The following is a 57507-nucleotide window of genomic DNA, read 5'->3' as shown; positions in this document are numbered from 1 at the left end:
GGGGGCCGGGCCGACGGCTGCGACGCGCGACTCCCTCCGTCGCAAGGTCATCTCCATCGATTGCGATGTCATCGATTTGTCGACTTCCGGCGGGCGATTTCCCCCACAGAAGTGAAGGTTGCTGCCAACCAGGGCACGCAGCCCCCCGGCACCCGCGTAGCTTTGACGCCAACTTCAGCCCCCGCGGGACGCTCGGGGGCCCGACACGTCGGAGCAGTCTTGGCACGGAAGATCGGCAGCCGGTACACCGCCCACCAGATCCTGGGACGCGGCAGTGCCGGCACGGTATGGCTGGGCGAGGGTCCCGAAGGGGCCGTGGCCATCAAGCTGTTGCGTGAGGATCTCGCCTCCGACCAGGAGCTCGTCGGCCGCTTCGTACAGGAGCGGGCGGCGCTGCTGAGCCTGGACCACCCGCACGTCGTCGGCGTCCGCGATCTCGTCGTCGACGGCAACGACCTGGCCCTGGTCATGGACCTCGTACGGGGCACCGACCTGCGCACCCGGCTGGAGCGCGAGCGCCGGCTGGCCCCGGAGGCGGCCGTCGCCATCGCCGCCGACGTCGCCGACGCGCTCGCCGCCGCGCACGCGGCCAGGATCGTGCACCGCGACGTCAAGCCGGAGAACGTCCTCCTCGACATGCAGGGCGCCCTCGGCCCCGGTGGCGCGCACCCCGCGCTGCTCACCGACTTCGGCATCGCCCGCCTCGTCGACTCGCCCCGCACGACCCGCACCACCAAGGTCATCGGCACCCCCGACTACCTCGCCCCGGAGATCATCGAGGGCCTCCCGCCGCGTGCCTCCGTGGACGTCTACGCGCTGGCCACCGTCCTGTACGAGCTCCTCGCCGGCTTCACGCCCTTCGGCGGCGGCCACCCGGGGGCGGTGCTGCGCCGCCATGTCACCGAGAGCGTCGCGCCGCTGCCCGGCATCCCCGACGAGCTCTGGCAGCTGCTCCTGCAGTGCCTGGCCAAGGCCCCCGCCTCCCGGCTGCGCGCGCCCGAACTGGCCGCGCGGCTGCGCGAGATGCTGCCCGGACTGGCCGGCATCCCGCCCCTGGACATCGACGAGCCGGACGGCGACCACCCGGAGGACGAGCCCGACGGGACGTCCCCCGGGGCCCGCGAGGAAACGCTTTACCCGCCGGTGGCGCCGGGCGATGCCACCCCGCCGCGCGGCGCGGTGCCGCTCGTCCAGGGCGCCGCGCCCGACTCCAACCGGGAGACGCACACGAGCATGCGCGTCCCGGGTCCCGACGAACTCGCGGGCGGCGCGCACGGCACCGCGCGGGCCCCACGGGTCACCGGCGAGCGCCGCGCGGGCTCGGCCCGCCACGCGTCGCCGGCGGCGGTGCGCCGCCGCCGCATCAAGCTCGGCGCGGCGGCCGCCGCGGTGGCGTTGGCCGCGGGCGTCGCCGGAGTACTGGCCTCCGGCGACGACGACGGGGGCGACGCGAAGCCGGGGGTTCACCAGTCGGAGCCGGACGGGCCCTGACGATCCGCGCGTCCGATGGGCTTGGGCTGCGGTTGGGGGGCACGTAAGCGATCAGGCGCGCCTTGTGAGCAGGATCACAAGAAGCCGGACGGGAAACGGTCGCCCCCACCACCCACGCCCGCCGCAGGCGCGACGGCGGGAAACCCCCGCGGCGGGACGGTCGAAAACGGGGCGAGCACAGTTGTCTGCGGCAGCCGTTAGGCTGGGTGCGTGGCAGTCGTCGATGTTTCCGAAGAGCTGAAGTCCCTCTCCTCGACCATGGGGTCGATCGAGGCCGTCCTGGACCTCGACAAGATGAGGGCCGATATCGCCGTGCTCGAGGAGCAGGCCGCGGCGCCGTCCCTGTGGGACGACCCGGAGAGCGCGCAGAAGATCACCAGCCAGCTGTCGTTCCTGCAGGGCCAGCTGCGCCGGGCCGAGGAGCTGCGCGGCCGGGTCGACGACCTCGAGGTGCTCTTCGAGCTCGCCGAGGCCGAGGACGACGAGGACGCCCGCGTGGAGGCCGAGGCCGAGCTGGAGTCCGTCCGCAAGGCGGTGGACGAGCTGGAGGTCCGCACCCTGCTGTCCGGCGAGTACGACTCCCGTGAGGCGGTCGTCAACATCCGCGCCGAGGCCGGCGGGGTGGACGCCGCCGACTTCGCCGAGAAGCTCCAGCGGATGTATCTGCGCTGGGCCGAGCGCCACGGCTACAAGACCGAGCTGTACGAGACGTCGTACGCGGAAGAGGCCGGCATCAAGTCGACCACCTTCTCCGTCCAGGTGCCGTACGCCTACGGCACGTTGTCCGTGGAGCAGGGCACGCACCGTCTGGTGCGTATCTCGCCGTTCGACAACCAGGGCCGCCGCCAGACCTCGTTCGCGGGTGTCGAGGTGCTGCCCGTGGTCGAGAAGACCGACCACATCGAGATCGACGAGTCCGAGCTGCGGGTGGACGTCTACCGGTCGTCCGGGCCCGGTGGCCAGGGCGTGAACACCACGGACTCGGCGGTCCGGCTGACGCACATCCCCACCGGCATCGTCGTCTCCTGTCAGAACGAGCGCTCGCAGATCCAGAACAAGGCGTCCGCGATGAACGTCCTCCAGGCCAAGCTGCTCGAACGCCGCCGCCAGGAGGAGCAGGCCAAGATGGACGCGCTCAAGGGCGACGGCGGCAACTCCTGGGGCAACCAGATGCGTTCGTACGTCCTGCACCCTTACCAGATGGTCAAGGACCTGCGGACCGAGTTCGAGGTCGGCAACCCGACGGCCGTGCTGGACGGCGACATCGACGGCTTCCTGGAGGCCGGGATCCGCTGGCGCAAGCAGCAGGAGAAGTAGCCAAGCGGGGAAGCGGGCGGCTTCTGACGCGCCCTCTGCGGGCCTTCCGGCGCCCCTTTTTGACCCCGGAACGCCTCCGGAAAGCCCCCGGAAACACCCGCAAACACCAGGAAACAACTGCCACTCCTCGGAGGGCAGTTGTTTTTGATGTGGCGGTTAGGTCACAGTCGTACGTCCATGTAACGCCCATCCCACGGCAATTCGGGCATCGAGCCTTTATTCGACCTTGACGATGTTGGGAGAACTGGGAAGGCTTGGCGCGGCATGCGTATGTCTGGGGCGCGTGTATGAACGGGGAGATTGAGTGGCCTGCCTGCTGTGCGGCGTCGTGACTCGGGTACCCCCATCGGCCGTCGCCCCGTACAGCGATGCACCATTGACAGTTCAGCTACTGGGGGTAGCAGGCACATGACGAAGAAGACGCGGCTGCGCGTAGCGCGCATTGCGGCCGGTGCGGTGATCGCGGCCGGTGCGTCGCTCACCGCGGCCGGCGCCGCTTCCGCGGCCAGCCCGGGTGACACCGGCGGCAGCGACGGCGGCATCATCGGCGGGATCATCGGCGGGATCATCGGCGGCGGCGACTCCGGTGGTGACACCGGCGGCGACAGCGGTGGCGACACCGGTGGTGACACCGGCGGCGACAACGGTGGCGAGATCGGCGGCGGCGAGATCGGCGGCGGCGAGGACGGCGGTGACAGCGGCAGCGTGATCGGCGGTGACTCCGGCTCCACCGGCGACAGCGGCTCCACCGGCGACTCGGGCTCCACTGGCGACAGCGGCTCCACCGGCGACAGCGGCAGCACCGGCGACTCCGGCTCGACCGGCGACTCCGGCAGCACCGGCGACTCGGGCTCCACCGGCGACTCCGGCTCCACCGGTGACTCCGGCTCCACCGGTAACTCCGGTTCCACCGGCAACTCCGGCGGTAACGGCAACTCCGGCTCGACCGGTAACTCCGGCTCCACCGGCGACTCCGGCAGCACCACCGGTGACGGCACGGGCACCGACAACGAGAACACCCAGCCCGCCGAGCAGCCGGGCCAGGGCAAGGAGCAGATCACCGACACTCCTGGCCAGGCCAAGCAGCAGGCCAAGGGTGGCGAGCTGGCCGAGACCGGTTCCTCCGGTACGACCGTCCTGCTCATCGGCGCGGCGACCATGATCGCGGGCGGTGTGGGCTTCCGTATGCTGCCCCGCCTGATCAACAAGAACGGTGGCGGCGCGGCAGCGGCCTGACGCTGACGCGGCACACAGTCGCCCAGCCACGTAGCCGGACGGCTACGCGGCGCAACGAAGGGCCCGGGACGCGCTCGCGTCCCGGGCCCTTCGGGTGTCTGAGGGGCGACGGCCCCACCCATGCCCCAGAGTGCCGACAGCCCCCTCAACGGGCCTCAGTCACCGCTTCACGGGCGTCCTGCCGGTATCCCTAGCCGCCCTGGACGGCCTGGCTGAGCAGCACACCGACCGCGATCAGCAGGACCAGCAGTGCCACCAGCATCGCGGGGTTGAGCTGGGCGAACATCCCGCCCGCCTGATGCCGAAGATGCTCCCTGCTCGCCCGGCACACAGGGCAGCGGCCCTCGCTCACAGGGGCCGCGCAGTTGGCGCACACCAATCGGTCGTACGTCATGCGACCTCCTTCTCCACTGCGCCAACGCACCGGAAGGCGCATTGGTTCCCCCTACCACTGTGCCAGGTCCCCGACGGAACGGCGCGCCCCGTGGAATTCCCGCTGAATCCCGGCCGCATCCGGGCCGAATCCTCGCGAAATTGTGCGCCTTTTGTCCCGTAGATGCCGTGAAGAACGGCACCAACCCATGACGGTGACTGCACCGGAACGCGAGGTTCGCGTAGGGTCACGCTCACCGACGGGAAGCCGTGACCCGGCAACCGTGCCCCTATCCAGGTCGACCGTGGTGCATCAGTGATCCGATTCGACAACGTCTCCAAGACCTACCCGAAGCAGAACCGCCCCGCGCTCAGGGACGTCTCCCTGGAGATCGAGCGCGGCGAGTTCGTCTTCCTGGTGGGCTCCTCGGGCTCCGGTAAGTCCACCTTCCTGCGGCTGCTCCTGCGCGAGGAGCGGGCCAGCCATGGCCATGTGCACGTACTGGGGAAGGACCTCGCGAAGCTGTCCAACTGGAAGGTGCCGCAGATGCGGCGCCAGGTCGGCACGGTCTTCCAGGACTTCCGGCTGCTCCCCAACAAGACGGTGGGGCAGAACGTCGCCTTCGCGCTCGAGGTCATCGGCAAGCCGCGCGGACAGATCCGCAAGACGGTTCCCGAGGTCCTCGAACTCGTCGGCCTCGGTGGCAAAGAGGACCGTATGCCCGGTGAGCTCTCCGGTGGTGAACAGCAGCGCGTCGCCATCGCGCGGGCCTTCGTGAACCGCCCGATGCTGCTCATCGCGGACGAGCCCACCGGAAACCTCGACCCGCAGACCTCCGTCGGCATCATGAAGCTGCTGGACCGGATCAACAGGACCGGTACGACGGTGGTCATGGCCACCCACGACCAGCAGATCGTCGACCAGATGCGCAAGCGGGTCATGGAACTCGAAAAGGGCCGGCTCGTACGCGACCAGTCGCGCGGCGTGTACGGCTACCAGCACTGAAAGGACGCCATGCGCGCCCAGTTCGTCCTGTCGGAGATCGGCGTCGGTCTCCGCCGTAACCTCACGATGACCTTCGCCGTCATCGTCTCCGTCGCCCTCTCGCTCGGCCTGTTCGGCGCGTCGCTGCTGATGCGCGACCAGGTCAGCACGATGAAGGGCTACTGGTACGACAAGGTCAACGTCTCGATCTTCTTCTGCAACAAGAACGATGCCGCGGCCGGCACCAACTGCGCCAAGGGCGCCGCCACCCAGCAGCAGAAGGACGACATCAAGGCCGAGCTGAACCGGCTGCCGATCGTGCAGAAGCCGGTCCAGTACGAGTCCAGCGACCAGGCGTACAAGCACTACAAGGAGCAGTTCGGCGACACGCCCGTCGCCGGGCTGGTGACGCCCGACCAGCTCCCGGAGTCGTTCCGCGTCAAGCTGAAGGACCCGACGAAGTACTCGGTCATCAAGTCGGCGTTCTCCGAGCGGCCCGGTGTGCAGGAGGTACAGGACCAACGGGACACCGTTGAGCCGCTGTTCAACCTGCTCAACGGCATGAATATCGCCGCACTGTGTGTGATGGGGCTGATGCTGGTCGTTGCGCTGATGCTGATCGTCAACACCGTGCGGGTGTCGGCGTTCAGCCGGAGGCGGGAGACGGGGATCATGCGGCTGGTGGGAGCGTCCAGCTTCTACATCCAGATGCCGTTCATCCTGGAGGCCGCCATCGCCGGCCTGCTCGGCGCCGCGTTCGCCTGCGTGCTGATCGTCGGCGGCAAGTACATCCTGGTCAACAACTGGCTGGCGGAGAAGATCCAGGTCATCAACTTCATCGGCTGGGACTCGGTGGCCGCGGTACTGCCCCTGGTGCTGCTCATCGGGCTGCTGATGCCCGCTCTGGCCGCGTTTTTCGCACTGCGCAAGTACCTCAAGGTGTGAGCTTTGCCAAGGGCGCCGTACGGTCAACTCACCGTGCGGCGCCCTTTTGTCGCCTAGACTCACCGGCATGTCGGGCCCGTGTTCGTACGACCGGCCTCGCCGCATTCGCCGCGGGGCGGCCCTGACGTTGGTATTTGCGAGCATGCTCGCCACCGGCGCGGCAACCGGGATCTGGAGCGACGGCGCCGAGGGCGCCGAGTCGCGGCCCGCCGGCAGCCCGATAGCTGCCGGACACGCCCCCGCCGCCCGTACCGCGGACCGCGAGGCCGTCGAACGGGCCGCCTCCCAGGCCATCGAGGACGGCAAGTCCGGGTCGAAGGCCGCCGCCGACGTCGTCAGCCGCAGCGGCGACCGCTGGTCAACGGTCTACACGGCCGGCGAGTTCGAGGACTTCCAGCAGCAGTTGGACGGCGCGTACGTCGGCGTCGGCCTCTGGGTACGGCAGGCGGACGGTGGCCGGATCGCGGTGTCCCGCGTCCAGCCCGGCAGCCCCGCCGCCCGCGCCGGGATCGCCGTCGGCGACCGGCTCCGCGCCATCGACGGCCGGGCCTCCCAGGGCCGGCCGGTCACCGAGATCGTCGGCCGGCTGCGCGGCGTCCCCCAGGGAGCGCGCGGCCCCGCCGCCGGCGCCGGCACCCCCGTCGAGCTGGACCTCCAGCGCGGCGACCGGCGCTGGACCACGACCCTGCACCGCACCCGCCTCAGCACCCAGAACGTCACCGTCGACCGCGTGGGCGGCCGCCACGGACTGACCCGCATCAAGATCACCGCGTTCGCCAAGGGCACCGGAGCGGAGGTCCGCCGGGCGGTCCGCGACGCCTCCCCGCACGGCGGACTCCTGCTCGACCTGCGGGGCAACACCGGCGGCCTGGTCACCGAGGCCGTCGCCACCGCCTCCGCCTTCCTGGACGGCGGCCTGGTCGCCACCTACGACGTCGACGGCAGCCAACGCGCCCTGTACGCCGAGGGCCACGGCGACACCCGGATCCCGCTGGTGGTGCTGGTCGACGGCGGCACGATGAGCGCCGGCGAACTGCTGGCCGGCGCCCTCCAGGACCGCGGCCGGGCGATCGTCGTCGGCTCACCGACCTTCGGCAAGGGCTCGGTGCAGATGCCCACCGAGCTGCCCGACGGCTCGGTCGCCGAGCTGACCGTCGGCCACTACCGCACACCGTCGGGCCGGGCCGTCGACGGCCATGGCATCACCCCCGACCTGATCGTCGACGGCGGGGCGGAGAAACGGGCCCGCACGGTATTGAGTGGCCTCGGCACGGGTGCTTAGTGCGAAAATGGCGGCACTATGAGCAAGCAGACCAAGGACAAGGACAAGAACCCCGGGCGCAAGCTCGTCGCGCAGCACAAGAAGGCGCGGCACGACTACCACATTCTGGACACCTATGAATGTGGCCTGGTGCTGACCGGCACCGAGGTGAAGTCGCTGCGGCAGGGGCGGGCGTCGCTGGTGGACGGATTCATCCAGATCGACCGCGGCGAGGCATGGCTGCACAACGTGCACATCCCGGAATACGCACAGGGAACCTGGACCAACCACAGCGCGCGCCGCAAGCGGAAGCTGCTGATGCACCGCGCGGAGATCGACAAGCTGGAGTCCAAGAGCCAGGAGTCCGGCCACACCATCGTGCCGCTGGCCCTCTACTTCAAGGACGGCCGGGCCAAGGTCGAGATCGCGCTGGCCAGGGGAAAGAAGGAGTACGACAAGCGGCAGACGCTGCGTGAGCAGCAGGACCGTCGTGAGACGGACCGGGCGATTTCGGCGGCACGGCGGCGGCAGCGGGCCTGAGAGTCCCCTGCCGGGGCCGCCGGGGAATATGCTGGCGACGTCGTCCGTTGTTCACGTACGATGGCAGCGCACCCCAGGAGGGTGCATGTGGCACCTTTATCGGTGCTTGATAAAAAAACATGGGGATGATCGGTTTCGACAGCGGATGTCGAAGCAGGGGAAGCGAGTCGAGGAAGCGGCAATGATCTCGTTAACCATATGTCGCAACCAATAATCGCCAACACCAAGCGCGATTCCTTCGCCCTCGCTGCCTAAGTAGCGACTTGCGAAGTGTCAGCCCGGGGCTGTTCCCGACCCGGATCCTGGCATCAGCTAGGGAACTAAACTTCTAGACCCGGTCACGGGGTCCAGAAGGAAATCAAACAGTGGCTGGGCCCGTCGGAGACTTGTTCGCGTGATCTCCGGGGCCGAGAAAATCGCAGCGAACTGCACTCGGAGAAGCCCTGATTCTGCACCGTTGGACGCGGGTTCGATTCCCGCCATCTCCACAATTCCCATGTGAGGCCCAGGCCCCGTGTGTCCGAGAGGACACCGGGGCCTGAGTCGTTTATCGCTCCGCAACGAAACGGCCGGCATTGCTCGGCAACGAAACGACCAGGGCGAGAGCGGCCGCCACGGCGGGCACGACATACGCCGGGCCCGGCCCCGCCAGGTGATCCACCGCCCAGCCACCCACCGCCGAGCCCGCCGCGATGCCCGCCAGGAGAGCGGTGACGGCCAGTGTCATGCCCTCGTTCAACTGAGCCGCCGGAGTACGGGATTGGACCAGGCCCATACCGGTGACCATCGTCGGGGCGGTCACCATCCCCGCCAGCAGCAGCGCGACGGCCAGGGTCGGCAGGCTCCCCGTCGCGGCGGCCGCCAGGGGCAGCAGCATCAGGACGGCCATGGCGGCCAGGCAGCCCAGGAACCTCCTGCCCGCCGCGCCCGCAGGCCGCAGCAGACCATAGAGCAGGCCCGCCGCGCAGGAACCGGCCGCCTGGAGCGCGAGCATGCCGCCGGCCACGCCCCGTACACCATGATCGTCCGCGAACGCGATCGTCACGACTTCGAGCGAACCGAAGATCGCGCCGGTGGAGAGGAAGGTGACGAGGAGGGGCGGCAGCCCCGGGAGGCGGAGCGGCGAACGAGGACGGACGGCCGTCTTGGGCGCGACGGGCGGCTCGGTGGAGCGCTGCGCCGCGAAGAGCAGCACCCCGGCCAGCAGCAGCGCCGCCGCCACCGCCGTACCCGCCTCCGGGAAGAGGGCGGTGCACAGCAGCGTCGCCAGCACCGGACCGAGCATGAAGCACAGCTCGTCCGCCGCCTGCTCGAAGGAGTTCGCGGTGTGCCGGGCGGCCGGATCGTCACGGAACAGATGCGCCCAGCGCGCCCGGGACATCCCGCCCGTGTTGGGCGTGGTGGCCGTGGCGGCGTACGAGGCGAACAGGGTCCAGGCGGGCGCGTCATAACGCACGCAGAGGAGGAGGGAGAGCGAGCCGAGGGCGGCGAGAGCGGTGGCCGGGACGGCGATACGGGCCTGCCCATAGCGGTCGACCAGACGGGCCGTCCACGGTCCGACCAGCGCCGTCGCCGCCAGCCCGGTCGCCACGACCGCACCGGCCAGCGCATACGAGCCACGCGACCCCGCGATCATCAGGACCGCGCTGACGCTGAGCATGCCCATGGGAAGCCGGGCCAGCAGGTTGGCGACGGTGAACGCCCGGGTCCCCGGCACGGCGAAAATCCGACGGTACGGGGCGGCGAGGGCACGCACCCGCCCACGGCCACGACGGACGCGCCGGCGCGGCCGTACGGGAGGGGCGGCGGCAGGGCGGGCGGTGACAGGGCGGGCGGTGACGGGTCGGGCGGCCAGGAAGAGGATCATGCCCTCTACGGTCGCGGCAGCACCCACCGCACGTCCAACACCTGATCAGCGCCAATTCACGCACCTGCGTTGTCAATTCGGCAAGCAGTCCCGCGCGCCGTTCAGTGCCAGGATGAGCCCGTGCCGTACGACATAGACCCCCGGCTGCTGCGCGCCTTCACCGCCGTCGCCGACGAACTCCACTTCACCCGCGCCGCCGCCCGCCTGTACACCGCCCAGCAGGCACTGAGCCGCGACATCCGACGCCTGGAACGGGAGCTGGGAGCCGACCTGTTCGTCCGCACCACACGCCAGGTCGCCCTCACCGCGGAAGGCGAACGCCTGCTCCCCTACGCACAGCGGGTGTTGGCGGCACACGACGAGCTGGCGGCCGCCTTCCGCGCGGACCCCGAGCGACCGCTGCTGGTCGACGTCGGCGTGCCGATCGGCACCGCGCACCGAGTGCTGGAGGACGCCCGCCGCCGGCTACCGGACAGCTGCGAACTGGTCGCCCGCTTCCACAGCGGCCTGACCGGCGCGGCCGGCGAACTCCTGGCCGGACGCCTGGACGTCTCCTTCGGACGCTTCGCCGCACTGCCGCACACCGTACGGGCCGAACTCGACCACCAGCCCGTCCGACTGGAGCCCATGACCGTACTGCTCGACGAGAACCACCGGCTGGCCGCCCGCACCACCGTCCCGCTCGCCGAACTCGCCGGCGAAACGCTCTACGCCGGCGCCGGAAACCCCCAGACCGCCGAATGGACGGACCTGGCCGCCCGCCTCTTCGAAGGCCGGGGCATCGCGATGGCCGCACCGTTCCCGGAAATCGACGGCTCCCGCGAATTCACCCGCGTGGTACGCAAACAGGGATGGGCGGTACTGGCCAGCGTCGAATTCATCGACGTACCGGGAATGGTGCTACGGCCCCTCGTCGACCCCGTACCGCTCTCCCCGATCGCCATGGTGTGGCGACGCGGGCTACGCCACCCCGGACTCGACGCGCTGCGCGCCGCCGCACGTGAACTCGGCGAAAAAGACGCCTGGTTGGCGAAACCCGAATCCGACTGGTGGCTGCCGGAAACGGACGCCACGGCAATGGGCCTGCGCTGATTTCGGGCCCTCAGGCAACCCCGAGCCCGCGAAACCCTTCCTTAACGGCAGGGAATCTTACGCGGAACGAACAGGGGGAGTCGTGCGTCGACGATCACTACTCGCGGCGACGGCCGCGCTCACTTTGACCGTCACCCTAGGCCTGGGACTCATCGGCTGCGGCTCACCACGCATGGCCGCCCTGCACGCCGACTGCACGACGAAGAACCTGCGCTGGAAACTCACCCTGCTGAAGAAGAAGCCGCACAGCGCACAGCGTGATGCGCGGCTGTCCAGCATCAACAAGGGCCCGGGAGCGTGTGTCTTCCGCGGCTTCCCGGTCTTCGCGGTCCACGTCGGCAAGGGCCCCATGTCCGACGGCAAGGGGCGCGGCCAGACCATGCCCATAGACCTGCGGCGCGGCGGCACGGTGACGACCGCACTGCGCTACAAGGACTCCGACCGGGCCACACAGCCCGAGGGCTGCCTCGTCAGCAACGACACGGCGGTGGTCGGCGCGCCGCGCGACACGGGATACGGACGGCCGATAACCGCTCGGGACGAGGCGGGCAGGCGGGCCCAGATGAACATCTGCGAGGACGTCGTCTGGATGAGCCCGCCCAAGGAAGTTGCCGAGTAGCCCCGGTTACGCGCCCGTTGCGGCTGCGGCGGCAGCTGCGTCCGCCGCGAACGCGGTGAACTCCGCCCAGGCGGCGGGGGAGAGGTCCAGGTGCGGCCCGTCCGGGTCCTTGGAGTCACGGACATGGACGGTGGTGGGGTGGGCGGAGACTTCGATGCAGGCGCCGCCTTCGCCGCTGCTGTAGCTCGACTTCCGCCAGTCGTAGGCGACTTCGATGCAGGCGCCGCCTTCGTCGCTGCTGTAGCTGGACTTGAACCATTTCAGGTTGGTCATTGCTCTCCTAGCAGCCGCTCCAGCAGGCCCTTGGTTTCCTCTGCGTTGAGGGCCTGCATCCTCAGCATTCCATACTTCTGAGTGAGGATGCTGACGTAGTCGGGGTCGGCGTGAAGCTCGCTGCTGCGGTGGATCTCGGTGTAGGCGAGGTGCTCATGGTCCGGGGTCTCCAGGAGTACGAATGGTCCCGCGAGCCCTGCGTGAGCCTCGCAGCTGAGCGGCAGGACCTGGATCGAGACACCGGGGAGGTCGGCGCATTCACGAAGGTGTCGGAGCTGATCGCGCATGACACGGACGCCGCCGAGGCGAGCGAGCAGCATCGCCTCGGAGATTACGAAGCTGGCATTAACCGGCCGCTGCTTGTGCAGGATCTGCTGGCGTTCCAGACGGGCCGCGACCCGCTGCTCGATCTCGTCTTCGTTGAGGGGCGGAATGCTGCAACGGAACGTGGCGCGCGCGTAGTCCTCGGTCTGGAGCAGGCTGGGGATGACGCCGTTCTCGAACCAGCAGAGCGAAATGGCCTCCTGCTCGCGGTTCATAAAGTCCTCGGCCCAAACCGGAAACTTCTCCCGCTTCGGCAGCCTCTCCACTCCCACCGCCAGCGCCCCACCCGTACGTAGCACCTCGTCGATCTTCTCCGCCAGGTGCGGCAGCAGCGGCCGCCGCCCCTGCTCGATCGACCCGATCGTCTGCTCGGACGCGCCCGCGCGTTTCCCCAGTTCACCTTGCGTGAGTCCGGCATTGACGCGGAACAGCGCCATGATCGCGCCGAGGACTTCAGTGTTCGCGGACTGCCTGTTCATTGGTTTCATGCCCTACCCACTCCCCCTGTGACGGCCATCGTGACCGTCCGTGCACTCGTACTCTCTCTGGGTACGGGTCGCACCCTCACCGCACACCACACCGCCCCGTGAGAGCAAGGTTTCGCGGCGGTCACTTCCCGCCACGGGCCGGAAACGCGCCGTCCCTAACTTCGAAGCGAGGGTGCTGCCGCACGGGCAGCCGGGGCTGCTGATCGGGAGGCGCGATGTCCGGGCGTGAGGGAGGCCGATGGATCCAGGAGTGGGATCCGGAGGACGAGGGGTTCTGGCAGGAAAAAGGCGAGAAGATCGCGCGGCGGAATCTGATCTTCTCGGTGCTTTCCGAGCACATCGGGTTCTCCGTGTGGAGCCTGTGGTCGGTGATGGTGCTGTTCATGGGGCCGGAGTACGGGTTCGACCCGGCCGACAAGTTCTTCCTGGTCGCGGTGCCGACCCTGGTCGGCGGTGTGCTGCGGGTGCCGTACACCTTCGCGGTGGCGAAGTTCGGCGGGCGTAACTGGACGATCATCAGCGCGCTGATGCTGCTGGTGCCCACCATCGCAGCCTGGGTGGTGATCGAGCCGGGCACGTCGTACAGCACGTTCATCCTGGTCGCGGCGCTCGCCGGGGTCGGCGGCGGTAACTTCGCCTCCTCGATGACCAACATCAACGCCTTCTACCCGCTGCGGAAGAAGGGGTGGGCGCTGGGCCTGAACGCCGGTGGCGGCAACATCGGCGTACCGGTCATCCAGCTGGTCGGACTGCTGGTCATCGGCACGGCGGGTGCCACGCAGCCGCACATCGTGCTGGGGGTCTACATCCCGCTGGCGGTCGTCTCGGCGGTGCTCTGTGCGCTGTTCATGGACAACCTCGCGCCGGTGAAGAACGACACCGGCGCGGCCAAGGACGCGGCCCGTGACGCGCACACCTGGATCATGGCGGTGCTGTACATCGGCACCTTCGGGTCCTTCATCGGCTACAGCTTCGCGTTCGGGCTGGTGCTGCAGAACCAGTTCGCGCAGACGCCGCTGCAGGCCGCGTCGCTCACCTTCATCGGGCCGCTGCTCGGCTCGCTGATCCGGCCGGTCGGCGGCAAGCTCGCGGACCGCTTCGGCGGGGCGCGGATCTCCCTGTGGAACTACGTGGCGATGGGCGCTGCCACGCTCGTCGTGATCTACGCCTCGGCGCAGAAGTCGCTGCCGATCTTCCTGGTCGGCTTCATCTCGCTGTTCGTGCTGACCGGTCTGGGCAACGGCTCCACGTTCAAGATGATCCCCGGCATCTTCCAGGCCAAGGCGCAGCGCATGGGCCTGTCCGGTGAAGAGGCCGCGTCCTACGGGCGCCGGCTCTCGGGTGCGTCCATGGGGCTGATCGGCGCGGTCGGTGCGCTCGGCGGCCTGGGCATCAACCTCGCCTTCCGGCAGTCGTTCATGACGACGGGTTCCGGGACCCCGGCGTTTGTCTCCTTCCTGGCCTACTACGCCCTGTGCGTGGGTGTGACCTGGGCCGTATACCTGCGGCGGGCGGGGCGCGCACCGGTCGCGGCCGAGGCGGATGCGGCCGGGGCGGGCGAGGAGTCGCGGCGGCCGGTGTTCGCCGAGGTGTGACGCGGGCCTCGGCGCAGCGAGCCTACGTAACAGTCGGGAAATGTTGAGGGACCGTGCCTGTCATGTGCTGTTGACAGGCTCGGTCCCAGGCTCGGTCCTCCTCATACGACCGGATGGTTCGACATGCGACCGGACGGTTGGACTCGACGGTTCGATTCGACAACAGAGCGTGGGAATGAATCACTCTCCGTAATTGTTGCCGTAATTAGGAAGTCGAGGAGGAGGCGGCGAGCAGGCAGTGAGCAGCAGGCAGTGAGCGAGGCGCGCGAACAGTGGGCCGAGGTCCTGTCCGGGCCTCTCAGGGCCTGTCCTGCCGGACTCACCAGAGCCCGACAGGACCTCGTCCGGACTCATCGGAGCCCGGTCGTGCCTCGTCCGGACTCACCAGAGTCCGGCCGGGCCTCGTACCGCCAGAGCCGCGGCGGGACGAGGAGCACCATGCACCACACCACTCTGGGCGGAGCGGGACGATCATGATCGATCAGCAGCAGATTCACGGGGAGCCGATCCACGACGCGCAAGGCCACGGCGAGCAAGCCCACGGGGGGCAGGGCCGCGCTGCGCAGGACCACGGGTCGCAGGGGCACGAGGAGCAGCCCCAGCCGGCCGCGCCCACGCCCGCGTCGGCGCCGGCCGTGCGCCCGCTCGACGGGTTCACCGTCGGCGTGACCGCGGCCCGCCGTGCCGAGGAGCTGGGCACGCTGCTGGAGCGGCGCGGCGGCCAGGTGCTGCACGCGCCCGCGCTGCGCATCGTGCCGCTCCCGGACGATGCCGAGCTGCTTGAGGTGACCAGATCGCTGATCGAGGACGCGCCGGACGTCGTCGTGGCGACCACCGCCATCGGGTTCCGCGGCTGGATCGAGGCCGCCGAGGGGTGGGGGTTCGGCGAGGAGCTGCTGGCCCGGCTGTCCGGGGTGGAGCTGCTGGCGCGCGGCCCGAAGGTGCGCGGTGCGATCCGGGCGGCCGGGCTGACCGAGAAGTGGTCGCCGGCGTCCGAGTCGATGGCGGAGGTACTGGACCGGCTGCTGGAGGAAGGCGTGTCCGGGCGCCGGGTCGCCGTACAGCTGCACGGGGAGCCGCTGCCCGGGTTCGTCGAGGCGCTGCGTGCCGGTGGCGCGGAGGTCGTCGGCGTGCCCGTCTACCGGTGGATGCCGCCGGAGGACATAGGGCCGGTGGACCGGCTGCTCGACGCGGTGCTGAGCCGCGGGGTGGACGCGGTGACCTTCACCAGCGCGCCGGCGGCCGCGTCATGGCTGCGGCGCGCGGAGGAGCGCGGCATCCGGGACGAGGTGCTGGAGGCGCTGCGGCAGGACGTACTGCCGGTGTGCGTCGGGCCGGTCACGGCGCTGCCGCTCCAGGGGTACGACGTCCCGACGCTCCAGCCGGAGCGCTTCCGGCTCGGGCCGCTGGTGCAGCTGCTGTGCCGGGAACTCCCGGGCCGGGTGCGGTCGTTGCCGGTCGCCGGGCGGCGGCTGGAGATCCGTGGGCATGCGGTCGTGGTGGACGGTGAGCTGCGGCCGGTGCCGCCGGCCGGGATGGCGCTGCTGCGCGCGCTGGCCCGCCGGCCCGGCTGGGTGGTGTCGCGCGCGGACCTGCTGCGGGCGCTGCCGGGGGCGGGGCGGGACGAGCATGCGGTGGAGACGGCGATGGCCCGGCTGCGGGTGGCGCTGGGCGCGCCGAAGCTGATCCAGACGGTCGTCAAGCGGGGATACCGGCTGTCGCTGGACGCGCATGCGGACACGAACAAGTACAGCGGGGTGTGAGGCGGGGGCGGGTACGCACCGGGGGGCGCGTACCGCGGGGGGTGAGGGCGTAGCCAACGGGGGAGGACGTAGGGCGCCGGGGGCGAGGACGTAGGGCGCCGGTGGGAGGGGATGCGGCTCAGGTCGGGTTGTTGACGCGGATCTTGGACTGGCCGTGCGGGCGCTTTTCCCAGTCGTCCATGAAGCGGGCCTCCAGGCCGTACTTACGGGCCAGGTTCAGCAGGGTCTCGGTGCGGTAGTAGAAGTCCTCGCGCAGCACCTGGTGTTCGGCGCCCTCGGTGCGGTCGAAGGTGAAGTCGAAGAAGCCGCCGGGCGCCAGGATTCGGCCGACGTGCGCGAGGCATTCCTCGATGACGTGGATCGGCGAGTGCGAGAAGACGCTGTGCGCGTGGACGACGTCGAAGTGGCCGGCCGGGAGGAAGTCCAGCTTGAGGTCCTGAGTGATCGTCAGGTGCGGGAGCTTGTCCTGGAGTTCGTACGTCGTCAGGGTCCGCTTCGCCGATATCAGGATATCTGGCGAAATGTCGATGCCGTAGTAGTTGCCGCTGTCGAGGTGGGCGATGAAGCGCCAGCCCGCCCGGAGGTTACCGCAGCCGATGTCGAGCATCCGGTGGCCGGGCTTGAGGCCGTGCTCCGTCAGGTAGGCGAACTGCATCTCGCCCAGCGCCAGCCAGCGTTCATGGCTGCGGCTGCCGACCGCGGCTTCCGGGTTGCGGCCGGTGTCGGAGGCCATCACCGCGCGGTAGTAGTCCACATGGTCCGGGTGCTTGAGGCGCAGCCAGGTGTCCCGTGCGGTGCGCTTCACGTACGGGGTGATGCGTGCCGGATTGCGGACCGCGTAGCCGATTTTGTGGGTGAGGCTGGCGCGGTTCTTGAGCAGCGATACGGGCGAGAGACGCGACGGCGAGAGGCGCGCCGGCGATATGCGGGACGGCGATATTCGGGACGGCGATGTGCGTGACATGGCGGACCTTCGGCTGGGAGGGCTTGTGCACAGTGCGCACGGCAGGGGTCGTGCGCACTGTGCACGAGGCGCGGATCATGGCTATGCATGCACTGTATACATGCTGCGTCTACTCCGGGTGTCTACCTCGGTTTTCTCCGGCGGGTACCGGCCACGGAGGGTTCCGGGCGGCTCATGCGCGGGGCACTCTGGGGGCACACGCGTTTGTTCGCTAAGGAGTGACGGGCACATGGCGGCGCCTCACGACCTGCGGTTCGACTGCGGGCGGATCTGCCTGGATCTGGTGGCCACGACCGACGGCACGCCCGCCGAACGGCTCACCCGACCCGAGGACCTGACGGCCTGGCTGGTCGGCGCGGGGGTGGTGCCGCACGGCGCCCCGCTGGACGGCGTCGACGGCGGCTGGGTCACCCGCTTCCGCGCGCTGCGCGGCCTGTTGCGCCGTGTGGTGCACGACGAACTCCGGGGCCGGGCGGCCGACGCCGACCTGACGCTGCTCAACGCTACCGCCGAGGCCGGTGACCCGCCCGCCGTGCGGGCCGTACGGGCGACGGACGGCGCCCTGACCTGCGAGTTCACCGGCCTGCCGGACTGTGCGGGGCTGCTGGCCGCGGTGGCGCGGGACGCCGTCGCGCTGCTCACCGACGCGGAGGCGCGCGGGCAGCTGCGGCAGTGCGAGGGCGAGAGCTGCTCGCGGGTCTATCTGGACACCTCCCGCGGCCGGCGCCGCCGTTGGTGCTCCAGCGAGGTGTGCGGCAACCGGGAGCGGGTGGCGCGGCACCGGCGGCGGACGATGGAGCGGGGCGAGGGCGGGGCCGCCGCGACCGGTTCCCCTTCCCCGGCTTCCTCCGCCCCGTCCGCCTCCGCCCCGGCTTCTCCTGCCCCGTCCTCCTCCGCCCCCGCTTCCTCCCTCACCGCTCCCTCCGCCCCCGCTTCCCCGCCCGCCGCGAAATTCTTCGCCGGACCCTGAACGCGCCGCCCGTCCCGCCCGTATTCCTCATCGCACGGACCCGCGGCGGTTTCCCCCCGACTGCCCCCCAAGACAGTCGCCGCCGCGGGTCCGTACAAGTCCGATTCATGGCATGATCCCGGGCGCGCACCGGTGATCCGCGCTATCGACCCGGGAGTTGGAGTGCGCAAGGATGCCGGGGTGGCAGACAGGACGACACCTGACGAGGAGCTCATGCGAGCCCTCTACGACGACCACGCGGGACCGCTACTCGCCTTCGTCCTGCGGCTGGTGGCGGGCGACCGGCACCGTGCGGAGGACGTGGTGCAGGAGACGCTGGTGCGGGCCTGGCGTAACGCCGACCAGTTGCAGCGCGCGACCGGCTCGATCCGGCCATGGCTGGTGACCGTCGCCCGACGGATCGTCATCGACGGTCACCGCAGCCGCAAGGCCCGGCCCCAAGAGGTCGATCCGACACCCCTGGAGACGATGCCCGCCGCCGATGTCATCGATCGGGCGCTGCGCCTGATGACGATCTCGGAGGCGCTGGGTGATCTGAGCCAGGCCCACCGAGAGGCCCTCGTCGAGACGTACTTCAAGGAGCGTACGGTCAGCGAGGCGGCGGAGGTGCTGCGCGTACCGGCCGGGACCGTGCGGTCCAGGGTCTTCTACGCGCTGCGTTCCCTGAGGCTCTCCCTTGAAGAACGAGGAGTGACGGAGTGATCCCGCCCACGCAGCCGGACCGGCACAGTGACGTCGGCGCGTACGCGCTGGGCGTCCTGGACGCCGTCGACGCCGAACGGTTCGAGGCGCATCTCGCCGGGTGCGACCGGTGCGCAGCCGAACTCGAAGAGCTGATGGGGCTGGCGCCGCTGCTCGCCGAGTTCAAGGAGTCCGCCCCGACGCCGCAGACCCTCACCGCGGTCCCCGGGCCCGGTCTGCTGGACGGGCTGCTGGGCGAGGTCGCCGCGACCCGCCGCGCCCGTGGCCGGCGCCGGCTGTATCTGGTGGCCGCGGCGGCCGTACTGATCATCGGCGGGCCGCTCGCCGCGGTCGCCCTGACGACGGACCGTGCCGGGGGCGACGTCACGCCGCCGCTGGCGAACGCCGCCCGCGCGCAGTTCGACCAGGGCGAGAAGGTGGCGTCCGTCGACCCGGTCACCAAGGTCGCGGCGGGCGTGTCCATGGCGTCCAAGACCTGGGGCACTCAGGTCGTCCTCCAGCTCGCCAACGTCAAAGGGCCGCTGACCTGCGATCTCGTCGCGGTGGGCAAGGACGGGCGGCAGGAGGCGGTCACCACTTGGGCGGTCCCCGAGGGCGGCTACGGCATCAAGGGCAGCACCGCGAAGTGGAACCGGGAGCCGCTGTACGCCACGGGTGGCGCGGCCCTCAATCGCGGTGACATCGACCGCTTCGAGGTCCGCACGCTGGAGGGCAGGCGGCTGGCGACGGTGCGGGTGTGAGGGCGGACCGTGCGGGTGTGAGGGCGGACCGAGGGCGGACCGTGCGGGCCGGTCGGCCGGTCGGCTGATCCGCCGGGCCGGCCGGGACGGTCCCGGGTGCCCATCCGGTCGGGTTTCGCGCCGCGCCCGCGTCAACATCCGACCGAACACGCCCAAATTTGTCCCTTTAGCCAGGTGCGCGCGGTGGCCGGTTCGCGTACGGTTGACGGCTGCCCTACGCACAGCAGAAGGGGGCCTGGGTGGCCGCGCAGAACGCCACGCACGCACCGGATCACACACCGGACACCACCGGGGAGTCCGTTCGCGACCGCGAGATCGAGGCCGAGCAGACGCACCTGGACCGCGTCTACCGGCGCCTCGAGGAGAAGATCCACGAGGCCGAGTTCCTGATGGACGACGCCGCCAAGCGCGGCCAGGTCGGCACGCCCGGCGCGCTCGCCGAGCGGGACGCCCAGGTCTTCCAGGCCGGCATGCATCTCCATCGCCTGAATTCCGAGTACGAGGACTTCCTCTTCGGCCGGGTCGACCTGCTCCTGGGCAAGGACGGCCAGAAGGGCCCGGACGGCGCCTACACCTCCGTCGAGCCCGCCGACGGCGCGATCGAGAACAACCGCGCCGAGATCGCCGAGACGCTGCACATCGGCCGCCTCGGAGTCCTCGACGCGGACTACTCGCCGCTGGTCATCGACTGGCGGGCGCCGGCCGCCGCGCCCTTCTACCGCGCCACCCCGGTCGCCCCGGGCCGGGTCGTCCGCCGCCGCGTCATCCGCTCCAAGGGCCGCAGGGTGCTGGGCGTCGAGGACGATCTGATGCGCCCGGAGATCACCGCGACGCTGGACGGCGCGGAGCTGCCGGCGATCGGTGACGGCGCGCTGATGGCCGCGCTCGGCCGGGCCCGCAGCCACACCATGCGGGACATCGTGGCCTCCATCCAGGCCGAGCAGGACATGGTGATCAGGGCGCCCGCCGCGTCCGTCACGGAGGTCGAGGGCGGTCCCGGTACGGGCAAGACCGCCGTGGCGCTGCACCGTGCCGCCTACCTCCTCTACCAGGACCGGCGCCGCTACGCGGGCGGCATCCTCATCGTCTCCCCGACGCCGCTGCTGGTCGCGTACACCGAAGGCGTCCTGCCGTCCCTCGGCGAGGAGGGCCAGGTCGCCATCCGGGCGCTCGGCTCGCTGGTGGACGGGGCCGAGGCGACCGCGTACGACCCTCCGGAGGTGTCCCGGATCAAGGGCTCCAGCCGGATGCAGAAGCTGCTGCGCAAGGCGGCCCGCGGGGCGCTGGAACTGGCGGTGCCGGGGGCGGGCGCGGCGCCGGAGCACGACGGGAACGGTGTGGGCACGGGCGGCGAGAACGCCCAGCTGTCCCTGGAGGACCTCTTCGAGACGGCCGGGGACGACGCCGAGCGGGGCGCGGCCGGCGGCGGTCGCAGACGGCGGTCCAGAGCCCCGCGCCCCGGACCGGGCCCCGCCCTGCCGACCGCACCCGCCGTGAGCCCGCCGTCCCGCCTGCGCGTCGTCGCGTTCGGCGGCCGGATCGAGCTGCACGCCGACGAGCTGCGCGCCATCCGGCAGTCCGCGCTCGGCGGGACCGCACCGGTCAATCTGCTGCGCCCGCGCGCCCGCCGGCTGATCCTCGACGCCCTGTGGGCCAAGTCGGGTGCCGCCCGCCGCTACACGGATCCCGAGCTGGCCGCCGAGGCCCGCCAGGGCTTCGACGAGGACATCACCACCGAGTCCGATTTCCAGGAGTTCCTGGACGCCTGGTGGCCGGAGCTCACTCCGCGCGGGGTGCTGGCCGCGATGTCCGACGAGCGGGTGCTGGGGCGTTGGGCGCGGCGTGTCCTCAACCCGCGTGAGGTGCGCCAACTCGCCCGTTCGCTGCGGCGGCTGGACGCCGAGGGGCACGGTCCGCTGTCCGTGCACGATGTCGCGCTGCTGGACGAGCTCCAGTTGATCCTCGGTGCGCCGATGCGGCCGGCGAAGCAGCGGGAGGTCGACCCGCTGGACCAGTTGACGGGCCTGGAGGAGCTGTCGACCTTCGCGGACCGTAACTCCGGTGGCCGTGGCCGGCGGGAGCGGCTGGAGGAGGAACGTACCGACTACGCCCATGTCATCGTCGACGAGGCGCAGGATCTGACGCCGATGCAGTGGCGGATGGTCGGCCGGCGCGGCCGGCACGCCACCTGGACCGTGGTCGGCGACCCGGCGCAGTCCTCGTGGTCGGACCCGGACGAGGCGGCGGTCGCCCGCGACGAGGCGCTCGGCGCGCGGCCGCGCCGCCGCTTCACGCTGACCGTGAACTACCGCAACCCGGCGGAGATCGCCGAGCTGGCGTCCCGGGTGCTGGCGCTGGCGATGCCCGGGATGGCGTCGCCGAAGGCGGTCCGTTCGACGGGACTGGAGCCGCGGTTCACGGTCGCCGTGGACGGCGCCGGCGCCGGGGCCGGGACCGGGGCCGGGACCAGGTCTGTGGACGACGCGGAGCTGGCCAAGGCGACGGTGGCGGCGGCCGAGCGGCTGCTGGGCGAGGTGGACGGCACGGTCGGTGTCGTGGTCGCCATGAACCGCCGTGAGCAGGCCCGTAGTTGGCTGGCCGGGCTCGGGGACCGGGTGGTGGCGCTGGGCTCTCTGGAGGCGAAGGGGCTGGAGTACGACGCGACGCTGGTCGTCTCCCCGGCGGAGATCGCCGACGAGTCGCCGGCCGGGCTGCGGGTGCTGTATGTGGCGCTGACCCGGGCCACCCAGCAGCTGACGGTGCTGTCCACCGGGCGCGACGAGCCGGACGCGGACGGGGTGCCGGACCTGCTGCGCGACTGAGGCGCCGGGGTCCTGGCGCGGCCGGGCGGTCCGGACAACTGGGCGGTCTGGGCGGTCTGGGCCGTATGGTCGCCGCCGTACGAGGGGTTTGGAAACCGGCTCCCCGGGACGGGATTCCCTTCCGGGGATGGTTTGTTAGCCTTGGTGACGGCACCGGCTCGATCCAAGCCCCCGGGCCCAACCATCGTCGCTACGAGCGACCACTTGCCGCGAGGCGAGCATGGCGGGTCGGTGCCGCTGACTGTATGAGAGGTCCACGTCACTCCGGTGACGTGGACCTCTTTTGTTGCGCCAGGAGCTTCTCGTATGGTGGAAGTTGTTTTCCGAACGTGCCCGTCTCCGTGAACAAAACGTTCGCAATACGGGGCGGCTACCGCGTACTCCGCGGTAGGTGCGACGATCGGACGGCAAAATTCCAGCGACCCGGTAAAAGCAGAGGAAGTCGGCCATGGCAACGGCGCCCAGCGTCTCGTACTCGATGACGGTTCGGCTGGAGGTCCCGGCCAGCGGGACCGCGGTCAGCCAGCTCACCACGGCCGTGGAGTCCTCCGGCGGGTCGGTCACCGGCCTCGACGTGACCGCGTCCGGCCACGAGAAACTCCGGATCGACGTCACCATCGCCGCGACGTCCACCGCGCACGCCGAGGAGATCGTCGAGGAGCTGCGCGGCATCGAGGGCGTCTCCCTCGGCAAGGTCTCGGACCGTACGTTCCTGATGCACCTCGGCGGCAAGATCGAGATGACGTCGAAGCATCCCATCCGCAACCGCGACGACCTGTCGATGCTCTACACCCCGGGCGTCGCCCGCGTCTGCCAGGCCATCGCCGACAATCCCGAGGACGCCCGCAGCCTGACCATCAAGCGCAACAGCGTCGCGGTCGTCACGGACGGCTCGGCGGTGCTGGGCCTCGGCAACATCGGTCCCAAGGCCGCGCTGCCCGTCATGGAGGGCAAGGCGGCCCTCTTCAAGCGCTTCGCCGGCATCGACGCCTGGCCGCTGTGCCTGGACACCCAGGACTCCGACGCCATCGTGGAGATCGTCAAGGCCATCGCCCCGGGCTTCGCGGGCATCAACCTGGAGGACATCTCCGCGCCCCGCTGCTTCGAGATCGAGGCCCGGCTGCGCGAGGCCCTGGACATCCCCGTCTTCCACGACGACCAGCACGGCACCGCCATCGTCGTCCTCGCCGCCCTGACCAACGCGCTGCGGGTCGTCGGCAAGAAGATCGAGGACGTCCGGGTCGTGATGTCCGGCGCCGGCGCCGCGGGCACCGCCATCCTCAAGCTGCTGATCGCGGCGGGCGTCCGGCACGCCGTCGTCGCCGACATCCACGGTGTGGTGCACGCGGGCCGCACCGACCTGGTCGACGCCGACCCGGATTCGCCGCTGCGCTGGATCGCCGACAACACCAACCCCGAGGGCGTCACCGGCACCCTCAAGGAGGCCGTGGTCGGCGCGGACGTCTTCATCGGCGTCTCGGCGCCCAACGTCCTGGACGGCGACGACGTGGCGAAGATGGCGCAGGGCGCGATCGTGTTCGCACTCGCCAACCCGGACCCGGAGGTCGACCCGGCCATCGCCCGGCAGACCGCCGCCGTCGTGGCCACCGGCCGCTCCGACTTCCCGAACCAGATCAACAACGTCCTGGTGTTCCCCGGCGTCTTCCGCGGCCTCCTCGACGCCCAGTCCCGTACGGTGAACACCGAGATGATGCTGGCTGCTGCCGGCGCGCTCGCGGACGTCGTGCACGACGACGAGCTCAACCCGAACTACATCATCCCCAGCGTGTTCAACGACAAGGTCGCGGGCGCGGTGGCCGGTGCGGTGCGGGACGCGGCGAAGGCCGCGGACCCCAATGTGACGGCTGCCACGGCGCTCTGAGTACGGCGCGTCGCGAGACACGCGGTCCTCAAGGCCCCCATAGGCTGGCGGTGAGCAATGGCCGCCACCTGTGGGTCCGGTACGGAGCGGAGGGTCGCCACTACGAGGCAGTGGCGCTTTTCGTGTGACCCGCCAGGGCGCCGGATTGGCTTTACCGCCGCAGGTAGGGGCAGGATGCGTATTCGGGCGCGAGGGTCTGGTAAGCAGACCCGGGTCCGGGGACTGTCCGAGGGCCCTGGCAGCATCGGCTTCGCTGTGCCTGATATGCGGTCCGCCGCAGGGCACGCCCATTGGCAAGAAGAACACGGGAGTACAAACATGAACCGCAGTGAGCTGGTGGCCGCTCTGGCCGATCGCGCCGAGGTGACCCGCAAGGACGCCGACGCCGTTCTGGCCGCCCTCGCCGAGACCGTTGGCGAGATCGTCGCGAAGGGCGACGAGAAGGTCACCATCCCCGGCTTCCTGACCTTCGAGCGCACCCACCGTGCCGCTCGCACCGCGCGGAACCCGCAGACCGGCGACCCGATCCAGATCCCGGCCGGCTACAGCGTGAAGGTCTCCGCGGGCTCCAAGCTCAAGGAAGCCGCCAAGGGCAAGTAAGTCCCTCGGCGTGACGTAGACGGGCGGCCGCTCCCCTGGGGGGCGGCCGCCCTTTCCTGTGCGCGTGCCGGCGGGAGCCGCCGGGCCCGAACGGCCGCGGGGCGGTGCGCGGAGGCTGTGAAGCCCCGCGCACCGCCCCACGTGCTGGTTCGCGTCGTCGCTCGGTGCCGACCCGGGGGACAACCCCCGGACCCCCGGCCGGCGGCCGTGTCAGCCCTTCAGTGAGCCGTTGGGCAGTTCGACCTCTGCGCCCAGGCTCACCAGCTTCTCCATGAAGTTCTCGTAGCCGCGGTTGATCAGGTCGATGCCGTGCACCCGGGACGTGCCCTGGGCCGCCAGGGCCGCGATCAGGTACGAGAAGCCGCCGCGCAGGTCGGGGATGACCAGGTCGGAGCCCTGCAGCTTGGTGGGGCCGGAGACGACCGCGGAGTGCAGGAAGTTGCGCTGGCCGAAGCGGCAGGCGGAGCCGCCCAGGCACTCGCGGTAGAGCTGGATGTGCGCGCCCATCTGGTTCAGCGCGGACGTGAAGCCGAGGCGGGACTCGTAGACCGTCTCGTGGACGATCGAGAGGCCCGACGCCTGCGTCAGGGCGACGACCAGCGGCTGCTGCCAGTCGGTCTGGAAACCGGGGTGGACGTCGGTCTCCAGGGCGATCGCGTTGAGCGAGCCGCCCGGGTGCCAGAAGCGGATGCCCTCGTCGTCGATCTCGAAGGCGCCACCGACCTTGCGGAAGGTGTTCAGGAAGGTCATCATCGACCGCTGCTGCGCGCCGCGGACGTAGATGTTGCCCTCGGTGGCCAGCGCCGCGGACGCCCACGAGGCGGCCTCCAGGCGGTCCGGCAGGGCGCGGTGGTTGTAGCCGTCGAGCTTGTCGACACCGGTGATCCGGATCGTCCGGTCGGTGTCCATGGAGATGATCGCGCCCATTTTCTGCAGGACGCAGATCAGGTCCTCGATCTCCGGCTCCACGGCGGCGTTCGTCAGCTCGGTGACGCCCTCCGCCAGGACGGCGGTCAGCAGCACCTGCTCGGTCGAGCCGACCGACGGGTACGGCAGCCGGATCTTGGTGCCGCGCAGCCGCTGCGGGGCCTCGAGGTACTGGCCGTCGGCGCGCTTCTCGATCGTCGCGCCGAACTGGCGCAGTACGTCGAAGTGGAAGTCCACCGGGCGGCCGCCGATGTCGCAGCCGCCCAGGCCCGGGATGAAGGCATGGCCGAGGCGGTGCAGCAGCGGGCCGCAGAACAGGATGGGGATGCGGGACGAGCCGGCGTGCGCGTCGATGTCGGCGACGTTGGCGCTCTCGACGCGCGAGGGGTCGAGGATCAGCTCGCCGGGCTCGTCACCAGGGCGGACCGTGACGCCGTGCAGCTGGAGCAGCCCGCGCACGACGCGCACGTCGCGGATGTCGGGGACATTGCGCAGCCGGCTCGGGCCGCTGCCCAGGAGGGCGGCGACCATGGCCTTCGGTACGAGGTTCTTCGCGCCGCGAACCCGGATCTCGCCATCGAGCGGGGTGCCGCCGTGGACAAGCAGTACGTCGTCAGTAGAGACGGTCATGGATCTCGCGTTCCTGGAGACGGGCAGGGCCAAGGGGAAATGGTAAGGGCGCCGGAGGGGGTGTCCGTAGGCCTGTGCGGGCTTCGGGCATGTAATGGCTTTGTCACAACACACTCCGCTACGATCCGCCTTTGATCTGTAATCGTCGTTTGGTCGAGAATTCACCTCGTTGTCTCGAATGGGCGGTTCGCTGCGGCCGCCCGGCAGGCCCGTGCGCCGGTGCTGCCGCCGTACGCCCTGGGCGCTCTCGCACCGGTCCGGCCGTCGACTCCCCGTATCGGCCCAAAGTGCGGGATCATGTGGCCATGACCGAGGTGTCCTCGCTCACAGGCCGGCTGCTCGTCGCGACGCCCGCGCTCGCCGACCCGAACTTCGACCGCGCGGTGGTGCTGCTTCTCGATCACGACGAGGAGGGCTCCCTCGGCGTGGTCCTGAACCGTCCGACGCCGGTCGGTGTGGGCGACATTCTCGCGCCGTGGGCCGCGCTGGCCGGCGAGCCCGGGGTGGTCTTCCAGGGCGGCCCGGTGTCGCTGGACTCGGCGCTCGGGGTGGCGGTGGTGCCCGGGAGCGTCGCCGGGGAGGGCGGCATCCCGTCCTACGAGAGCGGCGCCCGGTCCGGTGGCGCCGACGACGGGGTGGCGGGTGCGCCGGCCGCGGACACGGCGGAGAGCGTGCCGGCCGGTGACGAGCCGCTGGGCTGGCGCCGGGTGCACGGCGCGATCGGCCTGGTGGATCTGGAGGCCCCGCCGGAGCTCCTCGCGGCCGTCCTCGGCAGCCTGCGGATCTTCGCCGGGTATGCGGGCTGGGGGCCCGGCCAGCTGGAGGACGAGCTGGTGGAGGGCGCCTGGTACGTCGTCGAGTCGGAACCGGGGGACGTCTCGTCGCCGGACCCGGAGCAGCTGTGGCGGGCGGTGCTGCGCCGCCAGCGGAACGAGCTGGCGATGGTGGCCACGTACCCGGATGACCCGTCGCTGAACTGAGGCGGGCGGGGGCGAAGCGCGGCTCCCCGGGCCGGTTTCCCGGGCCGGCAAATTTTGTTGACGGCTTGATTATTGTGACGGCTTCGTCATGGGGAATTGTCAGTGCCCGTCGCTATGGTTCGAGGTGTTGGGGACGGCGCGCGGACGCGATGGCGGGTCCGTGCTGGACGAACGGGGAGAGCGCCATGCACAGGCCCAGTGTGCCCGAGGACCTGGACCATCCGGAGCGGTTGTGGGCGCGCGCCGCGACGCTGGCGGTGGTGGCGGCCGCCGTGGACGACTGGGACGAATTCTCCTGGGGCGGCCGGGGGCTGGAGTGCTGGAACGGCGGCGGCTCCTACTGGTGGCGGCTGAAGCTGTTCGAGGACGGCCGGGCGCTGCTGTGCGGCCAGGATTCCGACGGCAGCTATACGCACGACGCGGGCCGGCAGATCGACTTCCTGGCCGGCGGCCCCGAATGGCTGCCCTGGGAGCAGCTGCGGCACGACGCCGAGGGCAACCTCTTCGGCTTCGTCTACTGGTGGCAGGACGGCGCCTGGGCCCGTGCCCCGTACCCCGAGAAGATGCCGGACGACGGCCTGGAGATGGCGATGAGCTGGACCGCGCCCGGTGAGGCCGCGATCGGGCGGATCGTCGACGATCTCGTGGCCCGTACCGAGACGGACGTCGACCCCGCGGCGGCGGTCCGCGCCTTCATGGCGGCCGCCGAGGCGCGTACGGTCCGCGCGGAGGACATCGCCGCGCTGCTGGGCGCGGTCTGCGACCAGGACGCCTGGTACGAGATCCGGCCGGAGGCCGCGCTGGCCTTCGCCACCCAGCTGGGGCTGACGAGCGGCGACCGGGGCGGGGTGCCGGTGGGGTCGTAGGGCGCGGGCTCACGGCCGGTGGCGCGGCGGCCGGGGGACGCGCCGGTCACCCGGCGGCGGGCCGACGCTCCCCGCTTGCGGCGCGCGTGAGTACCCTTGGCACTTATGAGCACTCTTGAGCCCGAGCGCGGGGCAGGTACGGGGACCCTCGTAGAGCCGACACCCCAGGTGTCGCACGGCGACGGCGACCACGAGCGCTTCGCCCACTATGTCCAGAAGGACAAGATCATGGCGAGCGCGCTCGACGGCACTCCCGTCGTGGCGCTGTGCGGCAAGGTATGGGTCCCGGGCCGGGACCCGAAGAAGTATCCGGTGTGTCCCATGTGCAAGGAGATCTTCGAGTCCATGGGCGCCGGTGGCGACAAGGACAAGGGCGGCAAGGACGGCGGCAAGAAGTAGCCGCGGGTTCACAGACCGCAGTCGGTGGTTTCCGGCGGTGAGCGGCGGGTCGTAGCCGTTCATCGCCTGGCGGTGCCCCGCCACGGGTTCGGGCCCGGTCCCTCGCGGACCCGGGCCCGCCGTCGTTCCCGGGACGCGCACTTGCGGGGGCGGGGCATGGCAGCATCGACCGTGATGACCATCCCCCGTGCTGGTCTTCTTCGTACTCGTACAGCACCGGCGGGTATCGGGCCCGTGCGGCGCGGTGAAGGGCTGACGGCATGCCACAGACCGAGACCGACACGGAGAGCGCGACCACGGCCGGGGCTGTGACCGGGGCCGACGCCGCGACCACGGCCGACGGTGCGAACGCGACGGACGCCGAGACGGGCACCGGCACCGCCCCCGGTACCGCCCCGGGCACCGGAAGCGGCCTGATCCCGGCGCCGCTTCGGATCGACGGCCCGTACCGCTGCGCCGTACGGCTCGGCGAGCGGACCGCACTCGCGGCCGCCCCGGGCACCGAGGGCACCGCGCGCTGGCTGCGCGACACCCTCGGCGCGGCCTTCGCGCTGCCCCTGCCGCCCGGCCCCGACGACGCGGCGGACACCCTCGCGCTCACCCTCGACCCGGACCTCCCGGCGGAGGGCTACCGGCTGGACGCCGTCACCAACTGGGGCGTGCGGATCGCCGGCGGCAGCCCGGCCGGAGTCTTCTGGGGCGCCCAGACGCTCCGTCAGCTCCTCGGTCCGCACGCCTTCCGCCGCGCGCCGCTCGCACCGGGCCGCGGCCCCGTCCTGCCGCAGCAGACCATCGAGGACGCCCCCCGCTTCGCCTGGCGCGGCATGATGCTCGACGTCGCACGGCACTTCATGCCCAAGGACGGCGTACTGCGCTATATCGACCTGCTCGCCGCGCACAAACTCAACGTCCTCCACCTCCATCTCACCGACGACCAGGGCTGGCGCATCGAGATCGCGCGCTACCCGGAACTCACCAGGACCGGCGCCTGGCGGGCGCGCACGAAGATCGGGCACCGCGCCTCCCCGCTCTGGGACGAGCGACCGCACGGCGGCTTCTACACCCAGGACGACATCCGCGAGATCGTCGCCTACGCCGCCGCGCGGCATATCACCGTCGTCCCCGAGATCGACATCCCCGGGCACTCGCAGGCCGCCATCGCCGCGTATCCGGAACTCGGCAACACCGACGTCATCGACACCAACTCCCTGGAGGTCTGGGACACCTGGGGCGTCAATCCGAACGTACTCGCCCCCACTGACAACGCCCTGCGGTTCTACGAGCACGTGCTGGCGGAGGTCCTGGAACTCTTCCCCTCGCCGTTCGTGCACATCGGCGGCGACGAGTGCCCCAAGGACCAGTGGAAGGCGTCGGCCACCGCACAGGCCCGCATCGCCGAGCTGGGCCTCGCGGACGAGGACGCGCTGCAGAGCTGGTTCATCCGGCACTTCGGCCGCTGGCTGGCCGACCGCGGACGGCGACTGATCGGCTGGGACGAGATCCTGGAGGGCGGCGGCCGGGCCGCCCCCGGAGGCGGGACGACGGAGCTGGGCCTGGCCGAAGGCGCCGCCGTCTCGTCCTGGCGCGGCTACGCCGGCGGGATCGCCGCCGCCCGCGCCGGCCACGACGTCGTCATGTGCCCCGAGCAGCAGGTGTATCTGGACCACCGTCAGCACGCCTCCCCCCACGAACCGGTGCCGATCGGCTACGTGCGCACCCTGGAGGACGTCTACCGCTTCGAGCCGGTACCGCCGGAACTGACGGACGAGCAGGCCGCGCACGTCCTCGGCACCCAGGCCAACGTCTGGACCGAGGTCATGGACAGTCAGCAGCGCGTCGACTACCAGGTCTTCCCGCGGCTCGCGGCGTTCGCCGAGGTCGCCTGGTCCCGGCTGCCGCCGCCCGCCGACCGCGACCACCAGGACTTCGGCCGGCGGATGACCGCGCACTACGCCCGGCTCGACGCCCTCGGCGTCGACTACCGCCCGCCCGGCGGCCCCCACCCCTGGCAGCGGCGTCCCGGCGTGCTCGGACGCCCGATCGACGGGGCGCCCCCGAACGTGTGAGCCGACGTGCAAGGAGGGCGCTCGGACCGCCGGACCCTGGGACGGTGGAACTCCCCGTACCGCGGCGCGGACGATGAGCGCCCCGGAGCGCGCCGCGCGACGCGCTCCCCGGCGCGCGCAACCGCGATCCCGGCCGTCCCACACCGACGGACGAAACCGGACCAACCCCTCATGCGGGGGCGGATCGTCGCTTCGCGGACCCTCTCGTCGTGGTCCCGGGAAGATGTGCCAGAGTTGCCACGTCCGGGCCGTGAGCACGTACCGTACGGCGCAGCGGAACAGCCGGGACACCGGGGAAGGGGCAGCTGGCTTGACCACCCAAGCACCGCACGCGTCGCACACGGTGACGTTGCCGGCCTCGCTCGACGAGGCGGTGGCGGCGCTCACCGCCATGCCCGCCGCCGTGCCCGTCGCGGGCGGCACCGATCTCATGGCCGCCGTCAACGCCGGACTCCTCAGACCCGCGGCCCTGGTGGGCCTCGGCCGGATCAGCGAGATCCGCGGCTGGCAGTACCAGGACGGCCATGCGCTCCTCGGTGCCGGTCTCACCCTCGCCCGTATGGGGCGCCCCGACTTCGCGGCCCTGATCCCGGGCCTGGCCGCCGCCGCGCGCGCCGCGGGCCCCCCGCAGATCCGCAACGCCGGGACCCTCGGCGGCAACATCGTCACCTCCGCGCCCACGGGCGACACCCTCCCCGTGCTCGCCGCCCTCGAAGCGACGCTGATCATCGGCTGCCCCGGGGGCGGGCGCCGGGAGATCCCGGTCAGCCACCTGCTGGCCGGCCGCGAGATGCTGCGCCCCGGCGAACTCGTCGGCTTCGTACGGGTGCCGCTGCTGCACGCCCCGCAGACGTTCCTCAAGGCCACCGGGCGCACCGGCCCCGGACGCGCCACCGCCTCGGTGTCGCTGGTCCTGGACCCGGCCCGGCGCGGCGTGCGCTGCGCCGTGGGCGCGGTCGCCGCCATGCCGCTGCGCCCCCTGGAGGCCGAGCAGTGGGTCGCCTCGATCATCGACTGGGACGGCGAACGCGGCCTGGTCCCCGAGGCGCTGACCGCTTTCGGTGACTACGTGGCCGCCGCCTGTATCCCCGACCCGGCGCCGCCCGAGGACGGTTCGGAACCGGCGACCCTGCCGCCCGCCGCGCTGCACCTGCGCCGTACGGTGGCAGCACTGGCCCGCCGCGCACTGGGGAGGGCGCTCTCGTGAGTGACGCAGAAAACCGCAATCCGCACCCTGAGCAGGGCTGGCAGCCGCTGCCCCAGGGCGGCGAGTACGAGCAGGAGGCCACCGCCTTCGTGCAGCTCCCGGAGGGCTTCACCACCGGGGCCTACGGAGCCGGGCTGCCCAACGGGTACGGCACCTCCGATCCGCTCGCCGCGCCCGGCCACGGCTACACGCCGCCCGCCTCGTTCACCCAGCACGCCCCCTCGCCGCCGGTCCCCGACGCGGGCACCGACCCGGCCGCGACCGGCCAGTGGACGATGCCGTTCGCGGACCCCTCGGCCGGCTACGCCGACCCGTCCGCCGGCTACCAGGCCCAGACGAGCTCCCCGGGACACCAGGACCCGTCCGCGGGCTACCAGGCCGGCGCCCCCGAGGCGGCGCAGCCTTGGGGCGGCGACCGGGTGGACTGGCCGGTCGCCGGCGGCTCGCAGCCGGCCGGCGGCTCCGGCGCATGGTCGGTCCCGGCCGCGGCGGACGACGGCCTGGAGGAGTCCGGCGAGTATCTCGTCGGTGACGACGGCCTGGCACACACGGGATATCCGGCCCAGGCCGGCCATCAGGGGCAGCCGGGCTATCCGGGGCCCGCCGGCTCCGGCGGCGCCACCGGTTACGAGGGCGGCGACTACCCGGGCACGTACGGGGGCGCCGACGGCGCGGCGGACACCGGCGAGCCGGTGGCGGCCGACGCTGCCGGCGGGACCGGCCACTGGAACTTCACCACCGGGCTGAGCGCCACGACGGGCGTGCACGGCGGCGCCGAGGACGGGCACGGCACCGGGGCGCGTGAGGACGTGCACGGCGCCGCGGGCGGTCCGTTCGGCGCTCCGGCCGACGACCCGTACGCGCGGGACGGCGGCCTGACCGGCCATGGCGGCGAGCAGGGCGCCGCACCCCACGGCGGCGACGACCTGCCGGGCGGCCAGGCGTACGGGGCCGGCACGGGCGGCACGGATCCGGCGGCGGGCGGTGCGACCGGTCATTGGTCGCTGCCGGCCGACGCGCTGGCCCAGTGGCCGCCCGCCGGGGAGGCGCCGCAGCACGAGGGCGCGGACGCACAGGGCCCCGGCGAGGAAGCGGGCGCAGGGACGGGCATGGGCTCCGCGGCCCACGTGGGTTCCGGCGTCGGCGCGGACCAGCCGGGCCGCCCGGACCGGGCGGAGCCGTGGACGGTCCCGGCGGCCGGCGGTGAGCAGCCGGACGGGACCGGGGAGTTCGCGGCCGGCGCGGGTGCCGGCGCGGATGCGGTGAACGGTGCGGATGCACATGCCGGTGCGGGTGCCGACGCGGGCCCGGACGCCGTCGCGGCCGAGGGCGCCGCCCCGGCCGCCGAGTACGGCGAACACGGCGAGTCCGGCGATTCCGCCGAATTCGCCACCGGTGCCGGGCACCACGCGGACCCGTCCGACCACGCGGCCCCCGCTGTCCACGCGCACACCACGGCCCCCGGGGCCGCCCGCGAGGGCTCCCCCGAATCCCCCGATCCGGCCCCCGACCCCGTCGACGCCGACGCCGACGCCCCGGCGGACCCCGGCCTCGACGCGTACGACGAACACCCCGCCGCCTCCTACGTCCTGCGCGTGAACGGCACCGACCGGCCGGTCACCGACGCCTGGATCGGCGAATCGCTGCTCTACGTGCTGCGCGAGCGGCTCGGCCTCGCCGGGGCCAAGGACGGCTGCTCCCAGGGCGAGTGCGGGGCCTGCTCGGTCCAGGTGGACGGGCGGCTCGTCGCGTCCTGCCTGGTGCCGGCGGCCACCACCGCGGGCAGTGAGGTCCGCACGGTCGAGGGGCTCGCCCAGGACGGCACGCCCTCGGACGTGCAGCGCGCCCTCGCCGCCTCCGGTGCGGTGCAGTGCGGCTTCTGCGTACCGGGCATGGCGATGACCGTGCACGACCTCCTGGAGGGCAACCACGCCCCCAGCGAGCTGGAGACCCGCAAGGCGCTGTGCGGCAACCTGTGCCGCTGCTCCGGCTACCGGGGCGTCCTGGAGGCCGTCGAGGAGGTCGTCAAGGCCCGCGCGGAGGCCGAGGCCCAGGCCGGGGCGGAAGGGGCCGCGGACACCCCGCGCATCCCCCACCAGGCCGGCCCCGCCGACCCCACGGAGCACGCTCCGCAGGCCCACCACCCCCACGACCCGCATGCGCACGGGCACTATGAGGGCCCGGGGGCCGATCCGCAGCCTGGAGGCCCGGCATGAGTGGCACGACCGACGGCGCCGGTGCCGTCACCGCGACCCCCGCGGCGGGCGTCCCGATCCCGCCCGTCGAGCCGTCGCCGCACGGCCTGGGCGTCTCCCTGGCGGCCGCCGACGCGGCGGCCAAGACCGAGGGCACCTTCCCGTACGCCGCCGACCTGTGGGCCGAGGGCCTGCTGTGGGCCGCGGTGCTGCGCTCCCCGCACCCGCGCGCGCGGATCCTGTCCATCGACACCAAGCACGCCACCGAGATGCCGGGTGTGCGGGTCGTCGTCACGCACGAGGACGTCCCCGGCGACGCCGGACACGGCCGGGGCACCGCGGACCGGCCGGTCTTCGCCAAGGACGAGGTCCGCCACCACGGCGAGCCGATCGCCGCGGTGGCCGCCGACCACCCGGACACCGCACGGCTGGCCGCCGCCGCCATCGCCGTCGAGTACGAGGTCCTGGACGCCGTCACGGACCCGCAGCTCGCCTTCGAGGCCGAGCCGCTGCACCCGGACGGCAACCTCATCCGGCACATCCCGCTCCGCTTCGGCGACGCGGAGGCGGTCGGCGAGGTCATGGTCGAGGGCCTCTACCGGATCGGCCGCCAGGACCCGGCCCCCATCGGGGCCGAGGCCGGACTCGCGGTGCCGCGTCCCGACGGCGGCGTGGAGATCTACACCGCCTCCACGGACCCGCACACCGACCGCGACCTGGCCGCCGCCTCCTTCGGCCTGGACCCGGAGCGCGTCAAGGTCGTCGTCACCGGCGTGCCCGGCGCCACCGCCGACCGCGAGGACCCCGGGATCCAGCTCTCCCTCGGGCTGCTGGCGCTGCGCACCGGCTGCCCCGTGAAACTCGCGGCCACCCGCGAGGAGTCCTTCCTCGCCCACGCGCACCGCCACCCCACGCTGCTGCGCTACCGCCACCACGCGGACGCCGACGGCAAGCTGGTCAAGGTGGAGGCGCAGATCCTGATGGACGCCGGTGCCTACGCGGACACCTCCGCCGAGGCGCTGGCCGCCGCCGTCTCCTTCTCCTGCGGCCCGTACGTCGTCCCGCACGCCGTCGTCGAGGGCTGGGCGGTGCGCACCAACAACCCGCCGTCCGGCCATATGCGCGGTGAGGGGGCGATGCAGGTCTGCGCCGCCTACGAGGGGCAGATGGACAAGCTCGCCGCCCAGTTGGGCCTGGAGCCCGACGAGATCCGGATGCGCAACGTGATGGCCACCGGCGATCTGCTGCCCACGGGGCAGACGGTCACCTGCCCGGCCCCGGTCGCGGAGCTCCTGCGCGCCGTCAAGGAGGCGCCGCTGCCCGAGCTGCCCAAGGACACACCCGAAGCGGAGTGGCTGCTTCCGGGCGGTCCCGAGGGCGCGGGCGAGCCGGGCGCGGTGCGCCGCGGCGTCGGCTACGCGCTGGGCATGGTGCACATGCTCGGCGCGGAGGGCACCGACGAGGTGTCCACCGCCACCGTCAAGGTCAGCGGCTCGGTCGCCACCGTCATCTGCGCCGCCGTCGAGACCGGCTCCGGGTTCTCCACCCTGGCCCGGCAGATCGTGCAGGAGACGCTCGGCATCGAAGAGGTGCATGTCGCGGGCGTCGACACCGACCAGCCGCCGGCGGGACCGGCCTGCCACGGCCGGCACACCTGGGTCTCCGGCGGTGCCGTCGAACGCGCCGCGAAGATGGTCCGTACGCAGCTCCTGCAGCCCCTGGCCCACAAGTTCGGCATGTCCACCGAGCTGCTCCAGATCACCGACGGCAAGATCACCTCCTATGACGGGGTGCTCAGCACGACCGTGGCGGAGGCGCTGGACGGCAAGGAACTGTGGGCCACCGCGCAGTGCCGGCCGCATCCCACGGAGCCGCTGGACGAGGGCGGGCAGGGCGACGCGTTCGTCGGCCTCGCCTTCTGCGCCATCCGGTGCGTCGCCGACGTCGACATCGAACTGGGCACCATCCGGGTCGTCGAGATGTCCGTCGCGCAGGACGTGGGCCGGGTCCTCAACCCGCGCCAGCTGCGGGCCCGTATCGAGGCCGGTGTCACCCAGGGCCTCGGCGCGGCCCTGATGGAGAACCTGCGCACCACGCGCGGCCAGGTCCGCCACCCCGACTTCACCGGATACGCGCTGCCGACGGCCCTGGACGCCCCGGACATCCGGATCGTCAAGCTCGTCGAGGAGCGCGATGTGGTCGCGCCGTTCGGCGCCAAGCCCGCCAGCGCGGTCCCGGTCGTCACCTCGCCGGCCGCCGTCGCCTCCGCGGTCCGCGCCGCCACCGGCCGCCCCATCGGCCGCCTCCCGATCCGCCCCCAGGCGGCGGTGGCGCAGGTGGTCCGGCAGTAGGCAAGTGGGCAACATACAGGAAGGCGGCCCCCACGGTGTGGGGACCGCCTTCCCGCGTGTACGCGCGGTGCGCATGGAGGCCGTGGCGGGATTCGAACCCACGTAACTCGCTTTGCAGGCGAGCCCCTCAACCACTCGGGCACACGGCCGGATGAGGTGATGTCACGACTCTAGGCCGGGGGGCGGGGGCCGGGGCAAGGGTGCCGGGTGGGCTGCCACGAGGTTGAAATACGGGGTTCATGAACGGCGCTCGGCCGGGTGGGTCAGGAGGCCGGGGAGGTGGTGTCGCGTACGGCGACCAGGCCGTTGAAGACGCCGACGTAGGCCGTGCCGTCCGGGCCCAGGGTGATCGGGGCCCAGTTGTTGTCGTAGAGCGGGCCGGTGCCGGTGAGGCGCTTGAAGCGGGTCCGGCCGGTGCGGAAGTCGACGGCCGTCAGATACCAGGCGTCGATGCCCAGGCGGTGCGGCTCCTTTGTGTAGAAGTAGAGCAGCCCGTTGGCGGTGGAGAGTTTGGCGACGGTGGACGGGGAGCGTTCCTTGCTCTCCCAGACCGTGTCGCAGCCGCTGCCGTCCGGCCGGACGTCGACCCGGGTGATGCCGCCCACGACCGACTTCCCCAGGAGCGGCGAGGTGACGTTCTCGTAGCCGTAGTTGTTCTCGACGACGAGGCTGTTGCCGTAGCCGATCAGGGAGTTGTCGGTGGTGGAGGCGCCGGCGCCGAAGACGGGGACCTTGCAGACCAGGCGGTCGCGGGCGGGCAGGCCCGGCCGGCGGTCGTAGACCAGGACGTTCATGCGGTGGTCGGCGTTGTCGGTGATGGCCGCGTAGGGGTGCGCGGCGTCGCCGAGGAGGGTGGGAGTGGTGCCGGAACCCTGGTTGACCGAGCCGGGCTTGCTGCCCGTGCCGCGGTCGTAGGTCTGCCGCCACTGGACGCGCGGGGTGCCGTCGGCGTCCGCGCGCAGGCTGTAGAGGGCGTGGTCGGAGACGATGGAGACACCGTCCTCGGCCGCCGAGAAGCTGTTCTGGATCTCCTCGCCGGGCAGCCGGACGCTGCGCACCGCGCCGTCGTCCGGGGCGATGGTGCCGATCCGGCCCTGACGGGTGACCCACCAGATCCGGCCATTCCAGTCCGGCTGGACGGCGGTCACCGGATCGCATGTGCCGCGCGGGTGGAGGTTGGTCCAGCTGACGCAGTCGTGCGGGACGTACGGGGTCAGGTCCCAGTCGTCCTCGACCGTGAACTTCCACTCCCCGGCGGGGGATCGGGTGTGCGCGATGCGGAGAACGTGCTGGCGGGAGTCGGCCAGGACGACGCGGTCCTGGTTGTCGAGGTAGAAGTACGCGCCGCCCGAGGTGTCCTTGAAGATCTTGGAGAAGTCGAGACGGGTGATCGCCTCGATCGTGGAGGGGCGCTGCGGCATCCGGTACTCGGCGAGGGTGGCCAGGCTCCTGGGGTCCAGAAGCTTGAGCCGGAAGCCCTGGAAGGTCCCGCAGACGGTGAGGATCCGGCCGTCGGTGTCGAAGGTGACCGTCGCGCACTCGACGCCGAGCGCCGCCATCCGCTGCGCTTGGCTTGGGCCGGCTTGGTTGTTCGCCGTTGTCGGCTGTCCCGCCGTAGCGCCTGCGGCGGGCGTGGTTTTGTCGGGTGCGGTGACGGCCCTCCGGACTCCGTCCTGAGGGCCGTCACCTCCCGTGGGTGGGGGAGAAGCGGTGTGTGGGGGACTGCGACCGCGTGGGGCCGTGAAGGCGTGGTGGAACGAACCGGCGCGTGGCCGACCGCCGCGTGGGGGTACCTCCCACGCCCTTCTGGCAGTGGGGGAGCAACGGCGGCGAACCCCCACGGCGGGACAGCCAAAAACGGTGGGGGCCAAGCCGGCCCGAACAAAGCGCAGGTACGCTGTCGCGGTTGCCGATCGCCGACTCAGCACGACGGAGACCGTGACTACCACCACCAGCGCCACCAGTAATCACCACCTGTCCCCGGCCTTTCCCGGCCGGGCCCCTTGGGGTACCGCGAACAAGCTGCGTGCCTGGCAGCAGGCGGCCATGGACCGGTACATCCAGAGCCAGCCGAGAGACTTTCTCGCGGTGGCGACGCCAGGGGCCGGAAAGACGACCTTCGCGCTCACGCTCGCCTCGTGGCTGCTGCATCACCACGTCGTGCAGCAGGTGACGGTCGTCGCACCGACCGAGCACCTGAAGAAGCAGTGGGCGGAGGCGGCGGCCCGGATCGGCATCAAGCTCGACCCGGAGTACAGCGCCGGACCGTTGGGCCGCGAGTACCACGGCGTAGCGGTCACCTACGCGGGCGTCGGCGTACGCCCCATGCTGCACCGCAACCGGATCGAGCAGCGCAAGACGCTGGTGATCCTGGACGAGATCCACCACGCCGGTGACTCCAAGTCCTGGGGCGAGGCCTGCCTGGAGGCGTTCGAGCCGGCCACCCGCCGGCTGGCGCTCACCGGCACGCCGTTCCGGTCCGACACCAACCCGATCCCCTTCGTGCAGTACGAGGAGGGGAACGACGGCATCCGGCGGTCCTCCGCCGACTACACGTACGGATACGGGAACGCGCTCGGGGACGGCGTCGTCCGGCCGGTGATCTTCCTCTCCTACAGCGGCAACATGCGCTGGCGGACGAAGGCGGGTGACGAGATCGCGGCGCGGCTCGGCGAGCCGATGACGAAGGACGCGGTCTCGCAGGCCTGGCGTACCGCGCTGGACCCGCGCGGCGAGTGGATGCCGAACGTGCTGCGCGCCGCCGACCAGCGGCTGACGGAGGTCAGGAAGTCCATTCCGGACGCCGGGGCGCTCGTCATCGCCTCCGATCAGGAGCAGGCGCGCGCGTACGCGAAGCTGATCAGGGAGATCACGGGGGAGGGCGCCACCCTCGTCCTGTCCGACGACAACGGCGCCTCGCAGCGCATCGACGACTTCTCGCATTCGCAGGACCGCTGGATGGTCGCGGTGCGGATGGTGTCGGAGGGTGTCGACGTGCCGCGGCTGGCGGTCGGGGTGTACGCCACGACGATCTCGACGCCGCTGTTCTTCGCGCAGGCCGTGGGCCGGTTCGTGCGGTCCCGTAAGCGGGGCGAGACGGCGTCCGTCTTCCTGCCCACCGTCCCGATGCTGCTCGGCTTCGCCAACGAGATGGAGGTCGAGCGCGACCATGTGCTCGACAAGCCGAAGAAGGAGGGGGAGGAAGACCCCTACGCCGAGTCCGAAAAGGAGATGGACGAGGCGAACAAGCAGCAGGATGAGGACACCGGGGAGCAGGAGCAGTTCTCGTTCGAGGCGCTGGAGTCGGAGGCGGTCTTCGACCGGGTGCTCTACGACGGTGCCGAGTTCGGCATGCAGGCGCACGCGGGCAGCGAGGAGGAGCAGGACTACCTCGGCATCCCCGGACTGCTGGAGCCGGACCAGGTGCAGATGCTGCTGCAGAAGCGGCAGGCCCGCCAGATAGCGCACAGCAGGAAGAAGCCGGACGCGGAGGCGGATCTGCTGGAGCTGCCGGCCGAGCGGCGTCCCGTGGTCACGCACAAGGAGCTGCTGGAGCTGCGGAAGCAGCTGAACACGCTGGTGGGGGCGTATGTCCACCAGAGCGGTAAGCCGCACGGGGTGATCCATACCGAGCTGCGCCGGGTGTGCGGTGGGCCGCCGAGCGCGGAGGCGACCGCCGGGCAGCTGCGCGAGCGGATCAAGAAGGTGCAGGAGTGGGCCACCCGGATGCGCTGAGCCGGTCGCGGTGAGGGTCCACGGAAGGCGGGGCGGCGTGCCGGGAGGTGCGCCGCCCCGCTCGTCCGTTCTCGGCCGTTTTCACGTGGCTTTCCCATAACGGGCGGATAACGTCACGGCGCCGACGGAACAGTTACCGAACAGTCGCCTAGGGATCAATGGGGACATTGCGGGCGCGGAAGACCGGATTCTGGACGGACTCTTCCGCTGACCGGACTGGCTCGCTACTGTCCCCGTCACGCACACGCCCCGTGGCAGCGCCGCCGCGGAGCGCAGCCGGTGCCTAGCGGCCGGCGGCCTCTTGCGCGCGCTGCTCCGGGACTCGCGGCGCGTCGCGCACGAAGCCGCCACTCACATGAGGAGGGGGCGTCGTGACCGCGGAGACCTCCCAGACGCTCGACCGAGGACTGCGTGTCCTCAAACTGCTCGCCGACACCGACCACGGGCTGACCGTCACCGAGCTGTCCAACAAGCTCGGCGTCAACCGCACCGTGGTCTACCGCCTGCTCGCGACCCTGGAGCAGCACGCTCTGGTACGCCGCGACATCGGCGGCCGGGCCCGGGTCGGCCTAGGCGTGCTGCGCCTGGGCCGCCAGGTGCATCCACTCGTCAGAGAGGCGGCGCTACCCGCGCTGCGCTCGCTCGCGGAGGACATAGGGGCCACCGCGCATCTCACCCTCGTCGACGGCACCGAAGCGCTGGCCGTCGCCGTGGTGGAGCCGACCTGGACCGACTACCACGTCGCCTACCGGGCCGGTTTCCGTCACCCGCTGGACCGGGGCGCCGCCGGACGGGCCATCCTCAAGGGCCGCCAGGGCAGGGGCCCGGATGCCGGACTCGCCCTGACCCACGGGGAGTTGGAGGCCGGTGCGAGCGGGGCGGCGGCGCCGCTGCTCGGGGTGAGCGGCATCGAGGGGAGCGTCGGCGTGGTGATGCTCGCGGACACCGTCTCCGAGCGGGTCGGGCCGCGGGTGATCGACGCAGCCCGAGAGGTGTCCGAGGCGCTGCGCTGAGGCGCGGTCACCGGCGCTTCCGCCGCATCATGTGATGACCCTGTAGCGCTGTGGTGAGGCCACAGCGCTGCGCGGGGCCGGTGGTGCGGCGGTCACTTATGGTGGCTGGGTGTCTGCACGCACCCGCGCCCTGGCGCTCTGCACCGCCCTCGTCGTCGCCCTCCTGCTCGCCGCCGCCCTCGCACCGCTGCCGTTCTCGGTCGCGTATCCGGGCATGACGGCGAACGTCCTCGGCGACGACAAGGGCAAGCCGGTGATCACCATCACCGGGGCCGGCACCCGTCGCACCAGCGGCCAGCTGCGGATGACCTCGATCGTCGCCACCGGCCCCGAAGCCCCCGTCCACCTGGTCGACATCATCAAGGGCTGGGGCCGTACGGACGAGGCCGTGATGCCGCGGGAGGCGGTCTACCCCGTGGGCGAGAACACCGAGGAGATCGCGGAGCACAACGCGGCGCAGATGCGGCGGTCCCAGGACACCGCCACCCGCGCCGCGCTGGGTCTGCTGCACAAGTCCCCCAAGGACATCAAGGTCAAGCTGAGCCTCCAGGACGTGGGCGGGCCCAGTGCCGGCCTGATGTTCGCCCTCGGCATCGTCGACAAGCTGGACGGCGACGGCACCGGCCACGATCTGACCGGCGGCAGGAACATCGCCGGTACCGGCACCATCACCGCGGGCGGCAGGGTCGGCGCGGTCGGCGGCGTGCCGCTCAAGACGCAGGCCGCGCACCGGGACGGCGCCACGGTCTTCCTGGTCCCGGCGAAGGAGTGCGCGGACGCCCACGCGGAGCTTCCGCGGGGCATGCGGCTGGTCCCCGTCACCACCCTGGACGGTGCGGTGGACGCCCTCAAGGCGCTGCGGACCGGGGGCAAGGTCCCCAGCTGCTGATCACGACCGGCACGAAGACGCCTGGTCAGCCTCCCTTGATGAACCCGTTCTTGATCAGCCACGCCTTGGCGACCTCGTGCGGGTCCTCGCCGTCCACGTCGACCTTGCGGTTGAGCTGCTGGGCGACGGTGTTGTTCAGGGCCTTGGTGACCGGGGCGAGGAGCCCGGCGATCTGCGGGTACTTCTTCGTCGTGTCGGCGTTCATCTCGGGCGCCGCGTTGTAGTTCGGGAAGAAGTGCCTGTCGTCGGCCAGCACGGTCAGATTCATCGCCTTGATCCGGCCGTCGGTCGTGTAGACCTCGCCGAAGGTGCAGGCGTCGCCCTGGGCGACCTGGGTGTAGATGACGCCGGCGGACATCTTGCGGATGTTCCCGGCCGGGATGTCCATGCCGTACGCCTTGGCCATGCCGGGGAGGCCGTCGTTGCGGGTGACGAACTCGTTCTCCAGGCACAGGGTGACCGCGCCGGGGTTCTTCTTGAGCAGCGCGGCGAGCTCCGAGAGGGTCTTGACCGGGTACTTCTTCTCGTTGGCGGGGTTCAGCGCCAGTGCGTAGGTGTTGTTGAGGGCGGACTGCGGCAGCCAGACGATGCCGTTCGCCCGGTCCTCGTCGCGCACCGCCGCCCACTGCTTCTGTTCGTCGGCGATCGGCTTCTCATGGCCGAGGTGGGTGATCCAGCCGGTGCCGGTGTACTCGTACATCCCGTCCGCTGCGCCGGTCCGCACCGCCTCGCGGGCGCCGATCGTGCCCTGGATGTTGGTCTTGTCGACGACCGTGGCGCCGGCCGCCTTGAAGACCAGGCCCATGATCTGGCCGAGGATGATGTTCTCGGTGAACTCCTTCGAGGCGACGGTGAGTTGGGCGCCCTTGAGGGGCCGGCCGCGGCCGACCGTGCCGGGTTTGACGTCGTCGGTCATCGGGCTGCCGCTGACCAGTCCGCAGCCGCTCAGTCCGGCCGCGGCGAGCAGCGCACCGGCCAGCGCGACGGCCGCCGCGCGGCGGGGGGAGCGGGATCCGCGGGCCGCCATCAGCTCGCCACCTCCAGGCCGCGCGGCCGCAGCAGCAGCTCGGCGAGCGAGGCCAGCCACTCCACCAGCAGGGCCAGCGCCACCGTCAGCACCGAGCCGAGGATCAGTACGGGCATCCGCTGGGTGATGATGCCGGCCGAGATCAGGTCGCCCAGGCCGCCGCCACCGCCGAAGGTGGCCAGCGTCGCGGTGCCGACGTTCAGCACCAGCGCGGTGCGGACGCCGGCCAGGATCAGCGGTACGGCGAGGGGGAGTTCGACCTTGGTCAGCACGCCCGTGGGGGACATGCCGATGCCGCGGGCGGCCTCGGTCAGCGCCGGGTCGATACCGCGCAGCCCGGCGATGGTGTTGGCCAGGACGGGCAGCACCGCGTAGACGACCATGCCGATGATGGCGGACCGGGCGCCGATACCGAGCCAGATGACCAGCAGGATCAGCAGACCCAGGGCCGGCACCGCCTGGCCCAGGTTGGCGACCGCCAGCGCGAACGGGGTGGCCCGGCGCAGCCTGGCGCGGGTCAGCGCGATGCCCAGCGGGATCGCGATGATCAGTACGAAGAAGGTGGAGTACGCGGTGAGCTGGATCTGCTGGCTCAGCGCGAGCCACACCTTCCCGTGGTCGATCGCCTGGTGGGCGATGGAGTCCAGGGTGGTGTTGCTGAACCAGAGCCAGGTGGCGAGCAGCGCGGCGGCCAGGAAGACCGGCATGAAGGTCCACTTCTGCCAGCTGATCCGGCGCGGGCCGCGGGAGGGCGGCGCGGGCGCCTCCCCGGCCGCGATCTCGCGCTCCTCGATCTCGGTGTTGTCCAGGGAAACCAGGCTGTCCACCTTGCGCTTGCCGGGAGGCAGCCCGTCCTCGCGCGGGCCGTCCGGGTCCGGGGCGTCGCCGGTGCCGCGAGGAGTGTCGCGGGGGGTCTCGTCGGAGGTCATGCCGTGCCCCCCTGGGCGCCGTCCGCGCCGCTCCCGCCGGGACGGTCCTGCTGGTCGGGACGGTCCTGCTCGTCGGGCTCCGGCTCCTGCGCGGCGGCCTCCAGCCGGTCCGCCTCCAGCAGTTCATGGACGTTGTTCATCAGCGTCTCCATGTCCACCACGCCGATGTACTCGCCGCGCCGCCCGGTGACCGCGACCCGCCCGGCGCTGTCGGTCAGCACCGCCTCCAGGGCGTCGCGCAGCGTCGCGTCCCGGGTGACCGTGTCGTGCACCAGGGTGCCGGCGCGGGCCAGCGTCCCCTTGGCGCGCGACAGATCGCCGCGGCGCAGCCATTTGTAGGGGCGGCGGTTCGGGTCGAGCAGCAGCACCTCGTTGGTGGGGCCGGAGCGCAGCAGCGCGACGATGGACTCCAGCGGGTCGTCCATCCCGGCGGTCGGGAAGTCGACGACGCCGACGTCCCGTACGCGGGTCAGGTTGAGCCGCTTGAGGGCGGCGCCGGCGCCCACGAAACCGGAGACGAAGTCGTCCGTGGGGTTGGTGAGGATGGCTTCGGGGGTGTCGAACTGTGCGATGTGCGAGCGCTCGCGGAGGATCGCGATGCGGTCGCCGAGCTTGATCGCCTCGTCGAAGTCGTGGGTGACGAAGCAGATGGTCTTGCGGAGTTCGTGCTGGAGCCGGATCAGCTCGTCCTGGAGGTGGTCGCGGGTGATCGGGTCCACGGCGCCGAACGGCTCGTCCATCAGCAGGACGGGCGGGTCGGCGGCGAGCGCGCGGGCGACGCCGACCCGCTGCTGCTGGCCGCCGGAGAGCTGGCGGGGATAGCGGCCGTGGAACTCGCCCGGGTCCAGGCCGACCAGGTCGAGCATCTCCTCCACCCGGCTGCCGATCTTCGCCTTGGGCCAGCCGATCATCTTCGGCACCAGCGCGATGTTCTGGGCGACCGTCATATGGGGGAAGAGACCGGACTGCTGGATGGCGTAGCCCACCTTGCGGCGCAGTTTGACCGGGTCGATGTCGGTGACGTCCTCGTCGCCGATCCGGATCCGCCCGGACGTCGGCTCGATCAGCCGGTTGATCATCTTGAGGGTGGTGGACTTTCCGCAGCCCGAGGGCCCGACGAAGATCACCAGCTCGCCGGCCTTGATCTCCATGTTGACGTTGTCCACGGCCGGACCGGGACTGCCCGGATAGATCTTGGTCAGATTCTCCAGCTGGATGCCGGCGCCGGAAACGGCTCGCGCGCCGGCCGTCCCGCTGTCTGTCCCGTTGCTCGTCCCGGGCGTCTCAGGCACGGATCCCCCTGGGGATGGTCAGTCGTCCGATCAGGACGTACACGGCGTCGAAGAGAAGGGCGAGGATGACGATTCCGACGGTGCCGGAGAGCACCTGATTGAGCGCGTTGGCGCTGCCCAGCGAGGCGATACCGCGGAAGATCTCATTGCCGAGGCCGGGGCCCGAGGCATACGCGGCGATGGCGGCGATGCCCATCAGCATCTGGGTGGCGACGCGGATACCGGTGAGGATCGGCGGCCAGGCCAGCGGTAGTTCGACCCGGAAGAGCCGGGCGGCCCGCGACATCCCGATGCCCTTGGCGGCGTCGACCAGCGCCGGATCCACCCCGCGCAGCCCGACGATGGCGTTCCGGACGATCGGCAGCAGTCCGTACAGCGTCAGCGCGATGACGGTGGGGGCCACGCCGAGGCCGACGACCGGGATCAGCAGACCGATCAGGGCCAGCGAGGGGATGGTCAGGATCGTGGCGGTCGTGGTGGTGGCCAGGCTGCCGGCCCAGTCGCTGCGGTAGGTGAGCACGCCGAGGACGACGCCCAGCACGGTGGCGATCACCATGCACTGGAACACGGCGCTGGCGTGCTGATACGTATCCGTCAGCAGCTGGGCGTGCCGGTTGCCGACGTACTCCCAGAAGCTCACTCGGTGCTCTCCTCGGGTCAGTCTCCCGCCGCCTGCTTCACCAGCGGGATGATCCGCAATGGAACCGGATTTTCCATCACGATTGCCGTCGAAGCCCGCACGATGCCATCAAAACCCACAACACGATCGATCACACGCTGTAGATCGGCGTTGGACCTGGCGACAAGCCTGCAGAGCATGTCCCCATGTCCGGTCGTTGTATGCAGCTCCAGTACTTCGGGAACGGTCGCCAAGTGGGCGCGGACGTCGCTTCCTTGGCCTTGTTTGATCTCAAGAGTGGCGAACGCGGTCACCGGATAGCCCAGTGCGGCCGGGTCCACGTCCGGCCCGAAGCCCCGGATCACTCCATTCGACTGAAGGCGGTCGAGCCGCGCCTGCACCGTTCCGCGGGCCACTCCCAGCCGCCGGGACGCCTCCAGGACACCGATCCGCGGCTCCCGGGCGAGCAGCTCCAGCAGGGCCCCGTCCAAATGATCGATCGCCATCGCCGGTACCTCCGTTTTCGATGGTCATCATGTACAGATAGCCCGACCGTTCCGCCCGACCGCTATGCATAATGCCCAGTGGATTCACAAACTATTGCGCACCTTGTGGATCGGAGGGACTCTGCGGCCATGGCAGACACCACCCAGCAATCCCAGTCCACACCCGGTACGGCTCGGCAGGCGGACCCCTTCCCGGTCAAGGGGATGGACGCGGTCGTCTTCGCCGTCGGCAACGCCAAGCAGGCCGCGCACTACTACTCCACCGCCTTCGGCATGAAGCGCGTCGCCTACTCCGGACCGGAGAACGGCAGCCGCGAGACCGCGAGTTATGTGCTCGAATCCGGCGGCGCCCGGTTCGTGTTCACCTCCGTCATCAAGCCCATGACGGAGTGGGGCCGCTTCCTGGCCGACCATGTCGCCGCACACGGCGACGGCGTCATCGACCTGGCCATCGAGGTCCCCGACGTGCGCGCCGCGTACGCCTACGCCGTCGAGCACGGCGCGACGGGCCTGGAGGAGCCGTACGACACCAAGGACGAGTACGGCACGGTCGTCCGGGCCGCCATCGCCACCTACGGCCAGACCCGGCACACACTCGTCGAGCGCTCCGGCTACGACGGCCCGTACCTGCCGGGCTTCGTGGCCGCCGGGCCCGTCGTCGAGTCGCCGAAGAAGCGCAACTTCCAGGCCATCGACCACTGCGTCGGCAATGTCGAGCTCGGCATGATGAACGAGTGGGTGGCCTTCTACAACAAGGTCATGGGCTTCACCAACATGAAGGAGTTCGTCGGCGACGACATCGCCACCGAGTACTCGGCGCTGATGTCGAAGGTCGTCGCGGACGGCACCAAGAAGGTCAAGTTCCCGATCAACGAGCCGGCCATCGCCAAGAAGAAGTCGCAGATCGACGAGTACCTGGAGTTCTACGGCGGCCCCGGCGTCCAGCACATCGCCCTCGCGACCAACGACATCGTGACGACGGTCCGTCAGATGCGCGCCGCGGGCGTCGAGTTCCTCGACGTACCCGACTCGTACTACGACACCCTGGGCGAATGGGTCGGCGACACCCGCGTGCCGATCGACGAACTGCGCGAGCTGAAGATCCTCGCCGACCGCGACGAGGACGGCTATCTGCTGCAGATCTTCACCAAGCCGGTCCAGGACCGCCCGACGGTCTTCTTCGAGATGATCGAGCGGCACGGTTCGCTGGGCTTCGGCAAGGGCAACTTCAAGGCCCTCTTCGAAGCGATCGAGCGCGAACAGGAGCGGCGCGGCAACCTCTGACCGCGCTGCACCGCACCGACCGTTCCGTGGGCCGTACACGATCTTCCGTGTACGGCCCTCCGGTGCGAGGCTGAGCCCATGGACCTCATCGCACGTCTGCGCGACGGACTTCCCGAGGACGCGATCCTCACCGACCCCGACGTCACCGGCTCCTACGCCCACGACATGGCCAACTTCTGCGCCGCGGGCACCCCCGCCGTCGTCGTACTGCCGCGTTCCGCCGAGCAGGTTCAGCATGTGATGCGCACGGCGACCGAGCTGCGGGTCCCCGTGGTGCCGCAGGGCGCGCGCACGGGGGTGGCGGGCGCCGCCAACGCCGTCGAGGGCTGCATCGTGCTGTCGCTCGTCAAGATGGACCGGATCCTGGAGATCAACCCCGTCGACCGGATCGCGGTCGTCGAACCCGGCGTGATCAACGCCGTGCTCTCCCGCGCCGTCAACGAACACGGCCTCTACTACCCGCCGGATCCCTCCAGTTGGGAGATGTGCACGATCGGCGGCAACATCGGCACGGCGGCCGGCGGCCTGTGCTGTGTGAAGTACGGGGTCACCGCCGAGTACGTCCTCGGCCTGGACGTCGTGCTCGCCGACGGCCGGCTGCTGACCACCGGCCGGCGCACCGCCAAGGGCGTCGCGGGCTATGACCTCACCCGCCTCTTCGTCGGCTCCGAGGGCAGCCTCGGCGTCGTCGTACGCGCCACCCTCGCCCTGAAGCCCCACCCGCCCCAACAGCTCGCCCTCGTCGCCGAGTTCGACTCGGTGGCCGCGGCGGGCCGGGCCGTCTGCGAGATCATGGCCCACGGCCATGCCCCCTCGCTCCTCGAACTGATGGACCGCACGAGCATCCGCGCCGTCAACGACATGGCGCAGATGGGCCTGCCGGAAACCACCGAGGTGCTGCTGCTGGCCGCCTTCGACACCCCCGACCCGGCCGCCGACCTCGCCGCCGTCGGCGCACTGTGCGAGGCGGCCGGGGCCACCCAGGTCGTCCCCGCCGAGGACGCCGCCCAATCCGACCTGCTGCTCCAGGCCCGCAGGATGAGCTTCGCGGCACTGGAACGCCTCAAGCCCGCCATGCTGATCGACGATGTCTGCGTACCCCGCTCCCGGCTCGCCGCGATGCTCGACGGCACCACCGCCATCGCCGAGAAGTACGACCTGACCATCGGGGTCTGCGCACACGCGGGTGACGGCAACACCCACCCCCTGGTCTGCTTCGACCCGGCCGACGAGGACGAGGAGCGCCGCGCCCGCGAGGCGTTCGACGCCATCATGGCGCTCGGCCTCGAACTGGGCGGCACCATCACCGGCGAGCACGGGGTGGGGGTGCTGAAGAAGGAGTGGCTGGCACGCGAACTGGGGCCGGTGGGTGTGGAGTTGCAGCGCGGGATCAAGGGTGTCTTCGACCCGTTGGGACTGCTCAACCCGGGGAAGCTCTTCTGACCTCGGCCTCGTAAGGTTTCGGCCATGGACAACTTCTTTCCCTGGATAGTGCTGGTGCTCCTCGTCGTCTCGTCGGCGGCCACCGGTGCGGGCGCCTCCCAACGCGCCAAAATGCTGGACCGCCGGATCCAGCGTCTGGAGCGCAAGGTCGACGTACTGCTCACGCACCTCGGCGCCCAGGAGCCGGCGGACCCCGGCATGGCCGAGATCGACGAGCTGCTGCGGAAGGGCAAGAAGATCGAGGCGATCAAGCTGCACCGCGAACTCACCGGCTCCGGCCTCAAGGAGGCCAAGGACGAGGTCGAACGCCGGATGCGCTGACGGCGCCCCGGGCGGAGGATGGCACAAGGGCCCGCCCCGCCCGGGTCCACCGGTCCACCCACGCCCACCCAGGGAGCGATGACCGATGGCAGCGACCGAACCCCGGCACCCGGCGCAACCGACCCCGGTCGCCGACGAGACGTACGACGTCGTGGTCCTGGGCGGCGGCCCCACCGGCGAGAACGTCGCCGACCGGGTGCACGCCGCCGGACTGAGCGCGGTCCTCGTGGAGAGCGAACTGGTCGGCGGCGAATGCTCCTACTGGGCCTGCATGCCCAGCAAGGCCCTGCTGCGCCCGGTCACCGCCCGCGCCGACGCACGCCAGGTCCCGGGCCTGCGCGACGCGGTGGCAGGCCCCCTGGACACCCCCGCCGTCCTCGCCCACCGCGACGCCTTCGCCTCCCACTGGAACGATGACGGGCAGGCGCGCTGGCTGGACGGCGCCGGCATCGACCTGGTGCGCGGACACGGGCGGCTGGCCGGACCCCGCCGGGTGGCCGTCGACGACGGCCGGGTGCTCACCGCGCGGCACGCCGTCGCGGTCTGCACCGGCAGTCGCCCGGTGCTGCCCGACATCCCGGGACTGGCCGCCGCCAAGCCCTGGACCAGCCGCGACGCGACCAGCGCCAAGGAAGTGCCGGGCCGCCTGGTGGTCGTCGGCGGCGGCGTCGTGGGCGTCGAGATGGCCACCGCCTGGCGGGCCCTGGGCGCCTCCGTGACGCTGCTGGTACGCGGTGACGGACTGCTGCCCCGGATGGAGCCGTTCGCCGGCCACCTGGTCGCCGAATCGCTTGCCGAGGCCGGCGCGTTCCTGCGCACCGGCGTAGAGGTCCGCGAGGTACGCCGCGAGGCGCCGGGCGGCCCGGTCACCGTCGTCCTGGCTGCCGGCGACGAGATCGTGGCCGATGAACTCCTGATCGCCACCGGCCGCGCCCCGCGGACCGACGACCTCGGCCTGGAGACCGTCGGCCTGACGCCCGGCGCCTGGCTGGACGTCGACGACAGCCTGCGGGTGCCGGGGGTGACGGGCGGCTGGCTCTACGGCGTCGGCGATGTCAACCACCGCGCCCTCCTGACCCACCAGGGCAAATACCAGGCCCGGATCGCCGGTGCGGCCATCGCCGCCCGCGCCCGGCGGGTGCCGATCCTGGAATCCGACCGCTGGGGAGCGCACACCGCGACCGCGGACACCGCCGCCGTCCCGCAGGTCGTCTTCAGCGACCCCGAGGCCGCCTCGGTCGGCCTGACCGCCGCGCAGGCGGAGCGCGCGGGCTACCGGACCCGCGTCGTCGACCAGGACCTGGGCGCCGTCGCGGGCGCGTCGCTGTACGCCGACGGCTACCGGGGCCGGGCCCGGATGGTCGTCGACCTGGACCGCGAAGTGCTGCTCGGCGCCACCTTCGTCGGCCCGGGAGTGGGCGAGCTGCTGCACTCCGCGACGATCGCGGTCGCCGGCGAGATCCCCGTCGAACGCCTCTGGCACGCGGTGCCCGCCTACCCGACGATCAGCGAGGTGTGGCTGCGGCTGCTGGAGGCGTACCGGGACTAGCGCCGGGGCACCGGCGGTCCGGGCAAGTGGGCGACAGGGGATCGGGGCCGGGGGGAACTCATGCTTTCGGTACGGCTTTTCGGTACGGCTTTTCTGTACGGCGGTCGAGCGGAAACCGCGGGTCGGCCGTCGGCTGCCGTGAGGTCGTCGGCGTGGCGGTGGCCGTGCCCCCGCTACGCCGACGATCTCGCTGACGACTTCCTGGGTGACGAGGCCCTGGCGGCCACGGCGTTACGCCCCGGCCTCCGGGGACTCGTCCGACGGGCAGGGGTCGGCCGGCCACAGGTCGTCGCGCGGCGTCATGGCGAGCAGTTCGCTCAGCCCTTTGTCGATGCCCAGATGCCCCTGCTCGGAGCCCGGGGGCACGACCCGCAGCGTGCGTTCCAGCCACGCCGAGACCGCCGAGGCCGGGGCCTCCAGCAGCGCGTCACCGTCCGGCGAGCTCAGCGCCATACAGACCAGGCTGCGGCCGTCCACCTTGGTCGGCCAGACCCGGACGTCCCCCTGGCCGCACGGCCGGAACACGCCCTCGACGAGCAGTTCGCGGGCGAACGTCCAGTTGACCGGGGAGTCCGAACCGATGTGAAAGGTGACATGGACGGCATAGGGGTCATCCGTCCGGTAGGTCAGTCGGGCCGGCACCGGAATGCTCCGCTCCGGCGACAGGACCAGCCCCAGTTCCAGTTCTCGTTCCACCACGGTGTGCATCAAGTCCGCCTCTCTGTGTCCCTGCGCGGGTGCCCTGAACGGCCCGCACGCAAGAGAGAGGCGCCACCCGCCGGACCCTTACACGACTTCGCACAACTTTTTTCGGGCACCTCTTCCAGGTGGTCGTGGCCGGGGGAGGCAACGAGGCGACCGGGGGTCTGATAGATGTGGACGCCGCCTTGCGGCAGACTGCACCCGACACCCACCAGGCCGAGCACAGATACGGGACTTCGGACATGAGCGCCCCTACCTCAGGATCCGCCGGCGACAGCCCTACGCCAGGCTTCTACCCGGACCCGTCCATCCCCGGCTACATCCGGTACTGGAACGGCGCCGCATGGGTGCCGGGCACCAGCCGCCCGGCGCCGGCCGAGGGCGAGGCGATGCCCGCACCGCCGCCCGGCGTGGCCGCCGTGGCCCCGGCCCCCACCCCGCCCGCCGTCGACGAGACCGGACCGGTCTTCCTGGACGAGGAGGCGGGCGGCGGCACCGGTGTGCCCGCCGCGGGCCGGAGCGGCGAGGGTGACGGCCGGCCCGCCGTCACCAATTGGGACGATCCGGCGCGGCTGCACGGCACCAGCCCGGAGCCGGCCGCCTCCTGGCAGGCGGACGCCTCACGGCAGAGCGGTTTCGGCGAGGCGGACCGGGTGTCCTGGGGCAAGGCCGACCAGGCGCAGCCCGGGACGCCGTCCGGCGCGGCCTCCTGGGGCGCGGTGCCGGCACAGCGCGACGAGCGGTCCGGTGGCCCGGCCGACGGGTCCGGGGCAGGCGGGGCGTCCACCGGGGCGCCCGGGCCGTCGGCCACGACGCCCGCACCCCGCAAGCCGGAGGCTCCGGCCGACGGGACGGTCGCCATCCGCGCCGTCAAGCCCGGCGGGCGCCGGGGCGACGCCGTCGACCAGGGCACCACCGCGATCCGTGCGGTACGGCCAGACGCTGGAGGGGCAGCAGGAGCGGCAGGGGCAGCAGGAGGAGCAGGAGCGGGGGCAGCGGGGCCGGGCGGCGCCGCCAAGGGCAACGAGACGATGGCGATCCGTATCGCGCCGGGCGGTAACCCCGGCCGGTCCGCGGCGCCCGGCAGCAGCGCCCCGCAGGCACTGCCGTCCGTCGGCCCGCAGCAGGGCCGCCCGGCCCAGCAGAACCCGGGCCAGAACCCGGCCCAGAACGCGGGCCGGCCCGCGCCCGCCGCCCAGGCCCCGCAGCCGGCCGCCCCGTCGGCCGGTTTCCCGCCGCAGGGTGGTGCCACCGGTGGCGCGCCGGGCGACGACGGCGTCATCCCCTGGAAGCCGCCGACCGCCGATGCCTTCTCGGCCGCCTTCCAGGCCGAGGAGGGCCGCCCGGCCGGGCTCGGCCGCCGGTTCGCGGCCCGGTTGATCGACACCCTGGTGGTGGCCGCGGCCGCCGCCGCGGTCGCCGTCCCGATGTGGGGCACCGTCACGGACCACATCGACGCCAAGGTCGAGGCGGCCAAGCAGTCGGGCCGCGAGGTGACGGTCTATCTGCTCGACGGCACCACCACCCCGCTGCTCGGCGCCGTACTCGCCGTCCTGCTGATCGGCGGCGGGCTCTACGAGGCGCTGCCGACCGCCAAGTGGGGCCGCACCCTCGGCAAGAAGCTGTGCAAGGTGCGGGTGCTGGACATCGAGAGCCATGACACCCCGGGCCTCGGCGCGGCCATCAAGCGCTGGCTGGTCTACGGCGTGCTCGGGGTGGCGGCCATCGGCGTCGTCAACGCCGTGTGGTGCCTGTTCGACCGCCCGTGGCGGCAGTGCTGGCACGACAAGGTGGCGCGGACGTTCGTCGCCTCCGACTCCGACTGACCGCCGCGCGGCTCGTCGCCCGGGTCCCCCGAACGGACTTCGCCGGATGCGGCGGGCCGCGACAAGCGGTCGACTCGGGCCATGAGCACCGACCAGCCCAGGCCCGGCTCCGGTGAACCGCCGGAGGACGACCCGTTCCTGAAGAAGCCGCAGGAGCCGCCCGAGGAGGGCGCGGGCGGCGAAGGCGGCGGCACTCCCGGTGGCACGCCGCCTCCCGGTGGCACGCCGCCTCCCGGTGGTGCGACGCCTCCCGGTGGCACGCCGCCCCCGCCGCGCTATGAGGGCGGCCCTTACGGCGGCCCGTACGCCGAGAATCCCTACGGCGGGGAGTACGGGGCGGCCGATCCGCTCGCCGGGATGCCGCCGCTCGCCAACCGCGGCCGCCGGCTCGTCGCGCGCATCATCGACGCGATCATCATCACCGTCCCGGTCGGGATCATCATGAGCGCCCTCGTGGGCTGGGTGGACTACACCAGCACCAGCAGCACCCAGACCGGCAAACAGGCGACGGTTTCGGGCGTCACGATGCTGGCGTATCTGATCTACGAGGGGCTGATGCTGACCAGCCGCGGGCAGACCCTCGGCAAGATGGCGATGAAGATCCGGGTGGCGATGCTGTCCAACGGGGCGGTGCCGGCCGGTTCGGCGGGCTGGATCCGGGCCGCGGTCTATACGCTGCCGGAGATCGTGCCGTGCTGCGGCTTTGTGTTCTGGCTGGTCAACGTCCTGTGGTGCACCTGGGACAAGCCGTACCAGCAGTGTCTGCACGACAAGGCCGCCAAGACCGTGGTGGTCTCCACGGCCTGACGCACCAGACGTGCCTGAAGCATCAGACGTACCTGACGCACCCGACGCTTCAGCGCGAGTGCTCGCTGACCCTGGCCCGAGCGGCGGCCGGCCGGGAGACGCGGGGCCGGGGGAGGTGCTCGGCCGGCGGCGGCACGGCACGCAACGGGGCGGGCGCGGCGGGCGACTTGGCGCGTGCGGCCTGGCGGCGGACCACCCGCGACATCCGCGGCATCGGCACCGTCATGGCGACCAGCAGCCCGAGCCCGAGCCCGGCGATGGCGATGACCGCGACCCCGATCCCGGTCTGCGTCTGCGAGAGCAGCAGCATCGCGAGGGTGGAGAGGAAGACGGTGGCCGATCCGTAGACGAGCTGGGTGACAGTCGGACGAGGCATGGCGGGATCCGTCCTCGGAGGGTCGGCAGGTGTGTCGGGCAACGGGTGCCGTCAAAGGCGCGCCATCAAACGAGCCTACGGTCCTTACTTCCCGTGCGGAACGGCAAGTAAGCGTGACCTAACCCACGGTTGTGGTGCACAGGGGGCGCACAACACGGCCGAATTTCGAACAGGCGGCGGTGGAACGCCAGTTGGGGGCGGGGGCGCATGCTCCGATGGCATATCCGCCCCGGCCGTACGACCGGCTTCGTCCGCGGTGTGAGCCCGCACACCCTCGTCCGATAGCCGTAGCACGTGAACCGGGTAACGTACTTCGCTGACGTGCTCAAGTCAAGATCTGTCTTTTCTCCGGCACTTCCGGTCGAATGCCCTCGAACAGTGACCGCGTTCGAAGGGGAGGACAGGCCCAAGTGAGAGAGAAGAGAAGGCTGTTCAGACCGGCCGCCCTGGCCACGGCGATTGCCGCGCTCGGGGCGGCCGCTTTGTCTTCCGGGGTGGCTACGGCCGACGTACGGACCCCGTCGCCCGTAGCGAAGCGCCAGGACCCGGCCCCCGAGCGGGCCGTGGACCACGACCTCAAGGGCCCGTTCAGCGACCGGCAGGAGACGCAGCGCAAGGAAGCGCTCCAGCAGGTCATATCCGGCGACGCCACGGCGACCGAGCGCGGGGGCTCCCAGGTCGTCAAGCTGGGCAAGGGCAAGTACGTCGAGCTGGCCCGGCAGAAGACCGACCGGATCTTCACGATCCTGGCGGACTTCGGCGAGAAGGTCGACGGCACCACGATGTTCGACCCGGACGGCGACGGCCCCAAGCCGCCGGTGAAGAAGTACGGCGGCGACCCGGGCCCGGCGCACAACCAGATAGCCGAGCCGGACCGCAAGACGGACAACAGCACCGCCTGGCAGAAGGACTTCAACCGGCAGCACTTCCAGGACCTCTACTTCTCGCACGACAAGAAGAAGCAGTCGCTGGCCAAGTACTACGAGAAGCAGTCCTCCGGCCGCTACTCCGTCGAGGGCGAGGTCTCCGACTGGGTCAAGGTCGACTGGAACGAGGCCCGTTACGGGTCCAACTACTGCGGCCAGACCAACTGCGCCAACGCCTGGGACCTGATCCGCGACGGCGTCAACCAGTGGGCGAAGGACCAGAAGGCCAAGGGCCGCACCGACGAGCAGATCAAGACCGATCTCGCCAAGTACGACCGGTGGGACCGCTACGACCACGACGGCGACGGCAACTTCAACGAGCCCGACGGCTACATCGACCACTTCCAGATCGTGCACGCCGGCGAGGACGAGTCCGCCGGCGGCGGCGTCCAGAAGACCAACGCCTTGTGGGCGCACCGCTGGTACGCGTACGGCAGCGACGCCGGCAAGACCGGCCCCGCCGACAACAAGGCGGGCGGCACCCAGATCGGTGACACCGGCATCTGGATCGGCGACTACACCATGCAGCCGGAGAACGGCGGGCTCGGCGTCTTCGCCCACGAATACGGCCATGACCTGGGCCTTCCGGACGAGTACGACACCACCGGCACCGGCGAGTCCTCGGTGGACTTCTGGTCGCTGATGTCGGGCGGCTCCTGGCTCGGCCGCGGCAAGGACTCCATCGGCGACCTGCCCGGCGACATGAGCGCCTGGGACAAGCTGCAGCTGGGCTGGCTCAACTACGGCAAGGCGAAGGCCGCGACCAAGTCCTCGCACACGCTGGGCGTCGCGGAGTACAACACCAAGAACAAGCAGGCGGTGGTCGTCGAACTGCCCCCGAAGGCGGTCACGACGGAGATCGTCAAGCCCGCGGAAGGCTCCAAGCAGTGGTGGAGCGACATGGGCAACGACCTGAAGAACACCCTCTCGCGGGCGGTGGACCTCACCGGCAAGTCCAAGGCGTCGCTGACCCTCAAGGGCTGGTGGGACATCGAGAAGGACTACGACTACCTCTACGCCGAGGTCTCCACCGACGGCGGCGCCGACTGGACGCCGCTCGACGGCACCGCCAACGGCAAGGCCATCCCGCGCGACGGCGGCGACAAGCCCGCGCTGACCGGGACGGTGGCCGCCTACCAGGACCTCGTCTACCCGCTGGACGCCTACGCGGGCAAGAAGATCGACCTGCGCTTCCGCTACCAGACCGACGGCGGCGCCGCCCAGAAGGGCTTCGCGGCCGACACCGTGAGCGTCGTCGCCGACGGCAAGCCGCTGTTCAGCGATGACGCGGAGAACGGCGACAACGGCTGGACCAGCAAGGGCTTCTCGCGGATCGGCGCGTCCTTCACCAAGGACTACCCGCAGTACTACATCGCCGAGAACCGCCAGTACGTGTCGTACGACAAGACCCTCAAGGTCGGCCCGTACAACTTCGGTTGGACCACCGACAAGCCGCAGTGGGTCGAGCACTTCCCGTACCAGAACGGCGTGCTGATCTGGCTGTGGGACACCTCGCAGCCGGACAACAACGTCGGCCAGCACCCCGGCTACGGGCAGATCCTCCCGGTCGACGCGCACCCGAAGGCCGAGCGGTGGGCCGACGGCAAGCTGATGCGCAACCGCTTCCAGTCCTACGACTCGACCTTCACCCGCTACCGGACCGACGCGCTGACCCTGCACAAGGACGGCAAGCCGGTCACGATCAAGTCCAAGAAGGGCGTCACGCTCTTCGACGACCGGCACGGCGTCTACTACGACAAGGCGAACCCGACCGGCGCGGTGATCGTTCCTGAC

At 71.3% G+C, this 57507-nt stretch carries 48 protein-coding genes, 1 tRNA gene and 1 other RNA gene (1 of these 50 running past the window's edge); 35 read left to right on the top strand and 15 right to left on the bottom strand.

Translation table 11 applies throughout. The features are described from left to right. Positions 1 to 219 precede the first annotated feature (219 nt). The 3 genes from FCH28_RS12525 (at position 220) to FCH28_RS12515 (ending at position 4044) form a co-directional block, all read left to right on the top strand. Positions 220 to 1491, top strand: a complete 1272-nt coding sequence (locus FCH28_RS12525) for a serine/threonine-protein kinase (protein ID WP_136739875.1) — start codon at positions 220 to 222, stop codon at positions 1489 to 1491. 210 nt (positions 1492 to 1701) lie between these two features. Continuing rightward, the gene (prfB, locus tag FCH28_RS12520; RefSeq protein WP_136739874.1) at positions 1702 to 2808 is read left to right on the top strand and encodes a peptide chain release factor 2; all 1107 of its coding nucleotides are present in this window, start codon (positions 1702 to 1704) and stop codon (positions 2806 to 2808) included. Positions 2809 to 3216: 408 nt separating this feature from the next. Next, the gene (locus tag FCH28_RS12515; protein ID WP_136739873.1) at positions 3217 to 4044 is read left to right on the top strand and encodes a hypothetical protein; all 828 of its coding nucleotides are present in this window, start codon (positions 3217 to 3219) and stop codon (positions 4042 to 4044) included. Positions 4045 to 4234: 190 nt separating this feature from the next. Here the strand turns inward: FCH28_RS12515 and FCH28_RS12510 are convergent, their stop codons facing one another. Beyond that, positions 4235 to 4438: a hypothetical protein gene (locus FCH28_RS12510; RefSeq protein WP_136739872.1), complete on the bottom strand. Its 204-nt coding sequence runs from the start codon at positions 4436 to 4438 to the stop codon at positions 4235 to 4237. 294 nt (positions 4439 to 4732) lie between these two features. Here FCH28_RS12510 and ftsE point away from each other — a divergent pair, with 294 nt between their 5' ends. The 5 genes from ftsE (at position 4733) to ssrA (ending at position 8638) form a co-directional block, all read left to right on the top strand. Continuing rightward, positions 4733 to 5422 (top strand): cell division ATP-binding protein FtsE, encoded by a 690-nt coding sequence (gene ftsE / locus FCH28_RS12505; RefSeq protein ID WP_136739871.1) that lies wholly within the window; start codon positions 4733 to 4735, stop codon positions 5420 to 5422. A 9-nt stretch (positions 5423 to 5431) separates the two neighbouring features. Next, positions 5432 to 6346: a permease-like cell division protein FtsX gene (ftsX, locus tag FCH28_RS12500; protein ID WP_136739870.1), complete on the top strand. Its 915-nt coding sequence runs from the start codon at positions 5432 to 5434 to the stop codon at positions 6344 to 6346. Between the two features lie 67 nt (positions 6347 to 6413). Further along, positions 6414 to 7628, top strand: a complete 1215-nt coding sequence (locus FCH28_RS12495) for a S41 family peptidase (RefSeq protein WP_136739869.1) — start codon at positions 6414 to 6416, stop codon at positions 7626 to 7628. An 18-nt stretch (positions 7629 to 7646) separates the two neighbouring features. Then, a complete protein-coding gene (gene smpB, locus FCH28_RS12490; RefSeq protein ID WP_136739868.1) occupies positions 7647 to 8147 on the top strand; it encodes an SsrA-binding protein SmpB in 501 nt (166 codons plus the stop codon). A 121-nt stretch (positions 8148 to 8268) separates the two neighbouring features. Further along, positions 8269 to 8638, top strand: a transfer-messenger RNA (tmRNA) gene (gene ssrA / locus FCH28_RS12485). 56 nt (positions 8639 to 8694) lie between these two features. Here ssrA and FCH28_RS12480 read toward each other — a convergent pair. After that, positions 8695 to 10014 carry an MFS transporter gene (locus tag FCH28_RS12480; protein ID WP_136739867.1) on the bottom strand — a complete coding sequence of 440 codons (1320 nt, stop codon included), beginning with the start codon at positions 10012 to 10014 and terminating at the stop codon, positions 8695 to 8697. Positions 10015 to 10134: 120 nt separating this feature from the next. On the opposite strand from FCH28_RS12480, the gene FCH28_RS12475 reads away from it, so the two are divergent. Both FCH28_RS12475 and FCH28_RS12470 read left to right on the top strand, forming a co-directional pair. Further along, a complete protein-coding gene (locus FCH28_RS12475) occupies positions 10135 to 11106 on the top strand; it encodes a LysR family transcriptional regulator (RefSeq protein WP_136739866.1) in 972 nt (323 codons plus the stop codon). An 82-nt stretch (positions 11107 to 11188) separates the two neighbouring features. Then, positions 11189 to 11725, top strand: coding sequence for a DUF4232 domain-containing protein (locus FCH28_RS12470; RefSeq protein ID WP_136739865.1), 537 nt, complete (start codon positions 11189 to 11191; stop codon positions 11723 to 11725). Between the two features lie 6 nt (positions 11726 to 11731). On the opposite strand, the gene FCH28_RS12465 is transcribed toward FCH28_RS12470, so the two are convergent. Further along, positions 11732 to 11998, bottom strand: a complete 267-nt coding sequence (locus FCH28_RS12465) for a DUF397 domain-containing protein (RefSeq protein WP_136739864.1) — start codon at positions 11996 to 11998, stop codon at positions 11732 to 11734. Next, on the bottom strand, positions 11995 to 12810 hold the full coding sequence (locus FCH28_RS12460; protein WP_136739863.1) for a helix-turn-helix domain-containing protein: 816 nt from the start codon (positions 12808 to 12810) through the stop codon (positions 11995 to 11997). Before FCH28_RS12460 ends, FCH28_RS12465 begins: the two co-directional genes overlap by 4 nt. Positions 12811 to 13025: 215 nt before the next feature. On the opposite strand from FCH28_RS12460, the gene FCH28_RS12455 reads away from it, so the two are divergent. Together FCH28_RS12455 and FCH28_RS12450 are read left to right on the top strand one after the other, a co-directional pair. Next, the gene (locus tag FCH28_RS12455; RefSeq protein ID WP_136739862.1) at positions 13026 to 14405 is read left to right on the top strand and encodes a nitrate/nitrite transporter; all 1380 of its coding nucleotides are present in this window, start codon (positions 13026 to 13028) and stop codon (positions 14403 to 14405) included. Between the two features lie 473 nt (positions 14406 to 14878). Beyond that, entirely contained in the window at positions 14879 to 16168 is a 1290-nt protein-coding gene (locus FCH28_RS12450) for a uroporphyrinogen-III synthase (RefSeq protein ID WP_246102679.1), read from the top strand. Positions 16169 to 16286: 118 nt separating this feature from the next. Here FCH28_RS12450 and FCH28_RS12445 read toward each other — a convergent pair whose 3' ends face one another. Next, positions 16287 to 17132 carry a class I SAM-dependent methyltransferase gene (locus FCH28_RS12445; protein WP_246102677.1) on the bottom strand — a complete coding sequence of 282 codons (846 nt, stop codon included), beginning with the start codon at positions 17130 to 17132 and terminating at the stop codon, positions 16287 to 16289. A gap of 229 nt (positions 17133 to 17361) precedes the next feature. On the opposite strand from FCH28_RS12445, the gene FCH28_RS12440 reads away from it, so the two are divergent. From FCH28_RS12440 to FCH28_RS12410, 6 genes are all read left to right on the top strand, one after another. Further along, positions 17362 to 18102: a CGNR zinc finger domain-containing protein gene (locus FCH28_RS12440; RefSeq protein ID WP_136739861.1), complete on the top strand. Its 741-nt coding sequence runs from the start codon at positions 17362 to 17364 to the stop codon at positions 18100 to 18102. Positions 18103 to 18264: 162 nt separating this feature from the next. Further along, entirely contained in the window at positions 18265 to 18804 is a 540-nt protein-coding gene (locus tag FCH28_RS12435; protein WP_136739860.1) for a sigma-70 family RNA polymerase sigma factor, read from the top strand. Continuing rightward, on the top strand, positions 18801 to 19544 hold the full coding sequence (locus tag FCH28_RS12430; protein ID WP_136739859.1) for an anti-sigma factor: 744 nt from the start codon (positions 18801 to 18803) through the stop codon (positions 19542 to 19544). The genes FCH28_RS12435 and FCH28_RS12430 overlap by 4 nt, the downstream gene beginning before the upstream one ends. Positions 19545 to 19783: 239 nt before the next feature. Further along, on the top strand, positions 19784 to 22366 hold the full coding sequence (locus tag FCH28_RS12425) for a HelD family protein (RefSeq protein WP_136739858.1): 2583 nt from the start codon (positions 19784 to 19786) through the stop codon (positions 22364 to 22366). A 448-nt stretch (positions 22367 to 22814) separates the two neighbouring features. Next, complete coding sequence (locus FCH28_RS12420) at positions 22815 to 24248, top strand: NAD-dependent malic enzyme (RefSeq protein ID WP_187363818.1); 1434 nt, start codon at positions 22815 to 22817, stop codon at positions 24246 to 24248. A gap of 318 nt (positions 24249 to 24566) precedes the next feature. Beyond that, positions 24567 to 24848, top strand: a complete 282-nt coding sequence (locus tag FCH28_RS12410; RefSeq protein ID WP_003954777.1) for an HU family DNA-binding protein — start codon at positions 24567 to 24569, stop codon at positions 24846 to 24848. 210 nt (positions 24849 to 25058) lie between these two features. Here FCH28_RS12410 and murA read toward each other — a convergent pair whose 3' ends face one another. Further along, entirely contained in the window at positions 25059 to 26405 is a 1347-nt protein-coding gene (gene murA, locus FCH28_RS12405) for a UDP-N-acetylglucosamine 1-carboxyvinyltransferase (RefSeq protein ID WP_136739857.1), read from the bottom strand. Positions 26406 to 26710: 305 nt separating this feature from the next. On the opposite strand from murA, the gene FCH28_RS12400 reads away from it, so the two are divergent. The 7 genes from FCH28_RS12400 (at position 26711) to FCH28_RS12370 (ending at position 36469) form a co-directional block, all read left to right on the top strand. Next, positions 26711 to 27385, top strand: coding sequence for a YqgE/AlgH family protein (locus FCH28_RS12400; protein ID WP_136739856.1), 675 nt, complete (start codon positions 26711 to 26713; stop codon positions 27383 to 27385). 185 nt (positions 27386 to 27570) lie between these two features. Beyond that, positions 27571 to 28251 (top strand): hypothetical protein, encoded by a 681-nt coding sequence (locus FCH28_RS12395; RefSeq protein ID WP_136739855.1) that lies wholly within the window; start codon positions 27571 to 27573, stop codon positions 28249 to 28251. 105 nt (positions 28252 to 28356) lie between these two features. Continuing rightward, the gene (locus FCH28_RS12390) at positions 28357 to 28650 is read left to right on the top strand and encodes a DUF3039 domain-containing protein (protein WP_026169910.1); all 294 of its coding nucleotides are present in this window, start codon (positions 28357 to 28359) and stop codon (positions 28648 to 28650) included. Between the two features lie 260 nt (positions 28651 to 28910). After that, a complete protein-coding gene (locus FCH28_RS12385; protein WP_187363817.1) occupies positions 28911 to 30716 on the top strand; it encodes a beta-N-acetylhexosaminidase in 1806 nt (601 codons plus the stop codon). 310 nt (positions 30717 to 31026) lie between these two features. Continuing rightward, positions 31027 to 31923 carry an FAD binding domain-containing protein gene (locus FCH28_RS12380; RefSeq protein ID WP_136739854.1) on the top strand — a complete coding sequence of 299 codons (897 nt, stop codon included), beginning with the start codon at positions 31027 to 31029 and terminating at the stop codon, positions 31921 to 31923. Continuing rightward, positions 31920 to 34139: a 2Fe-2S iron-sulfur cluster-binding protein gene (locus tag FCH28_RS12375; RefSeq protein WP_136739853.1), complete on the top strand. Its 2220-nt coding sequence runs from the start codon at positions 31920 to 31922 to the stop codon at positions 34137 to 34139. The genes FCH28_RS12380 and FCH28_RS12375 overlap by 4 nt, the downstream gene beginning before the upstream one ends. Then, positions 34136 to 36469, top strand: coding sequence for a xanthine dehydrogenase family protein molybdopterin-binding subunit (locus FCH28_RS12370; RefSeq protein WP_136739852.1), 2334 nt, complete (start codon positions 34136 to 34138; stop codon positions 36467 to 36469). The genes FCH28_RS12375 and FCH28_RS12370 overlap by 4 nt, the downstream gene beginning before the upstream one ends. Positions 36470 to 36543: 74 nt before the next feature. Here the strand turns inward: FCH28_RS12370 and FCH28_RS12365 are convergent. Together FCH28_RS12365 and FCH28_RS12360 are read right to left on the bottom strand one after the other, a co-directional pair. Beyond that, positions 36544 to 36618, bottom strand: a tRNA-Cys gene (locus FCH28_RS12365). Between the two features lie 114 nt (positions 36619 to 36732). After that, positions 36733 to 38028 (bottom strand): hypothetical protein, encoded by a 1296-nt coding sequence (locus FCH28_RS12360; RefSeq protein ID WP_425471915.1) that lies wholly within the window; start codon positions 38026 to 38028, stop codon positions 36733 to 36735. Positions 38029 to 38407: 379 nt separating this feature from the next. Here FCH28_RS12360 and FCH28_RS12355 point away from each other — a divergent pair, with 379 nt between their 5' ends. The 3 genes from FCH28_RS12355 to FCH28_RS12345 all read left to right on the top strand — a co-directional run bounded on the left by FCH28_RS12355 (position 38408) and on the right by FCH28_RS12345 (position 42106). Continuing rightward, a complete protein-coding gene (locus FCH28_RS12355) occupies positions 38408 to 40204 on the top strand; it encodes a DEAD/DEAH box helicase (protein ID WP_136739851.1) in 1797 nt (598 codons plus the stop codon). Between the two features lie 371 nt (positions 40205 to 40575). After that, positions 40576 to 41217: an IclR family transcriptional regulator gene (locus FCH28_RS12350; protein WP_136739850.1), complete on the top strand. Its 642-nt coding sequence runs from the start codon at positions 40576 to 40578 to the stop codon at positions 41215 to 41217. A gap of 109 nt (positions 41218 to 41326) precedes the next feature. Then, positions 41327 to 42106 carry a S16 family serine protease gene (locus tag FCH28_RS12345; protein WP_136739849.1) on the top strand — a complete coding sequence of 260 codons (780 nt, stop codon included), beginning with the start codon at positions 41327 to 41329 and terminating at the stop codon, positions 42104 to 42106. Positions 42107 to 42131: 25 nt separating this feature from the next. On the opposite strand, the gene FCH28_RS12340 is transcribed toward FCH28_RS12345, so the two are convergent. Genes FCH28_RS12340 through FCH28_RS12320 form a run of 5 tightly spaced genes read right to left on the bottom strand, consistent with a single transcriptional unit; the run spans position 42132 to position 46479 of the window. Continuing rightward, on the bottom strand, positions 42132 to 43133 hold the full coding sequence (locus tag FCH28_RS12340; protein ID WP_136739848.1) for a glycine betaine ABC transporter substrate-binding protein: 1002 nt from the start codon (positions 43131 to 43133) through the stop codon (positions 42132 to 42134). Further along, entirely contained in the window at positions 43133 to 44062 is a 930-nt protein-coding gene (locus FCH28_RS12335) for an ABC transporter permease (RefSeq protein ID WP_169314125.1), read from the bottom strand. The genes FCH28_RS12340 and FCH28_RS12335 overlap by 1 nt, the downstream gene beginning before the upstream one ends. Further along, positions 44059 to 45354 carry a betaine/proline/choline family ABC transporter ATP-binding protein gene (locus tag FCH28_RS12330; RefSeq protein ID WP_136739847.1) on the bottom strand — a complete coding sequence of 432 codons (1296 nt, stop codon included), beginning with the start codon at positions 45352 to 45354 and terminating at the stop codon, positions 44059 to 44061. The genes FCH28_RS12335 and FCH28_RS12330 overlap by 4 nt, the downstream gene beginning before the upstream one ends. Beyond that, positions 45347 to 45994, bottom strand: coding sequence for an ABC transporter permease (locus tag FCH28_RS12325; protein ID WP_136739846.1), 648 nt, complete (start codon positions 45992 to 45994; stop codon positions 45347 to 45349). Before FCH28_RS12325 ends, FCH28_RS12330 begins: the two co-directional genes overlap by 8 nt. A gap of 17 nt (positions 45995 to 46011) precedes the next feature. Next, positions 46012 to 46479, bottom strand: a complete 468-nt coding sequence (locus tag FCH28_RS12320) for an Lrp/AsnC family transcriptional regulator (protein ID WP_136739845.1) — start codon at positions 46477 to 46479, stop codon at positions 46012 to 46014. Positions 46480 to 46608: 129 nt separating this feature from the next. On the opposite strand from FCH28_RS12320, the gene hppD reads away from it, so the two are divergent. The 4 genes from hppD to FCH28_RS12300 all read left to right on the top strand — a co-directional run bounded on the left by hppD (position 46609) and on the right by FCH28_RS12300 (position 51076). After that, the gene (gene hppD / locus FCH28_RS12315) at positions 46609 to 47763 is read left to right on the top strand and encodes a 4-hydroxyphenylpyruvate dioxygenase (RefSeq protein ID WP_136739844.1); all 1155 of its coding nucleotides are present in this window, start codon (positions 46609 to 46611) and stop codon (positions 47761 to 47763) included. 78 nt (positions 47764 to 47841) lie between these two features. After that, positions 47842 to 49206, top strand: coding sequence for an FAD-binding oxidoreductase (locus FCH28_RS12310; RefSeq protein ID WP_136739843.1), 1365 nt, complete (start codon positions 47842 to 47844; stop codon positions 49204 to 49206). Positions 49207 to 49230: 24 nt separating this feature from the next. Further along, positions 49231 to 49527: a ribosomal protein L7/L12 gene (locus FCH28_RS12305; RefSeq protein ID WP_136739842.1), complete on the top strand. Its 297-nt coding sequence runs from the start codon at positions 49231 to 49233 to the stop codon at positions 49525 to 49527. Between the two features lie 85 nt (positions 49528 to 49612). After that, entirely contained in the window at positions 49613 to 51076 is a 1464-nt protein-coding gene (locus FCH28_RS12300) for a dihydrolipoyl dehydrogenase family protein (RefSeq protein WP_136739841.1), read from the top strand. A 231-nt stretch (positions 51077 to 51307) separates the two neighbouring features. On the opposite strand, the gene FCH28_RS12295 is transcribed toward FCH28_RS12300, so the two are convergent. Further along, complete coding sequence (locus FCH28_RS12295; protein WP_136739840.1) at positions 51308 to 51784, bottom strand: SsgA family sporulation/cell division regulator; 477 nt, start codon at positions 51782 to 51784, stop codon at positions 51308 to 51310. A gap of 236 nt (positions 51785 to 52020) precedes the next feature. Between FCH28_RS12295 and FCH28_RS12290 the strand changes: the two genes are divergently transcribed. Both FCH28_RS12290 and FCH28_RS12285 read left to right on the top strand, forming a co-directional pair. Continuing rightward, positions 52021 to 53604, top strand: a complete 1584-nt coding sequence (locus FCH28_RS12290; RefSeq protein ID WP_136739839.1) for an RDD family protein — start codon at positions 52021 to 52023, stop codon at positions 53602 to 53604. A gap of 81 nt (positions 53605 to 53685) precedes the next feature. Beyond that, on the top strand, positions 53686 to 54411 hold the full coding sequence (locus tag FCH28_RS12285) for an RDD family protein (protein ID WP_136739838.1): 726 nt from the start codon (positions 53686 to 53688) through the stop codon (positions 54409 to 54411). A 49-nt stretch (positions 54412 to 54460) separates the two neighbouring features. On the opposite strand, the gene FCH28_RS12280 is transcribed toward FCH28_RS12285, so the two are convergent. Next, entirely contained in the window at positions 54461 to 54787 is a 327-nt protein-coding gene (locus FCH28_RS12280) for a hypothetical protein (protein ID WP_136739837.1), read from the bottom strand. A 410-nt stretch (positions 54788 to 55197) separates the two neighbouring features. Between FCH28_RS12280 and FCH28_RS12275 the strand changes: the two genes are divergently transcribed. Beyond that, positions 55198 to 57507: the 5' portion of an immune inhibitor A domain-containing protein gene (locus tag FCH28_RS12275; protein WP_136739836.1), read on the top strand. Its footprint extends 81 nt past the window's final position; only the first 2310 of its 2391 coding nucleotides appear in the window; its start codon is at positions 55198 to 55200; the stop codon falls past the right edge of the window.

It is taken from the genome of Streptomyces piniterrae (assembly GCF_005048155.1).
GTDB lineage: Bacteria > Actinomycetota > Actinomycetes > Streptomycetales > Streptomycetaceae > Streptomyces > Streptomyces piniterrae.
This window is presented reverse-complemented; position numbering and strand designations above follow the sequence as displayed.

Excerpts from the sequence above, each read along its gene's own strand:
- FCH28_RS12360 (WP_425471915.1), bottom strand. The coding sequence starts at position 38,028 with ATGGCGGCGCTCGGCGTCGAGTGCGCGACGGTCACCTTCGACACCGAC.
- FCH28_RS12280 (WP_136739837.1), bottom strand. The coding sequence starts at position 54,787 with ATGCCTCGTCCGACTGTCACCCAGCTCGTCTACGGATCGGCCACCGTC.
- FCH28_RS12395 (WP_136739855.1), top strand. The coding sequence starts at position 27,571 with ATGCACAGGCCCAGTGTGCCCGAGGACCTGGACCATCCGGAGCGGTTG.
- FCH28_RS12285 (WP_136739838.1), top strand. The coding sequence starts at position 53,686 with ATGAGCACCGACCAGCCCAGGCCCGGCTCCGGTGAACCGCCGGAGGAC.
- FCH28_RS12440 (WP_136739861.1), top strand. The coding sequence starts at position 17,362 with ATGGCGGCGCCTCACGACCTGCGGTTCGACTGCGGGCGGATCTGCCTG.
- murA (WP_136739857.1), bottom strand. The coding sequence starts at position 26,405 with ATGACCGTCTCTACTGACGACGTACTGCTTGTCCACGGCGGCACCCCG.
- FCH28_RS12300 (WP_136739841.1), top strand. The coding sequence starts at position 49,613 with ATGGCAGCGACCGAACCCCGGCACCCGGCGCAACCGACCCCGGTCGCC.
- FCH28_RS12410 (WP_003954777.1), top strand. The coding sequence starts at position 24,567 with ATGAACCGCAGTGAGCTGGTGGCCGCTCTGGCCGATCGCGCCGAGGTG.
- FCH28_RS12400 (WP_136739856.1), top strand. The coding sequence starts at position 26,711 with ATGACCGAGGTGTCCTCGCTCACAGGCCGGCTGCTCGTCGCGACGCCC.
- FCH28_RS12450 (WP_246102679.1), top strand. The coding sequence starts at position 14,879 with ATGATCGATCAGCAGCAGATTCACGGGGAGCCGATCCACGACGCGCAA.
- FCH28_RS12465 (WP_136739864.1), bottom strand. The coding sequence starts at position 11,998 with ATGACCAACCTGAAATGGTTCAAGTCCAGCTACAGCAGCGACGAAGGC.
- smpB (WP_136739868.1), top strand. The coding sequence starts at position 7,647 with ATGAGCAAGCAGACCAAGGACAAGGACAAGAACCCCGGGCGCAAGCTC.
- ftsX (WP_136739870.1), top strand. The coding sequence starts at position 5,432 with ATGCGCGCCCAGTTCGTCCTGTCGGAGATCGGCGTCGGTCTCCGCCGT.
- FCH28_RS12455 (WP_136739862.1), top strand. The coding sequence starts at position 13,026 with ATGTCCGGGCGTGAGGGAGGCCGATGGATCCAGGAGTGGGATCCGGAG.
- FCH28_RS12515 (WP_136739873.1), top strand. The coding sequence starts at position 3,217 with ATGACGAAGAAGACGCGGCTGCGCGTAGCGCGCATTGCGGCCGGTGCG.
- FCH28_RS12385 (WP_187363817.1), top strand. The coding sequence starts at position 28,911 with ATGCCACAGACCGAGACCGACACGGAGAGCGCGACCACGGCCGGGGCT.
- FCH28_RS12420 (WP_187363818.1), top strand. The coding sequence starts at position 22,815 with ATGGCAACGGCGCCCAGCGTCTCGTACTCGATGACGGTTCGGCTGGAG.
- FCH28_RS12370 (WP_136739852.1), top strand. The coding sequence starts at position 34,136 with ATGAGTGGCACGACCGACGGCGCCGGTGCCGTCACCGCGACCCCCGCG.
- FCH28_RS12305 (WP_136739842.1), top strand. The coding sequence starts at position 49,231 with ATGGACAACTTCTTTCCCTGGATAGTGCTGGTGCTCCTCGTCGTCTCG.
- FCH28_RS12295 (WP_136739840.1), bottom strand. The coding sequence starts at position 51,784 with ATGCACACCGTGGTGGAACGAGAACTGGAACTGGGGCTGGTCCTGTCG.
- FCH28_RS12495 (WP_136739869.1), top strand. The coding sequence starts at position 6,414 with ATGTCGGGCCCGTGTTCGTACGACCGGCCTCGCCGCATTCGCCGCGGG.
- FCH28_RS12480 (WP_136739867.1), bottom strand. The coding sequence starts at position 10,014 with ATGATCCTCTTCCTGGCCGCCCGACCCGTCACCGCCCGCCCTGTCACC.
- FCH28_RS12290 (WP_136739839.1), top strand. The coding sequence starts at position 52,021 with ATGAGCGCCCCTACCTCAGGATCCGCCGGCGACAGCCCTACGCCAGGC.
- FCH28_RS12335 (WP_169314125.1), bottom strand. The coding sequence starts at position 44,062 with ATGACCTCCGACGAGACCCCCCGCGACACTCCTCGCGGCACCGGCGAC.
- hppD (WP_136739844.1), top strand. The coding sequence starts at position 46,609 with ATGGCAGACACCACCCAGCAATCCCAGTCCACACCCGGTACGGCTCGG.
- FCH28_RS12510 (WP_136739872.1), bottom strand. The coding sequence starts at position 4,438 with ATGACGTACGACCGATTGGTGTGCGCCAACTGCGCGGCCCCTGTGAGC.
- FCH28_RS12340 (WP_136739848.1), bottom strand. The coding sequence starts at position 43,133 with ATGGCGGCCCGCGGATCCCGCTCCCCCCGCCGCGCGGCGGCCGTCGCG.
- FCH28_RS12390 (WP_026169910.1), top strand. The coding sequence starts at position 28,357 with ATGAGCACTCTTGAGCCCGAGCGCGGGGCAGGTACGGGGACCCTCGTA.
- FCH28_RS12460 (WP_136739863.1), bottom strand. The coding sequence starts at position 12,810 with ATGAAACCAATGAACAGGCAGTCCGCGAACACTGAAGTCCTCGGCGCG.
- FCH28_RS12445 (WP_246102677.1), bottom strand. The coding sequence starts at position 17,132 with ATGTCACGCACATCGCCGTCCCGAATATCGCCGTCCCGCATATCGCCG.
- FCH28_RS12310 (WP_136739843.1), top strand. The coding sequence starts at position 47,842 with ATGGACCTCATCGCACGTCTGCGCGACGGACTTCCCGAGGACGCGATC.
- FCH28_RS12320 (WP_136739845.1), bottom strand. The coding sequence starts at position 46,479 with ATGGCGATCGATCATTTGGACGGGGCCCTGCTGGAGCTGCTCGCCCGG.